At 65.0% G+C, this 40,781-nt stretch carries 31 protein-coding genes and 1 pseudogene; 13 read left to right on the top strand and 19 right to left on the bottom strand.

Annotated elements, in window-relative coordinates; all coding sequences use genetic code 11:
• The 3 genes and pseudogenes from AAHE99_RS24445 to AAHE99_RS24435 all read left to right on the top strand — a co-directional run.
• Positions 1–378 (top strand): annotated as a pseudogene (locus AAHE99_RS24445) (hypothetical protein); the annotation flags it as partial.
• A gap of 56 nt (positions 379–434) precedes the next feature.
• On the top strand, positions 435–1,331 hold the full coding sequence (locus tag AAHE99_RS24440) for a recombination-associated protein RdgC (RefSeq protein ID WP_342120315.1): 897 nt from the start codon (positions 435–437) through the stop codon (positions 1,329–1,331).
• 161 nt (positions 1,332–1,492) lie between these two features.
• The gene (locus tag AAHE99_RS24435; RefSeq protein ID WP_342120312.1) at positions 1,493–5,236 is read left to right on the top strand and encodes a hypothetical protein; all 3,744 of its coding nucleotides are present in this window, start codon (positions 1,493–1,495) and stop codon (positions 5,234–5,236) included.
• Between the two features lie 15 nt (positions 5,237–5,251).
• Here the strand turns inward: AAHE99_RS24435 and AAHE99_RS24430 are convergent, their stop codons facing one another.
• Positions 5,252–5,737 (bottom strand): asparaginase domain-containing protein, encoded by a 486-nt coding sequence (locus AAHE99_RS24430; protein WP_342120310.1) that lies wholly within the window; start codon positions 5,735–5,737, stop codon positions 5,252–5,254.
• 104 nt (positions 5,738–5,841) lie between these two features.
• Here AAHE99_RS24430 and AAHE99_RS24425 point away from each other — a divergent pair, with 104 nt between their 5' ends.
• The gene (locus AAHE99_RS24425; protein ID WP_342120308.1) at positions 5,842–6,618 is read left to right on the top strand and encodes an L-asparaginase; all 777 of its coding nucleotides are present in this window, start codon (positions 5,842–5,844) and stop codon (positions 6,616–6,618) included.
• A 51-nt stretch (positions 6,619–6,669) separates the two neighbouring features.
• Here the strand turns inward: AAHE99_RS24425 and AAHE99_RS24420 are convergent, their stop codons facing one another.
• Positions 6,670–7,620, bottom strand: coding sequence for a D-2-hydroxyacid dehydrogenase family protein (locus tag AAHE99_RS24420; protein ID WP_342120305.1), 951 nt, complete (start codon positions 7,618–7,620; stop codon positions 6,670–6,672).
• Positions 7,621–7,981: 361 nt separating this feature from the next.
• On the opposite strand from AAHE99_RS24420, the gene AAHE99_RS24415 reads away from it, so the two are divergent.
• Positions 7,982–9,844 carry a phosphoenolpyruvate carboxykinase (GTP) gene (locus AAHE99_RS24415; protein ID WP_342120304.1) on the top strand — a complete coding sequence of 621 codons (1,863 nt, stop codon included), beginning with the start codon at positions 7,982–7,984 and terminating at the stop codon, positions 9,842–9,844.
• Positions 9,845–9,901: 57 nt separating this feature from the next.
• Here AAHE99_RS24415 and AAHE99_RS24410 read toward each other — a convergent pair whose 3' ends face one another.
• Positions 9,902–10,621, bottom strand: coding sequence for a DUF6624 domain-containing protein (locus tag AAHE99_RS24410; protein WP_342120301.1), 720 nt, complete (start codon positions 10,619–10,621; stop codon positions 9,902–9,904).
• A gap of 117 nt (positions 10,622–10,738) precedes the next feature.
• Here AAHE99_RS24410 and AAHE99_RS24405 point away from each other — a divergent pair, with 117 nt between their 5' ends.
• From AAHE99_RS24405 to AAHE99_RS24390, 4 genes are all read left to right on the top strand, one after another.
• Complete coding sequence (locus AAHE99_RS24405) at positions 10,739–11,461, top strand: DUF6090 family protein (protein ID WP_342120299.1); 723 nt, start codon at positions 10,739–10,741, stop codon at positions 11,459–11,461.
• Between the two features lie 274 nt (positions 11,462–11,735).
• Positions 11,736–12,224 carry a GNAT family N-acetyltransferase gene (locus AAHE99_RS24400; protein ID WP_342120298.1) on the top strand — a complete coding sequence of 163 codons (489 nt, stop codon included), beginning with the start codon at positions 11,736–11,738 and terminating at the stop codon, positions 12,222–12,224.
• Between the two features lie 40 nt (positions 12,225–12,264).
• The gene (locus tag AAHE99_RS24395) at positions 12,265–12,882 is read left to right on the top strand and encodes a TetR/AcrR family transcriptional regulator (protein ID WP_342120294.1); all 618 of its coding nucleotides are present in this window, start codon (positions 12,265–12,267) and stop codon (positions 12,880–12,882) included.
• 185 nt (positions 12,883–13,067) lie between these two features.
• Positions 13,068–13,676, top strand: coding sequence for a 2-hydroxychromene-2-carboxylate isomerase (locus AAHE99_RS24390; RefSeq protein ID WP_342120293.1), 609 nt, complete (start codon positions 13,068–13,070; stop codon positions 13,674–13,676).
• A 4-nt stretch (positions 13,677–13,680) separates the two neighbouring features.
• On the opposite strand, the gene AAHE99_RS24385 is transcribed toward AAHE99_RS24390, so the two are convergent.
• From AAHE99_RS24385 to uvrA, 3 genes are read right to left on the bottom strand one after another with little or no spacing between them, the layout of a single operon-like run.
• A complete protein-coding gene (locus AAHE99_RS24385; RefSeq protein ID WP_342120291.1) occupies positions 13,681–14,547 on the bottom strand; it encodes a substrate-binding periplasmic protein in 867 nt (288 codons plus the stop codon).
• Between the two features lie 32 nt (positions 14,548–14,579).
• Positions 14,580–15,056, bottom strand: a complete 477-nt coding sequence (locus AAHE99_RS24380) for a YbaK/EbsC family protein (protein WP_342120289.1) — start codon at positions 15,054–15,056, stop codon at positions 14,580–14,582.
• Complete coding sequence (uvrA, locus tag AAHE99_RS24375; RefSeq protein WP_342120287.1) at positions 15,056–17,908, bottom strand: excinuclease ABC subunit UvrA; 2,853 nt, start codon at positions 17,906–17,908, stop codon at positions 15,056–15,058. Before uvrA ends, AAHE99_RS24380 begins: the two co-directional genes overlap by 1 nt.
• A 112-nt stretch (positions 17,909–18,020) precedes the next feature.
• On the opposite strand from uvrA, the gene ssb reads away from it, so the two are divergent.
• The 4 genes from ssb to AAHE99_RS24355 all read left to right on the top strand — a co-directional run bounded on the left by ssb (position 18,021) and on the right by AAHE99_RS24355 (position 25,806).
• Positions 18,021–18,524, top strand: a complete 504-nt coding sequence (gene ssb, locus AAHE99_RS24370) for a single-stranded DNA-binding protein (protein WP_342120285.1) — start codon at positions 18,021–18,023, stop codon at positions 18,522–18,524.
• A gap of 542 nt (positions 18,525–19,066) precedes the next feature.
• The gene (locus AAHE99_RS24365; RefSeq protein ID WP_342120282.1) at positions 19,067–22,171 is read left to right on the top strand and encodes a beta strand repeat-containing protein; all 3,105 of its coding nucleotides are present in this window, start codon (positions 19,067–19,069) and stop codon (positions 22,169–22,171) included.
• A gap of 156 nt (positions 22,172–22,327) precedes the next feature.
• Positions 22,328–24,481 carry a peptidase domain-containing ABC transporter gene (locus AAHE99_RS24360; protein WP_342120277.1) on the top strand — a complete coding sequence of 718 codons (2,154 nt, stop codon included), beginning with the start codon at positions 22,328–22,330 and terminating at the stop codon, positions 24,479–24,481.
• Positions 24,454–25,806 carry an HlyD family type I secretion periplasmic adaptor subunit gene (locus AAHE99_RS24355; RefSeq protein ID WP_342120274.1) on the top strand — a complete coding sequence of 451 codons (1,353 nt, stop codon included), beginning with the start codon at positions 24,454–24,456 and terminating at the stop codon, positions 25,804–25,806. Before AAHE99_RS24360 ends, AAHE99_RS24355 begins: the two co-directional genes overlap by 28 nt.
• Here the strand turns inward: AAHE99_RS24355 and AAHE99_RS24350 are convergent.
• The 13 genes from AAHE99_RS24350 to AAHE99_RS24290 are packed head-to-tail and all read right to left on the bottom strand — an operon-like array spanning position 25,803 to position 40,587.
• Positions 25,803–27,368: a glycosyltransferase gene (locus tag AAHE99_RS24350; RefSeq protein WP_342120272.1), complete on the bottom strand. Its 1,566-nt coding sequence runs from the start codon at positions 27,366–27,368 to the stop codon at positions 25,803–25,805. The two genes, AAHE99_RS24355 and AAHE99_RS24350, sit on opposite strands and share 4 nt — an antisense overlap.
• Before the next feature lie 4 nt (positions 27,369–27,372).
• On the bottom strand, positions 27,373–28,308 hold the full coding sequence (locus tag AAHE99_RS24345) for an FkbM family methyltransferase (RefSeq protein WP_342120269.1): 936 nt from the start codon (positions 28,306–28,308) through the stop codon (positions 27,373–27,375).
• Positions 28,309–28,324: 16 nt separating this feature from the next.
• A complete protein-coding gene (locus AAHE99_RS24340; protein WP_342120267.1) occupies positions 28,325–29,251 on the bottom strand; it encodes a transketolase family protein in 927 nt (308 codons plus the stop codon).
• Positions 29,248–30,057 (bottom strand): transketolase, encoded by an 810-nt coding sequence (locus AAHE99_RS24335; RefSeq protein ID WP_342120265.1) that lies wholly within the window; start codon positions 30,055–30,057, stop codon positions 29,248–29,250. The genes AAHE99_RS24340 and AAHE99_RS24335 overlap by 4 nt, the downstream gene beginning before the upstream one ends.
• 1 nt (position 30,058) lies before the next feature.
• Positions 30,059–31,105: an NAD-dependent epimerase/dehydratase family protein gene (locus AAHE99_RS24330; RefSeq protein ID WP_342120263.1), complete on the bottom strand. Its 1,047-nt coding sequence runs from the start codon at positions 31,103–31,105 to the stop codon at positions 30,059–30,061.
• Between the two features lie 11 nt (positions 31,106–31,116).
• Positions 31,117–32,439, bottom strand: coding sequence for a lipopolysaccharide biosynthesis protein RfbH (gene rfbH, locus AAHE99_RS24325; protein WP_342120261.1), 1,323 nt, complete (start codon positions 32,437–32,439; stop codon positions 31,117–31,119).
• 17 nt (positions 32,440–32,456) lie between these two features.
• Positions 32,457–33,533: a CDP-glucose 4,6-dehydratase gene (gene rfbG, locus AAHE99_RS24320; protein WP_342120259.1), complete on the bottom strand. Its 1,077-nt coding sequence runs from the start codon at positions 33,531–33,533 to the stop codon at positions 32,457–32,459.
• Positions 33,530–34,303, bottom strand: coding sequence for a glucose-1-phosphate cytidylyltransferase (gene rfbF / locus AAHE99_RS24315; protein ID WP_342120257.1), 774 nt, complete (start codon positions 34,301–34,303; stop codon positions 33,530–33,532). Before rfbF ends, rfbG begins: the two co-directional genes overlap by 4 nt.
• A 19-nt stretch (positions 34,304–34,322) precedes the next feature.
• Positions 34,323–35,432 (bottom strand): DegT/DnrJ/EryC1/StrS family aminotransferase, encoded by a 1,110-nt coding sequence (locus tag AAHE99_RS24310; protein WP_342120255.1) that lies wholly within the window; start codon positions 35,430–35,432, stop codon positions 34,323–34,325.
• A 13-nt stretch (positions 35,433–35,445) separates the two neighbouring features.
• The gene (locus tag AAHE99_RS24305) at positions 35,446–35,859 is read right to left on the bottom strand and encodes a sugar 3,4-ketoisomerase (protein WP_342120252.1); all 414 of its coding nucleotides are present in this window, start codon (positions 35,857–35,859) and stop codon (positions 35,446–35,448) included.
• A gap of 2 nt (positions 35,860–35,861) precedes the next feature.
• The gene (locus tag AAHE99_RS24300; RefSeq protein ID WP_342120251.1) at positions 35,862–36,755 is read right to left on the bottom strand and encodes a glycosyltransferase family 2 protein; all 894 of its coding nucleotides are present in this window, start codon (positions 36,753–36,755) and stop codon (positions 35,862–35,864) included.
• Positions 36,752–38,065 carry a methyltransferase domain-containing protein gene (locus AAHE99_RS24295; protein ID WP_342120248.1) on the bottom strand — a complete coding sequence of 438 codons (1,314 nt, stop codon included), beginning with the start codon at positions 38,063–38,065 and terminating at the stop codon, positions 36,752–36,754. The genes AAHE99_RS24300 and AAHE99_RS24295 overlap by 4 nt, the downstream gene beginning before the upstream one ends.
• An 11-nt stretch (positions 38,066–38,076) precedes the next feature.
• Positions 38,077–40,587 carry an O-linked N-acetylglucosamine transferase, SPINDLY family protein gene (locus tag AAHE99_RS24290; RefSeq protein ID WP_342120246.1) on the bottom strand — a complete coding sequence of 837 codons (2,511 nt, stop codon included), beginning with the start codon at positions 40,585–40,587 and terminating at the stop codon, positions 38,077–38,079.
• Positions 40,588–40,781 lie beyond the last annotated feature (194 nt).

Below are 40,781 nucleotides of genomic sequence, written 5' to 3'. Positions count from 1 at the left end.
CCAGCGGTGGCGGAAGCGGTGACCGTGCCCGCCACCGAAGCCGCGCCCGACCCCTTCGCGCTGCCCTCCAAGGCGACCGACACCACGCTGGAGCGCTCGCGCCTGGCCGCCGCCAGCGTCGACCGCCAGCTGCGCAAGGAAAGCCTGAACAAGTTCGCCACCTACATCCAGCCGGACACCAAGCTGGGCATGGCCATCGCCCGCGCGCAAACCAAGGACTGGGTGCTGGAGCAGACCTCCGACCTGGGCGACGGCGTTACCATGAAGCGCTACCGCAAGGGGAATCAAGAGTATTGCGAATACACCAACCTGGTCGGCGCCAGGGGCCAGGATCCCTTCCGTGACGGTAATAAGACAAAGGTCATGACTTGCCCTTGATGAGCCATGTAAAATGTCGTTCCCGTGGAAAAAGCTGATCAAGGTCGATAACGTTTATGTGGTTCAAGAATCTCCAGGTATACCGCCTGCCCGCCCCTTGGGCATTTACTCCAGAACAACTCGAAGAAGCCCTCCAGCCGCAAGCCTTCACCCCCGCCAGCAGCAATGAGCTGATGCGCCAGGGCTGGGACAAGCCGCGTCCAAACGGCGGCCTGGTGCACACCGTCAACAAGCAAATGCTGATCGTGCTGGGCACCGAAAAGAAACTGCTGCCAGGCACCGTGGTAAACCAGGTCGCCAAGGCGCGCGCCGCCGAGCTGGAAGAGCAGCAAGGCTTCGCCCCTGGCAAAAAAGCCATGAAAGAATTGAAGGAACGCGTGCACGACGAACTGCTGCCGCGCGCTTTCACCATCCGCAGCAACACCTGGTGTTGGATCGACCCGGTCAACGGCTGGCTGGTGGTCGATGCCGCCAGCCCGGCCAAGGCCGACGACATCATCAAGATGCTGCTGAAAGCGGTTGACCGCATGCCGCTGGAAAGCCTGCGCGTGCAGCGTTCCCCGGTCGGCGTGATGACCGCCTGGCTGCAGGATGACGAGGCGCCGGCAGGCTTCACCGTCGACATGGACACCGAACTGCGCGCCACCGGCGAAAGCAAGTCCGCCGTGCGCTATGTGCGCCACACCCTGGAGCCGGAAGAAGTGCGCCGCCACATTGCCGCCGGCAAGCAGTGCACCCGCCTGGCCATGACCTGGGACAGCAAGATCAGCTTCGTGCTGACCGAAGCGCTGGCCATCAAGGGCGTCAAGCCGCTCGACGTGCTGAAAGAGAACGACGCCGTCACCCGCAACGACGACGAACGCTTCGACGGCGACTTCATGCTGATGACCGGCGAGCTGAACAACCTGCTGAAGGACGTGGTCGAGGCCCTGGGCGGCGAAGCAGTCGCTTAAACTACTTAAAACCTTTCATTCTGAAAGTAATTTAGCCGGGGGAAATCCCCGGCTGTTTCCCTATGGAACTGTCGTTTTTTTAGGCAATCTGTTTCCATCGGGAATTAGTCAGGATCAAATTGTGGTAACCTAAGCAGTCCTAAGACATGGCCGGGTGAACCATGAGCACGACCACCGAAATGACAACCGCCCAGCTTGCTGCGCTCACGCCAGCACAAGTCGGGCTGATTTCTACAGCCGACTGGGCAGCACTTAATTCCAGCCAGATTGCTGCGTTCTCACCGACGCAGCTGACCATGATCAGCCCTGCGGGACTGGCTGCCATCCAGCCGGCCAACATCGCCGTACTCAGCACAGCCGCCATCGCGGCCATCAAGCCGGCCACCTGGGGCACCGCCTCGCGCAGCCTGGAGCTGATGCAGGCGCTGAGCACCAACCAGGTGGTGGCATTCACGACGGCCCAAGCGGCCGCGCTGAACTCGCGCGGTATTTCCGGTTTGACCACCAACGCCATCAGGGCGCTGGAAACGCAGGATTTGCGCGCCATCTCGGTGCTTGGCCTGCGCGGCATGACTTCCGACCAGGTGCGTGCGCTGGATACCAACCAGGCGGCGGCATTGACGTCGCGCCAGGCAGCCGCCCTGAGCAGCGCCGCCATCGTCGGCATGGACGACGAGGACCTGGCCTCGCTCAGCACCAGCTTCGTGCGCGCGATGACGACAACCCAACTCGGCGCCCTCAGCAGCGGCCAGATCGAAGCGCTGACCAGCGGCCAGGTGGCAGCCCTGATCGGCAGCCAGATGAAAGCCCTGGGCACGGACGATATCCTGGCGCTGTCGACGGCCGATATCGGCACCTTGCGCAGCAGCGCCATCATTGGCCTCAGCACGGCGCATTTGTCGGTGCTGACCAGCGACCAGCTGGCGGCGCTGACGACCGCGCAATTCGGATATCTGAACAGCAAACAGCTGGCCGCGCTGCCGTCGAATATGATTGCCGCGTTCACCACGGCGGAACTGGCCGCCATGGGCTCGCGCTTCATCACGATGATCAGCTCCGACCAGCTGTCGGCCTTGTCGACCCAGCACATCAGCGCCCTGAGTACCGGCCAGGTAGCGGCTTTGCGCAGCAGCGCATTGGCCGGCCTGACCACCAGCCAGGTGGTTGCCTTGAGCAGCCAGCAAGCCGGCGCGCTGAGCGCGCTGCAGTTGAACAGCCTGTCGACCGAGGCGATGGCCGCGCTTGAAACGGCCGATTTCGCCGCGCTGCGTTCCACGGCCATTGCCGGCCTCAGCACCGAACAGCTGCAAGCCCTGACCAGCAACCAGCTGGGCGCGTTGACAGCGACCCAGGCGGCGGCCATCGGCACGCGCCAGCTGGCAGCGATGCCCGGCGGCTTCCTGGCTTTGCTTAGTACGGCGAGCATTGCCGGCTTGAGCCGCAATCTGCTGGCCTCGCTGAACAGCGACCAGGTGTCGTATTTCACCACCAACCAACTGCGGGCGCTGGGCACGCGCCAATTGGAAGCACTGTCGACCGCCAGTATTGGCGGCCTGCAGACCGACCAATTCAAGGCGCTCACTTCAGTCCAGTTGGGCGGACTGACGCCGAACCAATTCGCAGCACTGTCCAGCAGCAACGTCGCCGTGATAGCGACCGAAGCAGTGGCCGGCCTGCGCACCCAGATCATCGCTGCGCTGACTTCGCTGCAAATTCCGGTGCTGGGCGCCGGCGCGGGCAGCTTGTTCGATAACCTGACCACGGTCCAGTTTGCCGCATTGCGCAGCAGTGCGCTGGCAGGCCTCACCTCGGCGCAAATGGTGGCGCTAAGTACGGACCAGGCAGCGCAATTGAGCAAAGCCCAGATCGTTGGCATTTCGACCGATAACATCGCCGTCATGGAGACCGCCGACTTGGCGGCGCTGCGCAGCGGCACCATCGCGTCGCTCAGCACGGCCCAGATCCAGGCCCTGCAAAGCCATCAGGTCACCGCCCTGACCACGGCGCAGATCACTGCGCTGAACAGCCGCCAGTTCATGACACTGGCCGACCAGTACCTCGACAAACTGACCACGGCGCAGGTGGCGGCGCTGAGCACCGGCGTCATCCGCCAGCTCACCACCACCCATCTGGATGCCTTGAGCACCCAGCAATTGACAGCGCTGAGCACGCGCCAGATTGCGGCCTTCAGTACCGCGACCATGGCAACGCTGGCGACCGAACAGATCGTGGGCCTGAGCAGCACGCAATTCCAGGGGCTCAGCGCAGCCCAGCTGAATGCTATGCCGACCGCGACCGTGGCGGCCATCGAAACGGCCGACCTGGTGGCCTTGCGTACCAATGTCATTGCCGGCATGGGCAGCACCCAGTTTGGCAGCCTGAGCACGGCGCAATTGGCGGCGCTCACCACCAGCCAGTTCCGTGCGATCGGCAGCCGCCAGATTGCCGGCCTGTCGACTGAATTCATGGCGGCCCTGGACCCGGATGGCCTGGCCATGCTGAGCACCGGCGCCCTGGCCGGCCTCAGTACCGCCCAGTTGGTGGCGCTGAACAGCGCCCAGCTTGGTTCCCTCGGTTCGCGCCAGTTCCAGTCGCTCAGCACGGTGGCGCTGGCCGTCCTGACTTCCAGCCATGCGCTGGGCCTGCATTCCGGACAGATCGGCGCCCTGAACAGCGCGCAGCTGGCTGCGCTGTCGACCGGTGTATTCACCGCGCTCGACAGCAGCGATTTGCTTGCCATTAAGGCGGCAAACTTCAGCAAGCTGGAATCGGGGGCACTGGCCGCATTGAATACCAGCCACTTCGCCGCCCTGACGTCGGCCCAGGTTGCCGCCCTGACCAGCCTCCAGGCCGGTGGCCTGTCGTCCGAAGATTTGGGCGCGCTGGGGACGGAAGATGTGCGCGCGCTGAATACCTCGGTGATTCCGGTCCTCACCACCGCCCAGCTGCAAGGCCTGACCACGGCGCAGGTGCCGGTGCTGTCGACGCGCCATATTTCCAAGCTGAGCGCAGAACAGCTGCATTCGCTGAGCACCACCCAGCTCAGCGCATTCGTCAGCACCCAGGTCCTGGTACTGACCCAGGCGCAGCGCAGCATGCTGACGGCTGAGCAGAGCCAGATCCTGATGCAAACCCCGATTGCACTCGACCTCGACGGCGGCGGCGTGCAAACCCTGGGCCTGGCGGCCGGCGTGCAGTTCGACGTCGATGCCGACGGCCACAGCGCCACCACCGGCTGGATTGGCCAGGGCGATGGCATGCTGGTGCGCGACCTCAACCAGGACGGCGTGATCAACGATGGCAGCGAACTGTTCGGCAGCGGCACCACCGTGGCCGATGGCAGCAAGGCGCGCGATGGCTACCAGGCCTTGGCTGAACTGGACAGCAACCGCGATGGCGTGATCAGCCAGGCCGATGCCGCGTTTGGCGAGTTGCGGCTGTGGGTGGACGCCAATGCCGACGGCGTCAGCCAGGCCAATGAATTGACTTCGCTGGTGGAGCGCGGCATCGCCGAGCTCAGCCTGGCAGCCCAGGCTACCGCCCGCCAGCAGCAGGAAAATATTGTCGGCCTGGCGTCCAGCTACCGCCGCACCGACGGCAGCACGCATGAAATGGTGGACGTCTGGTTTGCCCAGTCACCGCTCAGCAAAGCGGTGAGCGAACTGGCGCAGGCAATCCGTGCCAGCGACACGGCCGGCGCGGCGCCCGTGCCGTCCAGCCTGGCAATGCCGGGTGCCGGCAGTGACGCTTCGGTGGCCAGCGCCATGGCGGCCGTACTGCAGGACTATGACGCCGATGGCAAGCGCCTGCTGTCCGCCACGACGCTTGCCGCCAGCCATACCAGGCTGCAGGCGCTGGAACCGCAGACCCGGCAGGACTTGCTGGCGCTGCCAAACAAGTCCTGATGTGCTAAAGGACGATCAGAGCGGCTGGAAGACTCCAGCCGCTTTGTTTTTCTGGACATTATCCCAGGCAAAGATCTGGCCGTTCATGGCCACATACACGCCCGGCGGCAGCACTTGCGCCACGCCGCAGGCGAAGCCCATATTGAAGAACGCGTCCGAGTTATCGATCTCGTAAGGGATCATGGCGCCGGTGAAGACGATGGTCTTGTCCTTGATGGCCGGGCCCAGGACGGCCGCGGTTTCCGGCATGGTGTCGGTACCGTGCACGATGACGATAGCCTTTTCCGATGCTGCCTGGCAAGCCGCCAGCACGCGCTGGCGGTCGGCATCCACCATGTCCAGCGAATCGAGCAGCGACACCACTTCCAGCGCGCACGGCGTGGTGATGCGGGCGCGCTGGATGGCGGCTGGCAAGTGGCTCTCGGTGAAGGCCAGGGTGCCGTTCAGCTCGTTGTAATGCTTGTCGAAAGTGCCACCGGTGGCAATGATGCGCAGGGTCATGATGAATTAAAATGTGATCAATGAATGGCGTGCATGATAGCTGAAATCGCGGCTGGCATTCCGCCGAACTGTTGACTACACTGGCTTCTTTGCCTGACAACACCATGAAAGCGCTCGCACCCGGCACCGTGATTTTCCACCGCTACCGCGGCTATGGCGTCATCACGGCCATCAACCTGCTGACCGGCTGGATCTCCGCCCGTTTCGGCAACGAGTCGCGCACGCTCGACCTCAACCTATCCACCGACGAAGTGCAGTTTGCCGACGGCGAGCCCATCCTGTTCCGGCGCGCCCCGCCCGACCGCATGCCGCACGCGCGGCTGATGGCCGTGGTGCGCGAGCTGCACCGCGCCGGCTACCAGAAACTCTACCTGTACTCCTGGCCCAAGCCCTCCGGCCTGCACTGGCGCTGGCACCTGTTCACCGGCCCGCGCGACTGGATGCAGCGTTCCTGGCGCGAAGGCTGGTACGGCTCCGGCGCCGACTATATTTTCAATCCCGTGATGGGCTGGGGCGACCAGCCCGGCGCCAGCACGGAAGAACTGGTCCATGCGTTAGCGAAGTTCGACCCGCAAGGCCTGGCGCAAGCCTTGGGCCGCGACGAAGACCACACCGCCTGGTTCGCCTCCGTCTGCGACGCCCTGCTGCCCGGATACATGTACAGCCTCGACATGCAACGCCCGCCCGGCGCCCCGCTGATCGAGATGCCCCCGGTGCCGGTGGTCCCGGTCCGCGCCACGCTCCCGCAATACAGCGGCCCGGTAATCACCTGGCCCCCCGGCTGGGCCGGCCTCTGGAGCAAAGTCCACGCCATGCCACTGCCCAGCCCGTGTCCCACCCTGGGGTCACACCCTCAGCGGGACACGGACCCAGCCGTATAGCCGATCAGCCCGTGTCCCGTTTAGGGTGTGACCCCATAGTGGGACACGGGGTCAGCTGTTGATGTGCGTGATCAGGTTCTGGAAGGCGTGGCGGAAGTAAAGCTCATAGCTATCCTTTTCAACGTAGCCCAGGTGCGGCGTGCACAAGACGTTGGGCATGCGCAGCAGCGGTGAGTTTTCCGGCAGGGGTTCCGTTTCGAACACATCGAGTGCAGCGTAGCCGGGGCGGCCGGCACCCAGCGCGGCTTCCAGTGCGCCGGGCGCCACCAGTTCGGCGCGGCTGACGTTGACGAACAGCGCATCTGGCTTCATGCGCGCCAGGTCGTCCGCCGTCACGCTGCCGCGCGTGGCGTCGGCCAGGCGCAGGTGCAGCGACAGCACATCGGCCTGGGCGAAGAAATCGTCCCGCGATGGGGCCGCCTGGTAGCCGTCTGCCACCGCAGCGGCGCGGCTGGCTTCGCTGCCCCACACCATCACGCGCATGCCGAACGCCTTGGCATAGCCCGCCACCAGCTTGCCGATCTTGCCGTAGCCCCAGATCGCCATCGTACTGCCCGCCAGCACCAGGCCCAGCGTATTGTGTTCATGGCGGATCGATACTTGCTGCCACTGTCCATCGCGCAGCTTGCCCGCGTACTGGAACAGCTTGCGGCGCGCCGCCATCACCAGCGCCCAGGTCAGCTCGGCAGGTGCCGTGGGCGAACCCACGCCTTCCAGCACGGTGATGCCGAGCTCGCGGCAGGCCTCCATATCGATATGCCCGCTTACCTTGCCGGTCTGCGAAATGACTTTCAGGTTCGGCAATCTGGACAGCAGGGCGCGGTTGAACGCCGTCCGTTCGCGGATCAAAACCAGGGCCTCAAATGGCGCCAGGCGCGCCACCAGCTGGCCCATTCCCTTCACCGAATTATTGAAAATTTTGACCTCATGACCGTCCAGCAAACGGAAGCAATCAAGGCTACTGGTTGCATTTTGGTAATCATCGAGGATAGCGATTTTCATGGCAGTTAGCAGATTTTGTGATGAAAATGGTAGGGAAATAACGTGATTGTGAATATCTCGAATAGCCTACTACTTTACTCTGGCAATATTCCTACATTTTTGTCGGAAACGCCGGGACGCAGGTGTACAATCGGCCCAATTCAGGGAGCCCGACCGGGTAACACCGGAGGCCCCAGCAGCACATGTTCCAGCGCCTGTGCCTACCCTCGCCAGGCGCCCGCGCCCTCGAGAAATCGGGCGCATTCGACAGAACCGCCGTACTCCGCCGAAGCATCCTGTCTTCAGCGCGCAAGCTTTCAGCTGACGACGATTCCTGCCGTGCCGGGACAAGACAGAATTCTTTATTGGCATTGGAGGTACTATGAATCAGCCCGTTATGGGAGGCGTTTCAACAATGAACGCGCCAGCTTACATCAAACAGCAAAAGCTGATCAATTGGGTGGCGGAAGTCGCCGCATTGACCAAGCCTGCACGCATCTACTGGTGCGACGGCTCGGCGGAAGAATACGATCGCCTGTGCGCTGAGATGGTTGCCGCCGGCACCATGAAAAAGCTGAACGCTGAAAAGCGTCCAAACTCTTACCTGGCTTGCTCCGACCCAACCGACGTCGCCCGCGTTGAAGACCGCACCTTCATCTGCTCGCAGACCAAGGAAGCGGCCGGCCCGACCAACAACTGGATGGACCCGCAGGAAATGCGCGGCACCCTGAATGGCCTGTTCGACGGCTGCATGGCCGGCCGTACCATGTACGTGGTGCCGTTTTCGATGGGCCCGCTGGGTTCCCCCATCGCCCACATCGGCGTGGAACTGTCCGACTCCCCCTACGTCGCCGTCAACATGCGCACCATGACCCGCATGGGCAAGGCTGTGTACGACGTGCTGGGCACCGATGGCGAATTCGTGCCTGCCATCCACACCGTTGGCAAGCCGCTGGCTGCCGGCGAAAAGGATGTGCCATGGCCATGCAACGCCACCAAGTACATCGTGCATTTCCCGGAGACCCGTGAAATCTGGTCCTACGGCTCGGGCTACGGCGGCAACGCGCTGCTGGGCAAGAAGTGCTTCGCACTGCGTATCGCTTCCACCATGGGCTACAACGACGCCAAGAACGGCGGCGACGGCTGGCTGGCTGAACACATGCTGATCCTCGGCGTGGAATCCCCGGAAGGCAAGAAGCACTACGTGGCTGCCGCCTTCCCATCGGCTTGCGGCAAGACCAACTTCGCCATGCTGATCCCGCCTAAGGCCTTCAACGGCTGGAAGGTCACCACCATCGGCGACGACATCGCCTGGATCAAGCCGGGCAAGGATGGCCGCCTGTACGCGATCAACCCGGAAGCGGGCTACTTCGGCGTCGCTCCTGGCACCAACACCAAGACCAACTCGAACTGCATGTCCTGCCTGAACGAGAACACCATCTTCACCAACGTCGCGCTGACCGACGATGGCGACGTGTGGTGGGAAGGCCTGACCAAGGAAGCGCCTGCGCACCTGGTCGACTGGCAGGGCAAGGACTGGACTCCGGAGTCCGGCACCAAGGCATCGCACCCGAACGCACGCTTCACCGTGTCCGCCGAGCAGAACCCGGTGATCGACCCAGCCTGGAACGACCCGGCCGGCGTACCGATCTCCGCCTTCATCTTTGGCGGCCGCCGCTCCACCACCGTGCCGCTGGTCACCGAGGCACGCAACTGGATCGAGGGCGTCTACATGGCCGCGACTATGGGCTCCGAAACTACCGCTGCAGCTGCTGGCCAGCAAGGCGTGGTGCGCCGCGACCCGTTCGCCATGCTGCCGTTCATGGGCTACAACATGAGCGACTACTTCCAGCACTGGCTCGACATGGGCAAGCGCCTGGAATCGAAGGGCGCCAAGCTGCCGAAGATCTTCTGCGTCAACTGGTTCCGCACCGACGAGAACGGCCACTTCGTCTGGCCAGGGTTTGGCGATAATATGCGCGTACTGAAGTGGATGCTGGAACGCGTTGAAGGCACCGGCGGCGGCGTCGAAAACATTTTCGGCACCACCCCACGCTACGGCGACATCATGTGGGACGGCCTGCCATTCACCGCTGAAGAGTTCGAAACCATCACTTCGATCGACAAGGATGCATGGCGCGCGGAACTGAAGCTGCACGCTGAACTGTTCGACAAGCTGGCTTACCACCTGCCGCAAGAGCTGAAGGAAAACATGGCCAAGCTGGAGCAACGCCTGAACGGCTAATTTCGCTTGCACCAACGAAATGTCCACCTTGGGGTCAGACCCCAAGGTGGACATTTTTTATTGGCCGGAACTTGTGGGCATGGGCGGCAGGCCCATCATCTTGCGGCGGATGTCGAGGGCGCCTTCGTCTTCGATGACTACCGGCTTGCCGGCGGCGAGCTGGGTGCCGTAGCGCTGCGGCAGGCCTTTGGCCACGCGCAGCCGGTCTTCGGCTTGCGCCAGTTGGGCGCCCGGCACGTCGTTCTGGGCCTGGGCTTCGCGCAGGGCGGGGAGCAGGGCTTCCATCTCGCTGGGCGGCAAACGCATCAGGACGGTAAAGGCGTTTTGCGCCAGCTCCGGTCCGGCAAACCGAGCGCCGGGCCAGCCGTGCGAGGCGACAATGGTCTTCAGCCGCGCCAATTCCTTGCGGTCGCGCGCGGCATCGCGCTTACCCGGCGCACCCATGGCTTCCAGCGCGCGGATGGCGGCCAGTTCGCGCGTATCGAGCACCTTGCGTTTGATGATGATCTCTTCGCCGGCCACGGTCGCGGTAGTAACACCGCCCGCGCGGATCGTCACGCGCACATTGCCGCGCGCGTGCGTGGTGCTGCGGTTGTCTTGCTCCACCTGGTTGGCGTCCACCTGCACGCTGTACTGAGGGCCGATCGGCAGCATGAGGCGCGCCACCTCCTTGCCGCCCGCCAGGGTATGCACGCTGATACGGCTGGGTTCAGCGGCAATGGCGAGCCCGCCGCAAGCCCACAGTAACGTCAGCGCAAGCTTGTAAATGCTCATCATGGATCAACAGTAGCAAACACGCAGCGACAGGGGAGCACGGATGGCGGCGGTGACAATGCGTGACATTTTCCCAGTGGCTGGCGAGCTATCATCGCGGCTCTTCAACGCGGAGCGGATATGGCAGAACTCGAAGTAGCAAAGCACGGCAAGAACGTCATCAATATGGCGGCCAGCAAGGAACACGGCCTGGTCGACAAGCTGAAGGAAATCGCGCTGGAAATCGCGATCATCGTGTTTGCGGTCAGCATCAGTATCTGGTTCCACAGCATGAGCGAGCACCGCCATGAGCAAAAACAGGTACGCACCTTCCTGCTGGGCCTGAAAACCGACCTCAAGCGAGATATTGCGCAGCTGACATCCCTGGCCGCGAATTATCGCGAATCCGATGCCGCCTTCCGTTACCTGGGCGAACTCGATCCCAAGGGCACGCCCGACGCGGAGAAATTCGAGCGCGCCTACGTGATGACCTATTCGAACCGCTTCTTCGGCCCGGTGACCAGCCGTTTCGAAGGCTTCAAGTCGAGCGGAAAACTGATCAATATCGAAGATGAGGAACTGCTGAACGACATCATGACCCTGTACCAGGAGAACCACCGCGTAATCGGCTACTCTGAACGTGGCTGGAGCGGCCAGCACGACAAGCTGCGCAGCTACCTGGACGCGGCCCTGGAATCGGGCGACAGCCTCGAGCAGCGCTACCGCGCGCTGAACACGGTGAACGGCAAGCGCCTGCTGCGCAATGCGGTCACCTACCACCAGCTGTACCAGCGCTATGAAATGACTGCCAAGCTGAGCGACAAGATCATCCAGCGCATCGACGCGCTGTACAAAGACAGCTGAGTGAATTTTTATACAAAGTTTTTCTTGACACCACATTCCTGCCGGGCGCAGAATCAGCGCTCGTTAGATTTTCAACAACCAGATTAAGAAAGGACGACCATGCCACGTACGGCTATCAAGTTTAAGAAGACCAGATAGCCCCGCTGCGCGTGCGCTCGGGGCCTCTGGCGAATTGCCACCCCCGAGCCGGACGTCCGACGACGAGACCCCGGTAAGGAAACTTGCCGGGGTTTTTGTTTTTGGGTCCCCGGCGCCAAGAAGAAGGAGTTAATACATGCGACCATACCAACGCTTCCTGAGGAAGTGGATCACCACCAATCTGCAACTGGTCAACAAGCAGAATTTCACCGACATCGCCGAACTGGAGCTGCACGAGCACCAGCTGGAGCATGCCGCCGACACCATGTTCGCGATCGCGGAAGCCAGCTTCCATCCGAACTACCACTGCCGCGCCATCGTCGACAAGGACGGTGTGGTGGGCTTCCTGATGTACGCCGCCCCGGGCGAGGGTGATGAGCCGGGCGACTACGCGATCTACCACCTGATGGTGGACCGCCGCTACCAGGGCCGCGGCCATGGCCGCCGCGCAGTCCAGCTGGCGCTGGCCGAGATCTGCAAGCACGGCGATGTGCAGCGCATCTGGACCAGCTACCGTCCCGGCAACGAAGTGGCGAAGGAGCTCTACGCGCCGTTCGGCTTCGCTGAGACCGGCGTCGAGGAGGATGGCGAGGTGTACGCGGTCTGGACCCCGGAGCCTTACTAAATCGCTTGCACTTTCGCACAGGTGTGCTAAAGTTCGCTCCATGGACACCCTGACCGCAAAAAGCGAAGCAACCTTCGCCACCATCCTGGACGCTGCCATGGAAATGGCAGCGGCGGAAGGCATCGGCAAGCTGTCGCTGGGCGAGATCGCCAAGCGCACCGGCATCAGCAAGAGCGGGGTGTTTTCGCGCGTAGGTTCGCTGGAGCAGCTGCAGTGCGCGGTGCTGGACGAATACGACCGCCGCTTCGCCGCCGAAGTGTTCATGCCTTCGCTGACGCTGCCGCGCGGCTTGCCGCGCCTGCAGGCCCAGGTGGCGGCCTGGTTCCAGCGCGCCGCCGACGAGGCGCTGCGCACTTCCTGCCTGTACACCGCCGGCGCCTTCGAGTTCGACGATCACGAAGAGAATGCGGTGCGCGACCGCCTGGCGCAGGGGGCACTGGCCTGGCGCGCATCGCTGCGCAAGACCATCCTGCAGGCGATGGAGGCCGGCCAGCTGCGGCCGGATACCGACCCCGAACAGCTGGTGTTCGAGATTTACAGCCTGGTGGTGGGCTTACTGCATGACGCCCGCTTCCTGCACGACCAGCAGTCGCCGCGCCATGCGCAGCGAGCCTTCAACCGCTTGATTTCGACGTACAAGAGCTTCAATGACGTGTGAGCTTTTTTTTGAACTAAATTCGCACAGGTGTGCGAAATGCAAGTAACAGGAGAATGAAAATGCGCTACTTACTTTTGCTGGTGCCGGTCGGCATCTACTTCATGAGCCATAGCAGCCTGTGGGGCATCCTGCGCGGCCTGCCAAAGCACAACAGCGATTTCGGCGAAAACTATTAAGGAGCCGCCATGGTCCTCGACTTCTACTTTGACTTCGCTTCCGGCTACTCCTATTTCGCCGCGCGCCGCATCGAATGGCTGGCTGCCGCCCATGGCGCCACCGTGCGCTGGCATCCGTTGCTGCTGCCGGCGCTGACCGAGCAGACCAAGGTGCTGCCTTCGCCGGTGGTGCCGGTCAAATGGCGCTATGTGACGCGCGATATGCAGCGCACGGCGCAGGAAGAGGCGATTCCGTTCAATCCTTCCAGCGCCTTCCCGCAAATGCTGATCGCGCCAGGCCGCGCCATGCTGTGGGTGCGGGCGGCGCACGGCGAACAGGCTGCGGTGTCCTTCGCGCGCACCTGCTTCCAGGCCTACTACGCGGACGGTGTGGATATCGCCGACAAGGCGGTCTTGCTGGGCATTGCGGAAGCGCAGGGCATCGACGGCTCGGCCTTCCTGGCCGGCATGGAAGACCCGGCCATCAAGGCGCAATTCAAGCAAGGCAATGAGCTGGCGCTGGAGCGCGGCGTGTTTGGCGTGCCGTTTGTGATGGCGGAGGGCGAGCCGTTCTGGGGCTACGACCGTTTCCCGCAGCTGGAACGCTGGCTGGCGGCGGCAGCGCGCCGCGCGGCCTGAGTGCTTAGCGGCGCAGCTGGTCGAGCGTCAGCCACAGCTCCTTGCGCGCCAGCGGCGTCGCCGGCGGCAGCTCGGGATTGGGCAGCTCGATCACGCGGCGCTTGCCCAGCGCCGCCTTGTCCAGCATGGGGCGGTAGTAGGCCAGCAGCAGGCGGTCGAAAGAGCCGTCGGCCAGGGCGGCTTCCAGTCCGCGCCGGATGTCTTCGGCCAGCTCCGGATTGGCGCGGTTGACGAAGAAGTAGTCGGCCGCGGGGTAGTGCAGCACCAGGTAGGGGTCGGCCACCAGGCCGGGATGCTGCGCCAGCTCCGACCAGATCTCATTGATCGAGCGCGGCACCGCGTCGATACGGTGCGCTTTCAGCATGCCGAACAGGCGGCTGTAGCTCGGTACCGTGTCCGGCGCCAGGCCAGCCGCGCGCAGCACGGCCAGGTCAGGCCAGTCCTGGCCCAGGGCCATGCGGATGCCTTTCAGCTCGCGCACGCTGCGCACGTCGCGCAGCCAGTCTTGCTTATCTTCGCGCAGCAGCAGGATGCGCCAGCCGATCAAGCCTTTGGAAATGGGGATGCGCACCGGCAGCATCTGCTCTTCGCGCTCGGCGGAGGTCATGGTGCCGACCACGTGGATCTGGCCGGAATTGGCGAGCAGTTCGGCGATGGCGCGGTTCTGCTGGCGGTACACGGGCGCCATCTCGGCACGGTGTGCGCTGCCGGCCTTGGCCAGCGCCAGTTGCAGCAGTTCGAAGGCGTAATCGGACTTGCCGTTCTCGAATGCTTCGGGCGTGGGGTAATAGATGGTGCCGCCGCGCGCGCTGGCGGCAGCCAGCATTGCGGCGCATAACAGGACGCAGGCAAAACGGTGCAGCGCGGGCATGGGGGCCACCTCCGCGGCGCGTATGGAGTGACTTACATTGTACTACCAGGTGCTTGCGCCACGTCCACCCATGTTGCACCGGTGAGTGTCGCCATGCGTTCGGGGCAAAGGCGCACGGCGGCGTTGATGGCGCCACCGGCCGGTATCACTTCCTGGTATTCGCGCAGCGAAACGTCGCAGTAGACTGGGATCGGGCCTGGCAGGCCGAAAGGGCAGACGCCGCCGACCGGGTGGCCGGTCAGCGCTTCCACTTCTTCCGCGCCCAGCATGCGCGCGGTGGCGCCGAAATGCGCCTTGAACTTCTTGTTGTCCAGCCGCGCATCGCCGCGCGTCACCACCAGCACGATGCCATCCTTCATGCGCAAGGACAGCGTCTTGGCGATCTGGCCCGGCTCGACGCCGTGGGCGGCGGCGGCCAGGGCCACGGTGGCCGTGCTTTCCGCCAGTTCGATGACTTCCAGGTCTGGCGCGTGCTGCGCCAGGAAGTGTTTGACGGAGTGCAGGCTCATTATTTTTTCTTCAGCAGTGGGCCGAGGTATTTGCCGGTGACGCTGTTTGGATTGGCCGCCACTTCTTCCGGCGTGCCGCTGGCGATGATCTGGCCGCCGCCGGCGCCGCCCTCTGGGCCAAGGTCGACGATCCAGTCGGCAGTCTTGATCACGTCGAGGTTGTGCTCGATGATCACCAGGGTGTTGCCATGGTCGCGCAGGCGGTGGATCACCTTCAGCAGCAGGTCGATATCGTGGAAGTGCAGGCCCGTGGTCGGCTCGTCCAGGATGTACAGCGTGCGGCCGGTGTCGCGCTTGGACAGTTCCAGCGACAGCTTGACGCGCTGCGCCTCGCCGCCAGACAGCGTGGTGGCGCTCTGTCCCAGCTTGATATAACCGAGGCCCACGTCGAGCAGGGTTTGCAGCTTGCGCGCGATGACCGGTACCGCCTTGAAGAATTCGTGCGCGTCTTCCACTGTCATGTCCAGCACTTCGGTGATGCTCTTGCCCTTGTAGTGCACTTCCAGGGTTTCGCGGTTATAGCGCTTGCCGTGGCAGACGTCGCACGGCACGTACACGTCCGGCAGGAAGTGCATTTCGACCTTGATCACGCCGTCGCCCTGGCAGGCCTCGCAGCGGCCGCCCTTCACGTTGAAAGAGAAGCGGCCGGCCGAGTAGCCGCGCTCTTTAGCCACCGGCACGGTGGCGAACAGGTCGCGGATCGGCGTGAACAGGCCGGTGTAGGTGGCTGGGTTGGAACGCGGCGTGCGGCCAATCGGCGCCTGGTCGACCGAGATCACCTTGTCGAAGTGTTCCAGGCCGCTGATCGAATCGTGCGGCGCCGGTTCGGTCTGGGAGCCGAACAGGTGGCGCGACAGGGCCGGGTACAGGGTGTCGTTGACCAGGGTCGATTTGCCGGAGCCGGAGACGCCGGTCACGCAGGTCATCAGGCCGACCGGCAGGTTGAGCGTGACCTTCTTCAGGTTGTTTCCGGTGGCGCCGGTAATGGTCAGCTGGCGCTGCGGATCGGCCACGTGGCGCTTCTTCGGCACGGCGATACCCAGCTTGCCGCTCAGGTACTGCGCGGTCAGCGATTCCTTCGACTTCAGGATGTCCTTCAGCGGGCCGGAGGCGATCACGTCGCCGCCGTGCACGCCGGCACCCTTGCCCATGTCGACGATGTAGTCGGCGGTGCGGATCGCGTCCTCATCGTGCTCCACCACCAGCACCGAGTTGCCGATATCGCGCAGGTGCTTGAGGGTGTCGATCAGGCGGTCGTTGTCGCGCTGGTGCAGGCCGATCGACGGCTCGTCCAGCACGTACATCACGCCGGTCAGGCCGGAGCCGATCTGCGACGCCAGGCGGATACGCTGCGCTTCGCCGCCCGACAGGGTGTCGGCGCTGCGTTCCAGCGACAGGTAGTCCAGGCCCACATTATTCAGGAAGGTCAGGCGCGACACGATTTCCTTGATCACGCGGTCGGCGATGTCCTTCTTCGCGCCCTTCAGCTTCAGTTGCTCGAAGTAGGACAGGGTTTCGCGCAGCGGCTTGTCGGCGATCTGGTAGATCGCGCGTTCCTGCTTGCCGGTGCCGATCTTCACATGCCGCGCTTCCACGCGCAGGCGCGCGCCTTCGCAGCTCGGGCACTTCTTCTCGTTGATGAACTTCGCCAGTTCTTCCTTGACCGCCATCGAATCGGTTTCGCGGTAGCGGCGCTGCAGGTTGTTGACGATGCCTTCGAAGGTGTGTTCCTTGACTACCGCCTTGCCGCGCTCATTCATATAAGTAAACGGGATGGCGGTCTTGCCCGAGCCGTGCAGCACCACGTCCTGCGCCTTGGCCGGCAGCTGTTCGAACGGTGTGTCGAGGTCGAAGTCGTAGTAGGCGCCCAGCGCGGCCAGCATCGAGTAATAGAACTGGTTGCGGCGGTCCCAGCCCTTCACCGCGCCGGAAGCCAGCGACAGGTTGGGGAAGGCCACGATGCGGCGCGGGTCGAAGAATTCGATATGGCCCAGGCCATCGCACTCCGGGCAGGCGCCCATCGGGTTGTTAAAGGAGAACAGGCGCGGCTCCAGCTCCTGCAGCGAGTAGCCGCAGGTGGTGCAGGCAAACTTGTTGGAATAGACATGCTCGGCGCCCGTGTCCATTTCGTACACCACGGCGCGGCCGTCGGCCAGGCGCAGCGCGGTCTCGAACGATTCGGCCAGGCGCTGTTTGATGTCGGCGTTGACCTTGACGCGGTCGATCACCACGTCGATGGTGTGCTTCTCGGTCTTCTTCAGCTTGGGCAGGTCGTCCACTTCATAGATCTTGGCCTCGTGGGTGCCGCTTTGCACGCGGAAGCGCACGAAGCCCTGGGCCTGCATGGCCTCGAACAGGTCGACGTGCTCGCCTTTGCGGTTGGCCACCACCGGCGCCATGATCATCAGCTTGGTACCCTCCGGCATTGCCAGCACGGCATCGACCATCTGCGACACCGACTGCGCGGCTAGCGCGTGGTCCGGGTGGTTGATGCAGTAGGGGGTGCCGACGCGCGCATACAACAGGCGCAGGTAGTCGTGGATCTCGGTCACGGTGCCCACGGTCGAGCGCGGATTGTGCGAGGTTGCCTTTTGTTCAATCGAGATCGCCGGCGACAGGCCCTCGATCATGTCCACGTCCGGCTTTTCCATCAGCTGCAGGAATTGGCGGGCGTAGGCCGACAGCGATTCCACATAGCGGCGCTGGCCTTCCGCGTAAAGGGTGTCGAACGCCAGCGACGACTTGCCGGAACCGGACAAGCCGGTGATCACGATCAGCTTGTTGCGTGGCAGGTCGAGGTTGATGTTTTTCAGGTTGTGCGTGCGAGCACCGCGGATGCGGATTTGTTCCATGATTGAGCTAAATCAGACTGGAGTGGGCAAATACTGTATATAATACCAGTGATCAAGATTATCTGCGCGTATATAATCGCCGTTCAGCAAAATTCAAACGTGGGAGTAACACATGGCATCTGTTAACAAAGTCATCATCGTAGGCAACCTGGGCCGTGACCCGGAGATTCGCTATATGCCAAGCGGTGATGCGATCGCCAACATCGCTGTTGCGACCTCGTATCGCAGCAAGGACCGCAACACCGGCGAACAAAAAGAACTGACCGAGTGGCACCGCATTTCCTTCTTCGGCCGCCTGGCCGAGATCGTGGGCCAGTACCTTAAAAAAGGCTCTTCTGTATACGTAGAGGGCCGCCTGCAGACCCGTAAATATACCGACAAAGACGGTATCGAGAAGTACGCTACCGACATCATCGCTGAAAACATGCAGATGCTGGGTGGCCGTGGCGATTCCGCTGGTATGGGCGGCGGCATGGGCGGCGGCGACGACATGGGTTACGACGCGCCGCCGGCACGTCCAGCACCACGTCCACAGGCAGCCCCGGCGCCGGCACCGCGCCCGGCACCGCGTCCGGCACCGAATTTCTCGGACATGGACGACGATATTCCGTTCTGATAGTCGCCAGACAATAAAAAGCCCGCTGATGCGGGCTTTTTTCATTGGCGCGTCAAATTTGGGCGGTAATGTTTCTGTCGAGGCTAGCGTTGTAAACAAGCTTATGAATGTTTACATGAAGTTAACGAAATGTTTCCCAAAAATCAGGTTGCGGAAACCCCGATTTGTTCAACTAGCAGATGCCATACGGCAACAAGCTCATGTAAAATCGCGTCCAGGGTAGGTGAAATGTCTTTTCCCTTAGCAAATGAAAGTTCCTATAAGTAAATAAAAAAAATGCTTAATGGGAACACCGTTTTGGTCGCTTTGTGTCGTTTGACGGCTGCCTGTCTGTGCGTTGGCGCACGATTCGGGTCTAAAGTTAACCGCTTTGTTGACGTTAAGAATGAAAAGGCTGCATCCCGCCGGCAACATCTGAGGCGGACGTAATAAGTACTTGGCAAATTGGCCACGAATTTTTCGAATTTGTAAGAATGTATGGATGGGAGCCACCGGCTCCCATTCTTGTCCAGAATTTAAGCAAGGCCCACAGGAGAACGGAAATGAGCTTCGTAACCAACATGTCGACGGACCAGATCGCTGCTATTACAACGGCGCAAATCGCGACCTTGCAGACAGCGGACATCTTTGGTTTGAATACGGACCAATTCCGAGCCTTTACCACCACCCAGATCCAGGCCTTCACCTCCTCCCAGATTCCCGCCTTCAACACTGACCAACTGGCGAATATCCGCTCTGACCAGGTTGTCGCGCTGACCACCAAGCAAGCCGCCGCGCTGAACAGCGCCCAGGTAAGCGTACTGTCCACCGATTCGATCAAAGCCCTGGAAAGCCAGGACTTCGCCGCCCTGAAATCGGCCGCGATCAAAGGCCTGACCACCGACCAGGTGGGCGTGCTGACCACCGACCAGGTCTCCGTCATGTCGTCCAGCCAGGTGGCTGCACTGACCACCGACCACGCTGGCGTGCTGAGTAGCAACCAGGTGGTGGCACTGGGTACCGCGCAAGTCGCGACCCTGACCAGCGCCCACGTTGCCGTGCTGTCGACCCAGGCCATCGCCGGCATGGAAAGCCAGGACTTCGCCGCCCTGAAATCGGCCGCGATCAAAGGCCTGACCACCGACCAGGTCGGTGTGATCACTACCGCCCAGGTGGCCGCGATGTCGTCCGGCCAGGTAGCGGCACTGACCACCGACCACGCCAGCGTCCTGAGCAGCAACCAGGTGGTGGCCCTGGGGACCGCGCAAGCCGCGACCCTGAGCAGCGCCCACATCGCCGTGCTGTCGACCCAGGCCATCGCTGGTATGGAAAGCCAGGACTTCGCCGCCCTGAAATCGGCTGCGATCAAAGGCCTGACTACTGATCAAGTCGGCGTGATCACCACTGCCCAGGTGGCCGCGATGTCGTCCTCGCAGGTTGCCGCCCTGACTACCGACCACGCCAGCGTCCTGAGCAGCAACCAGGTGGTGGCCCTGGGGACCGCGCAAGCCGCGACCCTGACCAGCGCCCACATCGCTGTGCTGTCGACCCAGGCCATCGCCGGCATGGAAAGCCAGGACTTCGCCGCCCTGAAATCGGCCGCGATCAAAGGCCTGACCACCGACCAGGTCGGTGTGATCACCACCGCCCAGGTGGCCGCGATGTCGTCCGGCCAGGTAGCGGCACTGACCACCGACCACGCCAGCGTCCTGAGCAGCAACCAGGTGGTGGCCCTGGGTACCGCCCAAGCGGGCACCCTGACCAGCGCCCACATCGCCGTGCTGTCGACCCAGGCCATCGCCGGCATGGAAAGCCAGGACTTCGCCGCCCTGAAATCGGCCGCGATCAAAGGCCTGACCACTGATCAAGTCGGCGTGATCACCACGGCCCAGGTGGCCGCGATGTCGTCCGGCCAGGTAGCGGCACTGACCACCGACCACGCCAGCGTCCTGAGCAGCAACCAGGTCGTGGCCCTGGGTACCGCGCAAGCCGCGACCCTGACCAGCGCCCACATCGCTGTGCTGTCGACCCAGGCCATCGCCGGCATGGAAAGCCAGGACTTCGCCGCCCTGAAATCGGCTGCGATCAAAGGCCTCACCACCGACCAGGTCGGTGTGATCACCACCGCCCAGGTGGCCGCGATGTCGTCCGGCCAGGTAGCAGCACTGACCACCGACCACGCCAGCGTCCTGAGCAGCAACCAGGTGGTGGCCCTGGGTACCGCGCAAGCGGGCACCCTGACCAGCGCCCACATCGCCGTGCTGTCGACCCAAGCGGTGGCCGGCATGGAAAGCCAGGACTTCGCCGCACTGAAGACCGCGGCGATCAGGGGCCTGACCACCGACCAGGTTGGCGTGCTGACCACCGCGCAGATTTCCGCAATGTCGTCCGCGCAAGTGGCCGCCCTGACCACCGACCATGCTGGCGTGCTGAGCAGTAACCAGGTCGTGGCCCTGGGTACCGCGCAAGCCGGCACCCTGAGCAGCGCCCACGTCGCTGTGCTGTCGACCCAGGCCATCGCCGGCATGGAGACCCAGGACTTCGCCGTACTGAAGACCGCAGCGATCAAAGGCTTGACCACCGACCAGATGGGCGTGCTGACCACTGACCAGATGGTCGCACTGTCCAGCGCCCAGGTGGCGACCCTGACCAGCGACCAGCTCGGCGCCCTGTCCAGCACCCAGGCTGTGGCGATCGAGACCCGCGACATCAGCGCGATCCGCACCAACGCCCTGGTTGGCCTGAGCACCCAGTCGATCCGTGCCCTGACCACCCAGCAGATCGCCCAGTTGACCACGCAGCAGATCCACGCGTTGACCACCGACCAGGCGGCTGTGCTGACTTCGGATCAGATCCAGGCCCTGGTCAACCTGACCCCAGTGGTCCTGGACCTGAACGACAACGGTATCCAGACCCTGAGCATCACGGCTGGCGTGCAGTTCGACCTGGCGGCAAGCGGCCAGGCACTGAACACCGGTTGGGTTGCCGGCGGCGACGGCCTGCTGGTCCTGGATCGCAACGGCGACGGCGCGATCAACGACGGCTCCGAACTGTTCGGCTCCGGCACCACCCTGGCTAACGGCCAGAAGGCGCGCACCGGCTACGAAGCGATGGCTGAGCTCGACAGCAACGGCGACGGCGTGATCAACGCTGGCGACGCGGCCTTCAGCAAGCTGCAAGTGTGGGTCGACAACGGCGACGGCGTCACCCAGGCAGGCGAGCTGAAGTCCCTGGCTGAGCTGAACATCACCCAGCTGAACCTGGATGTCACCCGCGGCCACGGCAGCAGCAACGGCAATATCAACGGTCTGCAGTCGACCTACGAAACCGCTGATGGCAAGTCGCACGATGCAGCCGACGTCTGGTTCCTGACCAGCAAGCCTGCCGACCTGCGCAGCTCGGTGTCCAGCCTGGTACAGGCGATGTCCGGCTTCGACAGCGCTGGCACCCCGGCCGGCGGCACCGCCAAGCTGGATGTGGCAGCGGCGCAGAACGGCCTGAACGTGGCGCAGAACGCGTCGCTGATGGCAGCCGCGATGTCGCAGTTCGACAGCCACAAGCTGAACGGCGCCGAACAGCTGGCCGCGACCGACGACGACAACCGTCGCCTGAAGGCCCTGTCGCAGAACAGCAGCGGCACCGGCTTCCTGGCTGTACCGCAGAAGTAAGCAAACCGACTAGCCGGGCCCGCGCCCGGCGCCTCGCAAAAGCGGCAAGACCACCAGTCTTGCCGCTTTTTTCTCGGCTTTAAAAACTTGGGTAACTCACAGCGCCTGCGGTAGAATCGCTGGGATTGCATATCAGGAAGGTGACCCCGCAGCCCCATGACGCAAACTAAATTCCCCCATACTGCGGTGCAGTGCCTGACGGCGGTGGCGCAGCATCACGGCTTGCAAATCAATCCCGAGCGCCTGATCGACGATTACGCGCTGGGGTCGGAAGAGCCGGGTGACGGATTGCTGTTGCGCATGGCAAACGACATTGGCCTGAAAGCCACCAGCGGCACCCTGACGTGGGAAGGTTTGCTGAACCAGAGCGGCGTGTTCCCGCTGCTGGCGCGCCTGAACAATGGCCAGATGGTGATCGTGATCGGCGCCCGCAGCGGCGAAGGCGCAGGCGAAGGCCAGGTGGCCGTGCTCGATCCGATGGCCGGCACCGCGCAAGTGGAAATGCTGCAGCGCGCCGCGCTGACCGCGCGCTGGAGCGGCGCCGTGCTGTTCGTCAAACGCCAGCACAAGCTGACCGACCCCAACCAGCCGTTCGGCCTGCGTTGGTTCATCCCGGAAATCCTGCGCCAGAAGGCCGCCTTCCGCGACATCTTCATCGCCGCCATCGCCATGCAGCTGCTGGCCCTGGCCTCGCCGATGTTCTTCCAGCTGGTGATCGACAAGGTGCTCAACCACCAGGCGGTCACTACGCTGTGGGTACTGTCGGTCGGCGTCATCATGGCCCTGCTGTTCGATTCCACCTTCGGCTTCCTGCGCCAGATGCTGATCCTGGCGGCCTCCAACAAGATCGACATGCGGCTGACGCGGCGCACCTTCAGCCACCTGCTGTCGCTGCCCATCGATTACTTCGAGACCACCACGGCCGGTGTCATCACGCGCCACATGCAGCAGCTGGAACGCATCCGCTCCTTCCTGACCGGGCGCCTGTTCTTCACCGGCCTCGACCTGATCACGCTGGTGATTTTCCTGCCGATCCTGTTCTCGTATTCCTTCCAGCTGACCATGATCGTGCTGGTGTTCGCCCTGCTGATCGGCGGCATCGTGCTGGCCATGGTGCCGCCGTTCCAGCGCCGCCTGCACGCGCTGTACGCGGCCGAGGGCGCACGCCAGGGCATGCTGGTGGAAAGCATCCACGGCATGCGCACGGTCAAGGCGCTGGCCCTGGAGCCGGCCCAGCGCCGCCAGTGGGACCAGCGTTCGGCCGAAGCGATCAATATGCACTTCCGCGTCGGCCAGATTTCCATCACCGGCAACGCGGTCACCGACTTCCTCGGCAAGCTGATGCCGGTGCTGCTGATCATCGTCGGCGCCCAGCTGGTGTTCGACCAGGCGCTGTCGGTCGGCGCCCTGATCGCGTTCCAGATGCTGTCGCAGCGCGTCACCCAGCCGCTGATCTCGATCGCCGGCCTGATCAACGAATACCAGGAAACCGCGCTGTCGGTGAAGATGCTGGGCGAGGTGATGAACCGTGCGCCGGAAGGCCGCGCCGGCGCCGGCGGCCTGCGCCCGACCCTGAAGGGCGAGATCAAGTTCGAGGACGTGACCTTCCGCTACCCGGGTTCGCAGACCAATGCGCTGGACCGCACCGCCTTCACCATCCAGCCCGGCACCGTGGTCGGCATCGTCGGCCGTAGCGGCTCGGGCAAGACCACCCTGACCAAGGTGATCCAGGGCCTGTACAACGTGCAGTCGGGCATCGTGCGCTTCGACGGCACCGATGCGCGCGAAATCGAGCTGTCGCACCTGCGTCGCCAGGTCGGCGTAGTGCTGCAGGAGAACTTCCTGTTCCGCGGCACCGTGCGCGACAACCTGCTGGTCACCAAGCCGGACGCCACGTTCGAGGAAATCGCCGAAGCGGCGGCCGCCGCCGGCGCCGACGAGTTCATCGAGCGCCTGCCGCATGGCTACGACACCATGCTGGAAGAAAACGCGGCCAACCTGTCCGGCGGCCAGAAACAGCGCCTGTCGATCGCGCGCTCGCTGCTGGCCAAGCCGCGCATCCTGATCCTGGATGAAGCGGCGTCGGCACTGGATCCGGAAAGCGAAGCGATCTTCATCAACAACCTGTCGCGCATTGCCGTCGGCCGCACCGTGGTGATGATTTCGCACCGCCTGTCGACCCTGGTCAATGCCGACGCCATCATGGTGATGCAGCGCGGCCGCCTGGTCGACATGGGCCGCCATGAAGAACTGCTCACCCGTAGCGACACCTACCAGCACTTATGGAACCAGCAAACAAGCCACCTGTGAAGCGCGGCGACGAAACCCGGGTCGACTTCCTGCCGGACGCGGATGCCATCGAGCGCATGCCGCTGCCATCGTACCTGCGCATCACCCTGCATTTACTGGCGGGGGTGTTCCTGGTGTTCATCCTGTGGGCCATTTTCTCCAAGGTGGAGAAGGTGGTGATGGCGCCGGGGCGCCTGGTCAACACGGTGCCGAATATCGTGGTGCAGCCGCTGGAAACCTCGCTGGTGCAGCGCATCGAGGTGCGCGCCGGCCAGGTGGTGAAGAAGGGCCAGCTGCTGGCCACGCTCGACCCGACCTTCACCCAGGCCGACGAGGCCCAGCTGCGCAGCCGCCTGCAAAGCCTGCAGAACCAGGAGAAATCGCTGCGGGCTGAACTGACCGGCAAGGCGGCGCCGGCCGGCAAGCTGTCCTCGGCCGACGACATCCTGCAGGCGCAGTTGTCGAACGAGCGCCAGGCCAATTTCGAGGCGCAGAAAAACCGCCTGGACCAGACCATCGAGCGCCTCAAGGCCAGCATGGAAACCAATAAGCGCGACCAGCAGGTGCTGGCGCAGCGCCTGAAATCGCTGAGTGAAATCGAAGCCATGCAGGAAAAGCTGCTGGCCGAGAATTTCGGCGCCAAGATGCACCTGCTGGAAGCGCGCGACCGCCGCCTGGAAGTGGAGCGTTCGCTGGTGATGGGCCGCAACCGCGACGCCGAGCTGGCGCGCGAACTGGGCGCCGCCGAAGCCGAGCGCGCCGCCTTCAACAAGGGCTGGCGCCAGAAATCGATGGAAGACCTGCTGGGCGCCACGCGTGAACGCGACAGCATCGCCGAGCAGCTGGCCAAGGCCGACAAGCGCCACCAGCTGGTGCAGCTGACCGCGCCGGCCGATGCGGTGGTGCTGGAAGTGGGCAAGCTGTCGCCGGGTTCGGTGGTGCAGGCGGCGGAAAAGATGTTCGTGCTGGTGCCGCTGCACGGCCAGCTGGAGGCGGAAGTGTTCATCGACGCCAGCGATATCGGCGGCATCAAGGTGGGCGACACGGTGCACGTGAAGCTGAGCGCCTACCCGTTCCAGCAGCACGGCATGTTGGAAGGAAAGGTGCGCACCATCAGCCGCGACGCCTTCCAGCGCGACCAGGCGCCGCCGGGCGCGCCGTCCGACTCCTACTACATCAGCCGCATCGAGCTGGGACCGAACAAGCTGCGCAATATGCCGCCGAATACCCAGCTGCTGCCGGGCATGACGCTGAACGGCGAAGTCGTGGTGGGCAAGCGCTCGGTGATGTCCTACCTGCTGTGGCCACTCACCAAGGCGCTCGACGAGTCGATCCGCGAACCTTAAGCCGCGCCGCGCAGGCGCGCCAGCACGGCGTCCACATTGTCCGCCGTGATCGGCAGGCCCAGCAAGTCGCGGTTGCGCAGGATGGTTTCATCGCTGAGCTGGGAATAATCCAGCGTCAGCATCTTCTCGATCACCTCCGGCGTGAAGCGGTAGCGGATCACCTGGGCCGGGGTGCCCCCCACCACCGCATACGGCGGCACGTCCTTGGTGACCACGCTGCCGGCCGCTACCACGGCGCCCTGGCCGATCGTCACGCCGGACAGGATGGTGCAGTGGTAGCCGATCCAGACGTCGTCGCCGATCACGATCGGGCCCTTGCTGAGCGCCTCGGTGGTGGCGAAGAACTTGGCCTGGAACGGGAAGGTCGAGAAGCCGTCGGTGGCGTGGCCGCCGCCCAGCAGGAACTTGGCGTCGTCGGCGATCGACACGTAATGGCCGATGTGCAGCGCTTCCTCCGGCGATCCGAACATCCATAACGTCAGGCCGCCATAGCTGCGGCGCCCCACCGTGATGCGGTTGAAATCGACCATGCCGTGGCCGCGTTCCAGCGTGACTTCATTGTGCGGGTTGAGCGCGCGGAACTGGGCCGCCTGGCGTGCGTGGTGCGCCGCGATCAGGTCCTGCGGCGTTTCCGGTGCGACGGCGGTCTTGGGCGCCATGGCCAGTTTTTCCATCGCCTGGTAGAAGTAATCGTCCTGCAGGTAGTCCTGCATATACGGGAAGAAGCCGGTCTTCTGGAAATCGTTGTTGGTGTCGAAGTAGTACGGGATGATGTGGTTCAGCAGCAGCCGCTTTTTCTCCGCCTCGAACAGCGCGCGGTCCAGGCGGCCCGCCTCCAGCTGCCATTTCAGGATTTGCAGGTAATTCTTGCCGAACACTTCGGCGATGTTATAGCCGCCCTTGGCGCTGTAGCCGCCCTTGCGCCCCACCGGCAAACCGATGAAGTAGGTGTCGAACAGCACGATGGCGCGCTTGCCCAGGGCCAGCAGGCGGTACAGCACATCGGTTTGCAGCAGGCGCAGGTGGGCGTTGCGGCTCACATCCGGCATGGCGCGGAATTCGTCGCGCCACATGCCGAAGCCGCCGATCCAGGTCGCGATATACGACACGCGGCGCAGGAAGTCGTTCATGCTGGTCAGGATTTCCAGCGGCTCCTCCTGCCGGTTGTTGCCGTTGGTGAAGAAGATCACCGGCTTTTCCAGCGCGGTGGCCTTGAACACCTTCAGCATCTCGGCCAGGCTGCCATCGCGGAACGTCAGGTTGTCGTTGTGCAGCTTGAGGTAGGTGCCGCGGCCTTCGCCCATCACGAAGGCGAAGTTGAGGTCGGGCGAGATGGTGTCGGCCTGGCGGAACACGCGGATCTTGTCCGGGAAGGCGGCCGCGTAGCGCGCCGTCACGGCTTGCGTGTCGTCGTCCGAGCAGTTATCCGAAATCACCACCTCGACATCGTGGCCGTCGCGGAAGGCCGCCTGCACCACGATGCTCTCGAGGGTTTGCGCCAGCAGCGGGCCGCGGTTGAAAGTGGGAATGCAGATCGACAGCGTCAGTGCGGGCGTTTCCATGGTCTCAGGCGTTTGCTTCGTAGCGGCGCAGCAGCTCGGCGTGCTTGGCCGGGTGCAGGAAGAAATAATTGGTCGGGATGGTGTGCTCGTCCATTTCGCCGAACGGGTGCAGGCGGCCGCCCTCGGCGGTGAACACGCGGTAGCCGAGCTTGCGGAACAGCGCGAAGATCTCGTTCGGGTTGTAGTTGAACTTGGCCGACCACTTGCGCAGGATCTCCGCCAGCACCGCCGGCTTGTCGCGCGCGATCGTATCCAGGCCGCCCTGGAACACCAGCAGCTCGGCGCCTTCCACGTCGCACTTGATGAAGTCGACCCGGGTGCCGGTCTCGCGCGTGAAGTCGTCCAGCGTGCGCACCTGGCACTGGAAGGTGCGCACGTCGCTGCGCCCGGTCAGGTTGACCGAGGAAGCGTTGCCCGAGCCTTCCGGCGGGTAGTAGAAGGTGAACTCGCCGGCCTGGTTGGACAGGCCGAAGTGGAAGCTCTTGACGTTGTTGGTGGCGTTCAGCGCCAGGTTGGTCTGCAGCTGGCCGTAGGTGGTCGGCAGCGGCTCGAAGGCGTATACCGTGCTGGCGCGGCGCGAGGCGGCGATATTGATCGAGTACCAGCCGATGTTGGCGCCGATGTCGAAGAAGTTGTCGCCGTCGGCCACCAGGTTTTCCATCATGGTCGACTCTTCTTTTTCGTAGTCGAAAAAGTTCAGCGTCTCCATCGGCGACACGCGGTAGTCGCCCGGGGTGCAGGCGATGCGGATGCCGCGGTCGCGCGAGGTCATCACCACCTTGCCGTCTTCGATCTCGATCTTGCGCACATTGGTCTGCGCCAGGTAGTTGGCGTAGTCGAACAGCGCCGCGTGGTGCTCTTCGTACATGGTGCGGATGAAGGTCGGCTTGTCGATGCTGCCGGCCTGGAACTGGGCGAGGGTGTCTTGGATGGATTTCATAGGGCGCTCGAGTGGGTCAGGTGCGGGCGGGCTGCCAGCGGTCCAGGGTCAGCTGCATCTGCTCGCGCAGGAAGTCCTGGCTGCCGGCGCTGCTGATGAAGGCGTTCGGGATCGCAATGCGCTGCACGGCCGGCAGGCGCGCCAGCTGGCCGCCGGACAGCAGGTCGTGCAGGCGTTCCAGGATGGCCGAGCCGAAGCCGCCGTTGGCCTGGTGCTCTTCCAGCGTGGCCACCTGGTCGTAGCGCGCCGCCAGCGTGGCCAGCTGCGCGCTGTCGATCGGGTTGACGAAGGGGAAGCTGTGCACGTCGACCGGCAGCTGGCGCGCTTCCAGGTAGCGCACCGCGTAGCCGACCATGTCGCCGGTGGCGAACACGGCGGCGGTGGCGCCGGGCACCGTGCGCACCGCCAGGCTGGCGCCGAGCGCCAGGGCCGGCGGCTGCGGCTGCGGGTGCAGGCGCGGTTCGCCCGCCTTGTTCAGGCGCATATAGCAGGGGCCGCGGTGCTGGCTGATGAAGGCCGTCATGGCGTCCACCTCGGCCGGGTCGCCCGGTGCGGTCACCACCATGCCCGGGATGGTGCGCAGCATGCCCAGCTCCTCGGTGGTGTGGTGCGAGGTGCTGAGCGGGCCGTAGGCATAGCCGCCGCCGACCGCGATGATCTTCACGTTGGCGTCGTGGTAGCAGACGTCGTAGCGGATCTGCTCCATCGCGCGCAGGGTGGGGAAGTTGCCGATCGAGTAGCAGAAGACGGTGTAGCCTTCCATGCTGAGGCCGGTCGCCAGGCCCACCATATTCTGCTCGGCGATGCCGACGTTCAGGAATCGGTCGGGGAAGCGCTGGGCGAACGGCTCCAGCACCGAGTAGCCGAGGTCGCCGCACAGCAGGAAAATGCGCTCGTCCTGTTCGGCCAGGGCCAGCAGGGTCTTGATGAAGCTGTTCCTCATGCCGCCACCCCGCCCAGTTCCTGGCGCGCCGCCTCGTATTGCGCCGCGTCGGGCGATTTGTAGTGCCAGGCCAGCTGGTGTTCCATGAAACTGACGCCTTTGCCTTTGATGGTGTGGGCGATCACCACGCGCGGCTTGCCGCTGCGGCCGCCTTGCGCCAGCGCCGCCTGCAGCGCGGCGTGGTCGTGGCCGTCCACTTCCAGGGTTTCCCAGCCGAAGGCGGTGAACTTGTCCGCCAGCGGGTCCAGGTTGAGCACTTCGGCGGTGCTGCCGAAGCTTTGGATCTTGTTGTAGTCGACCACCAGGGTCAACTGGTCGAGGCCGTGGTGCGGCGCGAACAGGATGGCTTCCCAGTTGCTGCCCTCGTCCAGTTCGCCGTCGCTGACGATGGCGTAGGTGTGCCAGCCCTGGCCGCGGCGCTTGCCGGCCAGCGCCACCCCGGCCGCCACCGACAGCGCGTGGCCCAGGCTGCCGGTCGACAGTTCGACCCCGGCCACCTTGTGGTTGACGTGCGAGGTCAGGTAGCTGCCGTTGTCGGTAAAGGTGTCCAGTTCGGCGCGCGGGAAGTAGCCGCTCTCGGCCAGCGCCGCGTACAGCGCGGTGCAGGCGTGGCCCTTGCTGTAGAACAGGCGGTCGCGCTGCGGCGCCTTGGGCTGGGACGGGTCCTTCACCAGTACGCTGCCGTACAGCACGGCCAGGATGTCGGCCACCGAGAAGGCGCCGCCCAGGTGGGACGCCTTCTTGCTATGGCACATGTGCAGGCACTGCAAGCGGATGCGCTGCGCCAGGTCTTCGGTGCGGTTCATGTCAGAGATAGCTTTCAATGGTGCGGCGGAAGCCGTCCGCCAGCGAGGTGCGCGGCTGCCAGCCGAGGGCGGCGGCGCGCGCGATGTCGGGACAGCCGCGCGCCACGGCGCTCGGCATGTAGTTGTCGCCGGCGGCGCGCTCCACATAGCTCAGGGTCAGGCCTTTTTCCGGGTACAGGCCGACCAGCAGCTGGCCCAGGGCGCGCATGCTGATTTCACCGTCCGGGTTGCCGATATTGTAGGCCGCGCCGGGCGCGCCTTCCAGCAGCACGCGCCAGAAGCCGGCCACCGCGTCGGCCGAGTAGCAGAAGGCGCGCGTGGCCAGGCCGTCGCTCTTCAGCGCGATGTTCTCGCCGCGCAGGATGGCCGCCACGAAGTCGGCGTACACGCGGCCGTCGTCCAGCTGCATGCGCGGGCCGTAGGTGTGGAACGGGCGCACGATCTTGACCGGCACGCCGTGCTGGTGGTGCCACGACACGCACATGTTCTCGCCCATGCGCTTGCTCTCGGCGTAGCAGGCGCGCACATTGGTGGGGTCGACCACGCCGTAGTCGCCCTCGGCAGTCGGCACGCGCGACGGCTGGCCGTACACTTCGCTGCTGCTGAAATACAGGAAGCCGCGGCTGTGGCTGCGGCGCGCCAGTTCGAGCAGGGCGGCGGTGCCGAGCGTGTTGGCGCTCAGGGTGCCGACCGGGTCCGACGAATAGTACTTCGGGCTGGCCTGGCTGGCGGCGTGGATGATGTAGTCGGGCTGCTCGTCCAGCGTGAACGGCTGGCTGATGTCCTGTTCGATGAACACCAGGTCGCTGCGCCCGGCATGGTGGGCGAAGCGGCGTTCGAAACCGGGCCGGCTGCGCGCCAGGGCCAGCACGCGGATGCCGAGCGCGCGCGTTTCGTTCAGGTACAGCATGGTCTCGACCATGTAGGCCGGCAGGAAGCCGGCCGCGCCCGTGATGCACACGGTGCGCCCGGCCAGCGGCGCCCAGTCGATGCCGAAGCCGTCCACGATGGCCGCCATGTCGGCGGCCTCGATCGGATGTCGTTGCAACGCCGCCATGCTCAGAAGCCGACGCCGAAGAATTGTTCCAGCTTCTCGGCCGCGAAGTCCAGCATCTCGCGCGACAGGCCGGGGTAGACGCCGATCCAGAAGGTGTCGTGCATGATGCGCTCGGTGTTGGCCAGCTCGCCGGCCACGCGGTAGTTGCGGCCGATCATGTACGGCTGGCGCAGCAGGTTGCCGGCGAACAGCAGGCGGGTGCCGATCTTGTGCTGGTCCAGGTAGGTCAGCAGGTCGACGCGGCTGCAATTGGCTTCCGGCTTCAAGGTCAGCGGGAAGCCGAACCAGGACGGGTCGCTGCCGGCGGTGGCTTCCGGCAGCACCAGGAACTCGGCGCACGATTGCAGGCGCTCCTTCAGGTAGGCGAAGTTGTCCTTGCGCGCCTGGATGAAGCCCGGCGCGCGGTCGATCTGGGCCAGGCCGCAGGCCGCCTGCATATCGGTGATCTTCAGGTTGTAGCCGAGGTGGCTGTAGGTGTACTTGTGGTCGTAGCCTTCCGGCAGGGTGCCCAGCTTCTGGCAGAAGCGCTTGCCGCAGGTGTTGTCCTTGCCCGGCGCGCAGTAGCAGTCGCGGCCCCAGTCGCGGAACGACTCGGCGATCATCTTCAGCTCGTAGTTGTTGGTGAATACCGCGCCGCCCTCGCCCATGGTGATGTGGTGCGCCGGGTAGAACGACATGGTGCCGATGTCGCCGAAGGTGCCGACCATCTTGCCGTTGTAGGTCGAGCCGAGCGCGTCGCAGCAGTCTTCCACCAGCCACAGATTGTATTTCTTGCAAATGGCGGTGATGGCGTCCAGGTTGTACGGGTTGCCCAGCGTGTGGGCCAGCATGATGGCCTTGGTCTTCGGGCTGATCGCCGCTTCCAGCTTGCTCACGTCGATATTGTAGGTGCCCAGCTCGACGTCCACGAACACCGGGACCGCGCCGAACTGGATGATCGGGTTGACCGTGGTCGGGAAGCCGGCCGCCACGCCGATCACCTCGTCGCCCGGCTGGATCGCGCGTTCGCCCAGCTTGGGCGAGGTCAGGGCGCTGAACGCCACCAGGTTGGCCGAGGAGCCGGAGTTGACCGTGATCAGGTGCTGCACGCCGATGAACTTGGCCAGCTTCTTCTCGAATTCATCGTTGAAGCGGCCGGTGGTCAGCCAGGCGTCGAGCGAGGCGTGCACCATCATTTCCATTTCCGGCGCGCCGACCACCTTGCCGGCCGGCGGCACCACCGTCACGCCCGGTTCGAAGGGGCGCGGCTGCGCCGCCGCCGCGTATTCGCCGACCAGCTTGATGATCTGCTCGCGCAGTTGTTCCTGTTTGTTTGCTTCGCTCATGTTCCAGCCTTGTCCGTTTATTCGATTGCAGTGTGTTGATAGTCGCCGATCTGGGCCAGCGTGACGGCGCGCATGTCGGCGCCGCGTGCATGGGCCTGGTGCCAGGCCACGATGCGGTCGATGGTGTGCGCCAGCGTCCAGCGCGGGCTCCAGCCCAGGCGCGCGCGCGCCTTGGAGCAGTCCAGCTTGAGGTAGGTCGCCTCGTGCGGCTGCGGTGCGCGGTCCAGCTCCCAGCGCGCGCCGTCGCCCCACTGGGCGCACAGGCGGCTGACGATCCATTCGACCGGGCGGGCGTCGGTATCGGGCGGGCCGAAGTTGAAGCCTTCGGCGAAATCGCCGTGGCCCTGGTACAGGGCCTCGGCCAGGGCCAGGTAGCCCGACAGCGGCTCCAGCACGTGCTGCCAGGGGCGGATCGCGTGCGGGCTGCGGATGTGCACCGGTGCGCCGCGCGCGATGGCGCGCATCATGTCGGGGATCAGGCGGTCTTCGGCCCAGTCGCCGCCGCCGATCACATTGCCGGCGCGGCCCGAGCCGAGCGCCACGCCATGCTGGGCGTAGGCGGCCGGGTTGAAGAAGGAGTTGCGGTAGGCGCTGGTGACCAGCTCGGCGCACGCCTTGCTGTTGCTGTACGGGTCGTAGCCGCCGAGCGCCTCGTTTTCGCGGTAGCCCCACGGCCACTCGCGGTTTTCATAGCATTTGTCGCTGGTGACGTTGACCACGGCCTTGATGCCGGGCGTGGCGCGCACCGCCTCGAACAGGTTGACCAGGCCCATCACGTTGGTGGCATAAGTTTCCACCGGGTGGGCGTAGGAGTAGCGCACCAGGGCCTGCGCCGCCATGTGGATCACGATCTCGGGCTGGGCCGCCTGCAGCGCCGCTTGCAGCGCCGCCGCGTCGCGCACGTCGCCCTCGAGGTGGCGCATGCCGGCCGCCACGCCGGCCGTTTCGAACAGGCTGGGCTGGCTGGCCGGGGCCAGCGCGTAGCCGGTGACCTGGGCGCCCAGGCTTTGCAGCCACAGGCTGAGCCAGCTGCCCTTGAACCCGGTGTGCCCGGTCAGGAAGACCCGCTTGCCGTGCCAGAATGCCGGGTTCATGCCCATTTTTTCCACGGCGCCTGGCCGCTCTGCCACAGCTCGTCCAGCAGCACCTTGTCGCGCAGCGTGTCCATCGGCTGCCAGAAGCCGCTGTGCAGGTAGGCGTTCATCTGGCCTTCCGCCGCCAGCCGCTCCATCGGGCCTTTTTCCCAGATGGTGCTGTCGTCGTCGATATAGTCGATCACTTTCGGCGACAGCACGAAGTAGCCGCCGTTGATCCAGTTGCCGTCGCCCTGCGGCTTTTCCTTGAAGGCGGTGATGCGCTGGCCGTCCATGTCGATGGCGCCGAAGCGGCCCGGCGGCTGCACCGCGGTCATGGTGCCCAGGCGGCCGTGTTCGCGGTGGAAGGCGATCGAGGCGGTGATGTCGATGTCGGCCACGCCGTCGCCGTAGGTGAAGCAGAACGCTTCTTCCTTTTCCACGTACTGGCGCACGCGCTTCAGGCGGCCGCCGGTCAGGGTGGCGTCGCCGGTGTCGACCAGGGTCACCTTCCACGGCTCGGCATGGCGCTCGTGCACCTGCATGGTGTTGTACTGCATGTCGAACGTGACGTCGGAGGTGTGCAGGAAGTAGTTGGCGAAGAATTCCTTGATCACATAGCCCTTGTAGCCGCAGCAGATCACGAAATCGTTGATGCCGTGCGCCGAGTAGGATTTCAGGATGTGCCACAGGATGGGCTTGCCGCCCACTTCGACCATTGGTTTCGGCTTCAGCGAGGTTTCTTCGCTCAGCCGTGTACCCAGACCGCCTGCCAGAATGACTGCTTTCATAGTGTCCCCGAAGTAGTATTTACAGGCATTGTACGGCGCGCCGCACCGCCAGCGCCACCTCGTCCGCCTGTTGCAGGGTCATGTGTGGCCCGATTGGTAAGCTCAGCACTTCGCGGTGGATCGCCTCGGCGATCGGGAAGTCGCCTTCCTTGTAGCCCAGTTCGGCGTACGCCTGCTGCATATGCGGCGCGATCGGGTAGTGCACGATGGTGCCGATGCCGGCCTCGGCCAGCGCGGCGGCCAGCCGGTCGCGCTGTGGGTGGCGCACCACATACAGGTGCCAGACCGGCTCGGCCCACTCGGGCACGCTGGGCAGCAGCAGGCCGGGGATGTCGGCCAGCAATTCGGTATAGCGCGCGGCGATCGCGCGGCGCAGCGTGTTGCCCTCGTCCAGCACGGCCAGCTTGGTGCTGAGGAAGGCCGCCTGCAGTTCGTCCAGGCGCGAATTGTAGCCCTGCACCTGGTTATGGTATTTCTTCTGCGAACCGTAGTTGCGGTAGGTGCGCAGGCGTTCGGCCAGCGCGCCGTCGCTGGTGGTGATGCCGCCGCCGTCGCCCAGCGCGCCCAGGTTCTTGCCCGGGTAGAAGCTGAAGGCGGCCGCCCGGCCCAGGCTGCCGGTGCGCTGGCCGCGGTAGCGCGCGCCGTGCGCCTGCGCCGCGTCCTCCACCACCAGCAGGCCGTGCTGCTCGGCCAGCGCCAGGATCGGCGCCATGTCGGCCGGCTGGCCGTACAGGTGGACCGGGATGATGGCGCGCGTGCGCGGCGTGATGGCGGCGGCGATGCGCGCCGGGTCGATATTGTAGGTGGCTTCCACCGGCTCGACCGGGATCGGGGTGGCGCCGCAGTAGCTGACCGCCAGCCAGGTGGCGATGAAAGTGTTGCTGGGCACGATCACCTCGTCGCCGGGGCCGATGCCGGCCGCCTTCAGCACCAGCATGATGGCGTCCAGGCCGTTGGCCACGCCGATGCCGTGGCCGGCGCCGCAGTAGGCGGCGAAGCGCCGCTCGAACTGCTCGACCTCCTGGCCGAGCACGAACCAGCCGGACTGCAGCACGCGCTGGAAGGCGGCCTGCAGTTCGTCGGCCTGGGACAGGTTGATTGCTTTGAGGTCGAGGAAGGGGATGCTCATGATGATGGTCGGGTTAGGCCTCGTGGGCCGCCACGGCGGCCTTGAAGGCGCCGTAGTCGTGGAAATAATCGGCCGGGTCGTACATGGTCGAGGCCAGCACCATGCATACCGCGCCCGAGGAGAAATTCTCGACCTCGCGCCACATCAGCTTGGGTACGTACAGGCCGTAATACGAGCGGTTCAGCTGGAACTTCTTGCGCTGGTGGCCGTCGTCGACAATCACGTCGAAGCTGCCGGACATGGCCACGAACAGCTGCTGCAGTTCGAGGTGGCCGTGGCCGGCGCGCGTCGAGCCGCCCGGCACGTCGTACAGGTAATACACGCGCTGGATGTCGAACGGGATGTGGCGCCCCGATTCGATCACGGACAGGTTGCCGCGCGGGTCGTTGTGGCGCGGCAGCTCGATGATGCGGCATTGGTCCAGCATGGTTATCCTTTCAGCGGGGCGGCGTAGGCCAGGTAGCGCTGGTACGACTGTTCGACCTGGCTGAACAGCGGCGCCAGGCGCGCGCGCGCGGCCGCCACCGACGGCTCCTGCGCCAGCAATTCCTCATCGCTGACCACGCCCAGCGTGTGCGAGGCCAGCAGCAGGTCGAAGTAGTCCGAGAAGCAGTAGCCGAAGTCCGGGTTGGCGTGCGGGTTGGAATTCGACTGCAGCACCGGGTCGCGCCGGAAGTAGCTCAGTTCCTCGTCGATGTAGAAGGCGCTGCCGCCCTCCACCAGGTTGAGGTAGGCGGCCACGTCGGCCAGGCCGCGCGTGCAATCGTGCGGGCCCAGCGCGAACAGGCGCTGCCAGCCGATCTGCCACAGCTTGTCGCGGCGGAACATGATGGAGCTGAACTCGCCGATGAAATTCTGCATGCCCAGCACCATGCTGCGGTGCAGGTCGCGCCCGGTCAGGGTGCCGTTGGCCTGGTACGGGCGGCGCGTCTCGAGCCGGTCGTTGCGGGCGTCGATCACCTGCGAGGCGGAAAACACCAGCTGCACCTCGTCGCGCCCGGTCATCGCCGTCACCATGCGCTCGACGCAGAACGGGTGCAGGATATCGTCGTCGAACAGCGGCTTGATGTAGTGGCCCTTGCCCGAATACAGCGCCGACAGCACGTTGTCGGTGCGGATCACCGTGTTGCGCTGGTAGAGCACGCCCGGGAAGCGGGCGCAGATCTGCTCGATGGCGTCGGTCGGGCAATTGTCGCTGACCAGGATTTCGGTATGCGGGTAGCTCTGGCCGATCGCCGAGCGCAGGCATTGCTCGAAATGCTCGGCCTTGTAGGACGGGATGACAATGCTGACCTTGGGCAGCTGGCTGGCCGGCGCGGTCATGCGACCTCAGCCACGAGGATGTACTGCGTCGGCAGGGCGTCCTGCACCGCCTGGTCGCCGGTGTGGCCGCCGGCCGCCGCCAGCGCGCGGATGGCCGGCAGGAAGTGCTCGCGTTCCGGCTCATCCGGGATCAGCGGGCTGCCGCCGGCAATGCGGAAGCCGCACTGCGCCAGCATGGCCAGGATGCTGCCGCGGGTGAAGACGTAGCGGTCGTCGCGGCTGAGCGCGGCGTTGTTGCCGGGCTGCGCATAGTGCAGGTCGCCCAGGCTGAGGCGGGCCTGCATGCGCCAGTGCTGGAAATTGCGCACCGAGATGATCAGCTGGCCGCCCGGCGCCATGGTGGCGTGGATATGGCGCAGCAGCGCCCAGGGGTCCTGCAGCGCGCCCAGCACGTCGCCCAGGATCCAGCAGTCGGCGCCGTCGGTGTGGCTGCGGAAGTCGGCGCTGGCCAGCTCGACATCCTCGGCGTAGACGAAATCGCAGTGCGGGCGGGCCAGGTCGGCCAGGCGCGCGTCGCGTTCGATCGCGGTGTAGTTGCAGATCGGGTTGATGGTGCGGTAAGCCTTGGCGAAGGTGCCGTCGCCGCAGCCGACCTCGACCAGGCGGCCGGCGGTGCGCGGGGTGAAGTGCAGCAGGTATTTATTCAGTTCGCTGCCCGCGCTGGGCAGGTCGTAATGGTAGCCGCCGGTGCGGATCACCGTGCCCTGCCAGTCGTGCTTGATGAAGATGCGCGTCGGCGTGCGCGAGAAATCGTTCTTCACCCAGTCCAGGTGGCGCAGCAGGTGGGCGTTGCCGGTGCGGTGCAGGGCCAGCATGGTCTGGATCAGCGGCGCGCCGTGCTTGATCGGCATCGGCCACTGGCGCATCACCTCGATATTGGCCAGCAGGCAGGCCGGGTGCAGGTAGGCCACCGGGCCGGTGTCGGGCTCGTCGTAGCCCTGCTCGTTGACCTGCTGGATGCCGCCCACGCCGTACAAGTGCGGTTCCAGCTGTGCCAGCATCGATTCCAGGAAACCGTTGGCCACGATTTCCACGTCCGAATCGAGGAACAGCACCGGGCCGCTCAGCGGCAGGTGGCGGATCGCCCAGGCCAGGCCGGGACCGTGGTGGATGTTGTAGCCGAACGGGATGAACGTGACATTCTGGTACTGCGCCGTGATCGGGCGGATCTGCTCCGCCACGTCCGGCCGCGAGCCGTCGATGACGTACACGGGGTTGGGGTAGAACTGGCGCAGGGTGCGCAGCAGCGCCTCGATCAGGTCCGGCGAATTGTAGGAAACGGTGATGATCGGGATGGAATGTGCGTGCATGGCAGGGTCGCTTAGGCCGCGATGGCGCGGACAATGAATTGGTAAGGCAGGGCGTCGGTGACGGCCTGCGCGGGGTCGGCGCCGGTGGCGGCCGCCAGCGCTTCGATCGCTGCCAGCGCGGCCGGCGGCGGCGCCACGCCGGACACGGTGGTTACGCTGATCACGGCGAAGCCGCATTCGGTGAACAATTGGCCCAGCGCGTGGCGGGTCAGCCAGTGCATGGCCAGCCGGCCCGGCACCTCGGCCGGCAGCACGCCGCCGGCCAGGCCGGCCTGCAGCGCCCAGTGCCCGCCGTTCAGCACGCAGGCGATGATCTCGACCGGACCGGAAGCCTGGCCGCGGATCTGCTTCAGCATGGCCCACGGGTCGCGCAGGCGTTCCAGCGTGCCCGGGAAGACCCAGGCCTGGGCCGCCGCCAGGTGCTGCCAGTCGCTCGGCGCCATGTCCTCCAGGCTGCTGGCCACCAGCGCGCTGGCCCAGCCGTCCGGTGCGTGCGTCGGCGCGATGGCGGTGTAGCGTGCGGCCGGCCAGGCATGGCGGTAGGCTTGCGCCAGTTCGCCCGGGCCCACCTCGGCCACGCTGTGCAGGCCGGGGCGCAGCATGCTCAGCATCACCGCGCCCTGCATCGGCAGCGGTTCCGGCGCCGGCACGCCGTGGCGCAGGGCGGCGGGGTCGACCGGCGCGTCGGTCGGTTCGCCCGGCGCCCGCACCCATACGGTTTCCAGCAAATCCTCGAAGTCGCGCACGAAGCGCGGCGTGTCGAACAGCGGCGACTGGTCGCGGTTGGCGGCCACCCGCGCGCGCAGCGCGGCCAGGCGGCCGCGCTCCTGGCCCAGCGCGACGGCGGTCTCGATGTAGTCGTCCAGCGTGTGCGTCACCAGTTCCGGTAAGTCCATCGCATGCAGCAGGCTGCCGGCCATGCGCGAACTGAAGGTGCGGCCGGCGCAGGTCAGCACCGGCAGGCCGGCCCACAGCGCGTCGCTGGCGGTGGTGCCGGCGTTGAACGGCGCGGTGTCGAGGAACAGGTCGGCCACCTGGTAGCGCGCCAGGTAGTCGGCCGGCGGCACGCGCGCGGCGAATACCAGGCGCGTGGCGGCCACGCCGCGCGCCTCCGCTTCGCGCACCAGGTTGGCGCGCGTGGCTTCGCCGTCGGCCACCAGCCACAGCACGCTGTCGGGCACGCGCTGCAGGATGCTCATCCAGGCGCCGAACACTTCCGGCGTGATCTTGAAGGTGCTGTTGAACGAGCAGTACACCATGCCGTGTTCCGGCAGGTGGTTGGCGGCGCGCGTCGGCGCGGCGCCGATGGCGCGCTGGCGGTCGTTGATCTGGAAGGTGCGCGGCATGTGCAGCGGCTTTTCCGTGAAATACGGCTCCAGCTCGGGCGGGATCAGGAAGCGGTCGGCCACCACGTAGTCGACGCCGGGAATCGCGGTCGAACCGGGGAAGCCCAGCCAGGTCAGCTGCACCGGGGCCGGGCGGTAGCACAGGATGCCGGGCCGCGCGCCCAGGGTCAGGCCGTGCAGGTCGACCAGGATGTCGATCTCATGGTCGCGGATGCACTCGGCCGCTTCCAGGTCGCTCATGCGGTCGATGCGGATGTAGTGGTCCATCGCGCTCACCACGCGCGCGCGCAGCGGCGAATGGTCCTCGCGGCTCCAGCTGAAGGCGTACACCTCGACGCGGGCGCGGTCGTGCAGTTCGTACAGCTCGGCGGTCAGGATCGACACCGCGTGCGAGCAGAAATCCGAGGACAGGTAGCCGATGCGCATGCGGCGGTGGGCGTAGCCGGCCGCGGTGCCGAGCGGCGCCACGTCGGTCTTCACCTTCTCGGCGATGAAGCGGCGCGCGGCGGCCAGCTGTTCGGCCGGGTCGGGCGAGGCGCCCAGCATGGCCAGGGCCGAGGTGCCGTCCAGCAGCGCCTCGTAGGAGATGTGCGGCAGGCCGCTGTAGACCGGCCACTCGCACAGCTTCTGGCGCAGGTGCACCCAGTGCGTGATGACGTTGCGCTGGTTCGGTTCGAGCAGCAGGCTCTGGCGCAGTTCCGCCTCCGCCTCCACCAGGCGCTTGCGGTTTTCCAGCAGCCGGCCCAGGTTGTTCAGCGCCTGCAGGTGCAGGGCGCGCTGCTCGGCCAGGTTGGACACGCTGTGCAGGATGTCGCGCCAGGTGGCCAGCGCGTCGTCCGGCCGGCCCAGGCGTTCCTGCAGGGTGCCCAGGTTCAGGCGCGCTTCGATGAAATTGGCGTTGAGGGCGATGGCGCGCCGGTACAGCTGTTCGGCGCCGTCGGTGTCGCCGCTGTCGGACAGCATCACGGCCAGGTTGAAGCAGACCGCATAGGCCAGCGGCGAAATGGTGTGGTCGAGCCATGCGCGGTAGAGGGCGATGGCCTGGGCAGTGTCGCCGCGTTCGGCCAGCTGCTGGGTGGCCGTAAACAGCTCAGGGACTTGCAACTGGCCTCGGGCGGCCAGCGTCTTCAGTTTCGACACATTGGGCAGCGGGGCGGCGAAAACAGATGCGGTCATTCCTCTTCTTTCAGGTCAAAGCGGCGCAACGCCGCAGCGGGCGCAGAGCATCATCATACCCTGTTGCCCGCTATGGCGGCAGGCTTTTTTGGCCCGGATGCAACATTGCTCAGCGCGGCGATGCGAGCAGCAGCTCCTGTGGCGGCTTGTACTCGACCGGACGCAGGCCGGCATCGGCCAGCGTGCTGCCGCCC

The organism is Pseudoduganella sp. OTU4001 (assembly GCF_038440195.1).
In the GTDB taxonomy this organism is placed as follows: domain Bacteria; phylum Pseudomonadota; class Gammaproteobacteria; order Burkholderiales; family Burkholderiaceae_D; genus Rugamonas.
Note: the sequence above shows the minus strand (reverse complement) of the source record. Positions and strands in the feature narration are given on the sequence as shown.

What these genes read in the sequence shown, in the direction of transcription:
- AAHE99_RS24440 (WP_342120315.1), top strand. Translation starts at nt 435, where the DNA reads ATGTGGTTCAAGAATCTCCAGGTATACCGCCTGCCCGCCCCTTGGGCA.
- AAHE99_RS24435 (WP_342120312.1), top strand. Translation starts at nt 1,493, where the DNA reads ATGAGCACGACCACCGAAATGACAACCGCCCAGCTTGCTGCGCTCACG.
- AAHE99_RS24430 (WP_342120310.1), bottom strand. Translation starts at nt 5,737, where the DNA reads ATGACCCTGCGCATCATTGCCACCGGTGGCACTTTCGACAAGCATTAC.
- AAHE99_RS24425 (WP_342120308.1), top strand. Translation starts at nt 5,842, where the DNA reads ATGAAAGCGCTCGCACCCGGCACCGTGATTTTCCACCGCTACCGCGGC.
- AAHE99_RS24420 (WP_342120305.1), bottom strand. Translation starts at nt 7,620, where the DNA reads ATGAAAATCGCTATCCTCGATGATTACCAAAATGCAACCAGTAGCCTT.
- AAHE99_RS24415 (WP_342120304.1), top strand. Translation starts at nt 7,982, where the DNA reads ATGAATCAGCCCGTTATGGGAGGCGTTTCAACAATGAACGCGCCAGCT.
- AAHE99_RS24410 (WP_342120301.1), bottom strand. Translation starts at nt 10,621, where the DNA reads ATGATGAGCATTTACAAGCTTGCGCTGACGTTACTGTGGGCTTGCGGC.
- AAHE99_RS24405 (WP_342120299.1), top strand. Translation starts at nt 10,739, where the DNA reads ATGGCAGAACTCGAAGTAGCAAAGCACGGCAAGAACGTCATCAATATG.
- AAHE99_RS24400 (WP_342120298.1), top strand. Translation starts at nt 11,736, where the DNA reads ATGCGACCATACCAACGCTTCCTGAGGAAGTGGATCACCACCAATCTG.
- AAHE99_RS24395 (WP_342120294.1), top strand. Translation starts at nt 12,265, where the DNA reads ATGGACACCCTGACCGCAAAAAGCGAAGCAACCTTCGCCACCATCCTG.
- AAHE99_RS24390 (WP_342120293.1), top strand. Translation starts at nt 13,068, where the DNA reads ATGGTCCTCGACTTCTACTTTGACTTCGCTTCCGGCTACTCCTATTTC.
- AAHE99_RS24385 (WP_342120291.1), bottom strand. Translation starts at nt 14,547, where the DNA reads ATGCCCGCGCTGCACCGTTTTGCCTGCGTCCTGTTATGCGCCGCAATG.
- AAHE99_RS24380 (WP_342120289.1), bottom strand. Translation starts at nt 15,056, where the DNA reads ATGAGCCTGCACTCCGTCAAACACTTCCTGGCGCAGCACGCGCCAGAC.
- uvrA (WP_342120287.1), bottom strand. Translation starts at nt 17,908, where the DNA reads ATGGAACAAATCCGCATCCGCGGTGCTCGCACGCACAACCTGAAAAAC.
- ssb (WP_342120285.1), top strand. Translation starts at nt 18,021, where the DNA reads ATGGCATCTGTTAACAAAGTCATCATCGTAGGCAACCTGGGCCGTGAC.
- AAHE99_RS24365 (WP_342120282.1), top strand. Translation starts at nt 19,067, where the DNA reads ATGAGCTTCGTAACCAACATGTCGACGGACCAGATCGCTGCTATTACA.
- AAHE99_RS24360 (WP_342120277.1), top strand. Translation starts at nt 22,328, where the DNA reads ATGACGCAAACTAAATTCCCCCATACTGCGGTGCAGTGCCTGACGGCG.
- AAHE99_RS24355 (WP_342120274.1), top strand. Translation starts at nt 24,454, where the DNA reads ATGGAACCAGCAAACAAGCCACCTGTGAAGCGCGGCGACGAAACCCGG.
- AAHE99_RS24350 (WP_342120272.1), bottom strand. Translation starts at nt 27,368, where the DNA reads ATGGAAACGCCCGCACTGACGCTGTCGATCTGCATTCCCACTTTCAAC.
- AAHE99_RS24345 (WP_342120269.1), bottom strand. Translation starts at nt 28,308, where the DNA reads ATGAAATCCATCCAAGACACCCTCGCCCAGTTCCAGGCCGGCAGCATC.
- AAHE99_RS24340 (WP_342120267.1), bottom strand. Translation starts at nt 29,251, where the DNA reads ATGAGGAACAGCTTCATCAAGACCCTGCTGGCCCTGGCCGAACAGGAC.
- AAHE99_RS24335 (WP_342120265.1), bottom strand. Translation starts at nt 30,057, where the DNA reads ATGAACCGCACCGAAGACCTGGCGCAGCGCATCCGCTTGCAGTGCCTG.
- rfbH (WP_342120261.1), bottom strand. Translation starts at nt 32,439, where the DNA reads ATGAGCGAAGCAAACAAACAGGAACAACTGCGCGAGCAGATCATCAAG.
- rfbG (WP_342120259.1), bottom strand. Translation starts at nt 33,533, where the DNA reads ATGAACCCGGCATTCTGGCACGGCAAGCGGGTCTTCCTGACCGGGCAC.
- rfbF (WP_342120257.1), bottom strand. Translation starts at nt 34,303, where the DNA reads ATGAAAGCAGTCATTCTGGCAGGCGGTCTGGGTACACGGCTGAGCGAA.
- AAHE99_RS24310 (WP_342120255.1), bottom strand. Translation starts at nt 35,432, where the DNA reads ATGAGCATCCCCTTCCTCGACCTCAAAGCAATCAACCTGTCCCAGGCC.
- AAHE99_RS24305 (WP_342120252.1), bottom strand. Translation starts at nt 35,859, where the DNA reads ATGCTGGACCAATGCCGCATCATCGAGCTGCCGCGCCACAACGACCCG.
- AAHE99_RS24300 (WP_342120251.1), bottom strand. Translation starts at nt 36,755, where the DNA reads ATGACCGCGCCGGCCAGCCAGCTGCCCAAGGTCAGCATTGTCATCCCG.
- AAHE99_RS24295 (WP_342120248.1), bottom strand. Translation starts at nt 38,065, where the DNA reads ATGCACGCACATTCCATCCCGATCATCACCGTTTCCTACAATTCGCCG.
- AAHE99_RS24290 (WP_342120246.1), bottom strand. Translation starts at nt 40,587, where the DNA reads ATGACCGCATCTGTTTTCGCCGCCCCGCTGCCCAATGTGTCGAAACTG.